The sequence below is a fragment of the Terriglobales bacterium genome (genome assembly GCA_035454605.1).
Classification (GTDB): domain Bacteria; phylum Acidobacteriota; class Terriglobia; order Terriglobales; family Acidobacteriaceae; genus DATMAB01.
On sequence record DATIGQ010000137.1, the window covers coordinates 1 to 43,211 of the forward strand.

The window sequence follows — 43,211 nt, forward strand, 5'->3', positions numbered from 1 at the left end:
GGGGCCGCGCTCCTTTGTAATCGTGCGTTCGATTTCCGGAGGAGGAATCATGCGCATTGCATTCATTGGAATGGGCATCATGGGGCGACCCATGGCCGCCAACCTGGTGAAGGCCGGGCACGAGGTGACGGTTTGGAACCGGACGCCGGGCAAAGCTCCTGCCGGGGCGCGCGAGGCAGCGTCAGCGCGGGAAGCGGCCCGGGAGGCGGAAGTGGTGTGGATGTGCGTGCCGGACACCGCCGCAGTGGAGCAGGCGCTGTTGGGGCCGCAAGGCGTGGAGGCCTCCCTGAAACCGGGCATGGTGGTGGTGGACTCGAGCACCATCTCACCGGAAGCCACGCAGCGCTTCGCGGAGCGCGTGCGGGCGCGGGGCGCGGATTATCTGGACGCTCCGCTTACCGGCTCCAAGGCGGCCGCCGAAGGCGGCACGCTGATCTTCATCGTGGGAGGGAGCGAGGCGGCGATCGAGAAGCTGCATCCGCTTTGGGGCGCCATGGGCAAACAGGTGATCCGCATGGGCGGTACCGGCATGGGTCAGGGGGCCAAGCTGGGCCTGAACCTGATGATCGCGCTCATGTACGAAAGCTTTGCCGAGGCGCTGACGCTGACGCGGCGGCTGGGTGTGGCTCCGGATTCGTTCCTGGACCTGCTGCGGTCGTCGATGGCGCGCTCCGGGGTGCTGGACTACAAGGCGCCGTTCGTGGAGCGGCGCGATTTTTCCGCCAACTTCCCATTGCGGCTGATGCACAAAGACCTGCACCTGATCCTGGACGCGGCCAAGCAGCATGGCGTACGGCTGCCGGGCGTGGAGGGCGTGGACACGGTGTACGAGGCGGCCAGCCAGGAAGGGCACGACGATCTGGACTACGCGGCTACGCTGCTGCTGATCGAGAAGTGGGCGGGTATGGAGAAGGCGGCGTAGGATCAGGGCTAGAGCCCGTGTCGGGTGAGTTGTCGCCGACACGGGATTTCCCCGGCTCCACCCGGAACAGGATTTGTCCCGCTCTCCCAACCGAAACCCGACAAGCGGGTTATCCCGCACTCCACCAAGCAATTACAGAAGTATTACAGTAGCGGCGGGTGCGAATTGGTAGGCTGGAAGCACTGTTACACGAGGAGTAACACGCGAAAAATGGAACAGGAAACCGTAGCGCCAGAGAGAGTGAACCGGATCAACTGGGTGACCGCCGTCTTCATGATGCTGTTCCACGTGGGGGCGGTGGCGGCGCTGTTTTACTTCAGTTGGTCGGCGCTGGCGGTGGCCGTCTTCCTTTACTGGGTGTCGGGCAGCCTGGGCATCGGGATGGGATATCACCGGCTGCTGACCCACCGGGGCTACAAGACGCCCAGGTGGGTGGAGTACTTCCTAACCACGTGCGGGGTGCTGGCCATGCAGGGGGGCCCCATCTTCTGGGTGGCGACGCACCGCATCCATCACCGCTTCAGTGACATCGAGGGCGACCCGCACTCGCCGCGCGACGGCGGGTGGTGGGCGCACATGGGCTGGATCCTCACCGGGCGCGCGCTCCATCATGATGCTGACGTCCTGGCCAAGTACGCGCCCGACCTGGCGAGAGACCGCTTCCAGGTGTGGATCAGCAAGTACCACTACGTGCCACAGATCGTTCTGGGGATCGGATTGCTGGCGGCGGGAGGATGGCCGTGGCTGCTTTGGGGCACGTTCCTGCGCACGGTGTTCATCCTGCACAGCACCTGGCTGGTGAATTCGGCGACGCACATGTGGGGCAGCCGCCGCTTTGAGACGCGCGACGACTCGACCAACAACTGGTGGGTAGCGCTGCTCAGCTTCGGCGAAGGATGGCATAACAACCACCACGCGCATCCCACCGCGGCACGACACGGTTTGGCCTGGTACGAGCTGGATACGAACTGGATCGGCATCCGGACACTGCAAGCGCTCGGCTTGGCGCGCGACATCAAGCTGGTGAAGCTGAAAGATCCGGCGAGCGAAGAGAGCGCAACCGTTCCCGCGATGGCCGAAGCCGCGGGCGACTAGTCCCGCTATCACCCTTCCCGAGCCTGCAGGGTACAATCCTTGCAGGTTCTTTCTCTTCTGCGGTCCTGGCAATGAACCTGCGCACGCGCCGCAAGTCGGTGGTGTTCTTCGTCACCTTCGGGGTCTGCCTGATCGCGGCGGCCGTGGCCCTAAACGTGAGCTGGATCCTGCTGCACTGGCGCACGCTGGGCTGGCTGCTGCTGGGCTCGATCCTGTCGCTGGCCATCATCGCGGGGCTGGCGCTGAACACCATCTTCCTGGTGCGGGAGATACGACGGAACGAGCAGCACGACAGCTTCCTCAACGCGGTGACGCACGAACTGAAGACGCCCATCGCCTCACTGCGGTTGTACCTGGAGACGCTGAAATCGCGCGACCTGGACGAAGTGCAGCGGCGCGAGTTCTACGACGTGATGCTGGCGGATAGCGACCGCCTGCTGAGCACCGTGGAGCAGGTTCTGCTGGCGGCGCGCACCGGGCAGACGGGTCGCAGCCTGGCCCGCACCGTGGTGGATGTGGCCGAAGTGGTACAGGAATCGGTGGCGCTGGCGCGGACGGCGCACCACCTCAGCCCGGAGGCGCTGCGGTTCCACGCGGCTGATGGGCATGGCGCTCCGGAAGTCCTCGGGGACCGCAATGAGCTCTACGCGGCGTTTGCCAACCTGATCGAGAACGCCATCAAGTACTCGCATGACGGCGTGCAGGTGGAGGTGGAAGTGGCCACGCCGAACGCCGAGAGCGTGACCGTACAGGTGCGGGACCGAGGCGTCGGCATTCCGCAGGACGAGCTGAAGCGCATTTTCAAACGCTTCCACCGCGCTCCCGGGCGGCAGATGACGCGGGTGAAAGGCACCGGGCTGGGGCTGTTCATTGTGCGGTCGGTGATCGAGAAACACGGCGGGCGGGTGCGCGCGGAGAGCGCCGGCGAACAGCACGGCAGCACCTTCACCGTGCAGTTGCCGAGGGTGCAGCCATGAGCGCCGTGCTGGTGGTGGAGGATGAGAAGCACCTGGCGAACGGATTGCGCTTCAACCTGGAAGCGGAAGGCTATCGCGTGGAGCTGGCGGGGGATGGGGAGCGCGCGCTCGAGCGGCTGAAGCGGCCGGAAGCGAACTACGACGCGGTGATCCTGGACGTGATGCTGCCGGGCGTCGACGGTTTCCAGGTGGCGTCGGAGCTGCGGCAAGCGGGCGTCTTTACGCCCATCCTCATGCTGACGGCTCGTGGGCGGCCGGAAGACGTGCTGCGCGGATTCGAGGCGGGCGCCGACGACTATCTGCCCAAGCCGTTCGACCTGACGATTTTGCTGGCCCGGTTGCGCGGCCTGCTGCGGCGGCATCGCTGGTCGCGGAAGAGCGGGGAAGGGGTATCCGCGAATGCCACCGTGCAAGCCCGTCCGGGCAATGGGCCGGAGGCCGATGAGTTTGTCTTCGACGGCAAGCGGATCGACTTCGGAGCCCTGGAACTGCACGCAGGAAAGCAAGCCGTGCGGCTCACGGCGATGGAAGCCGAGCTGCTGCGCTACCTGGTGCAGCACGCCGGCAAGGCGGTGTCGCGCAAGGCGATGTTGCGCGACGTATGGGGCCTGAGCGAGGAGACCGACACGCGCGCCATCGACAACTTCATCGTGCGGCTGCGGCGGTATATCGAGAAGGAGCCCTCCCGTCCGCAGCACCTGCTGACGGTGCGCGGCGTGGGATACCGGTTTGTAGCCGCGCCGGAGAAATAGCCGAGATAACGCGCCGGTGAGTCACCGCATCTCAACCCGAGGCGCTGCGACCGGGGCTCACTTTTTCGGGTAGAATTCGGTGCACGCCGTTGCCATCAGGTTCTGGGACCGGTCGCGTACCGGTGGAACGGAGAGCGTCCCATGAACGCACCGCGAAACGGTAGTCCGCGCAACGGAGACGCCGTTAAGCTGAGCTCGCCACGCGGCAAGCTAATCGTGCTGGCCGCCAGCGATTCCGAATCCTCCGAATACCTGCGCAGCACGTGGCGGCAGATGCTGCTGGCCACGCTTCCGTACCGTTACGCCAAGTGGATGGGGACAGACTGGTCGCTGGCAAACGAGATTGCGGCCGACGGCCAGGCCCGGTACGTCCCGCACGGGTTGCGCGTAGTGGAAGCGCTGCTGCTGAAGAAGTTCTCGCCGGAGCAGATCGCGGTCTGCTATCCGGACCAACTGGAGCGGTTCGTGGGCCCGGAGACGCGGGTGATCGGCATCCATGCCCATAACCCGCTGGGCATCACGTTCGCCACCGACATCTACCCCATGCTGTACGGCGCAACCGCCGAACCCATCAACGCCTACGAGTTCCGGCGGATGATCCTGCACCCGGCGATCTGGCGGCACAAAGAGCACCTGAAGGTCATCGTGGGCGGACCGGGCTCGTGGCAGATCGAGAAGAAGAACCTGCTGGACGAGTGGGGCGTGGATTGCCTGGTGGACGGCGAAGCGGAAGACGCCGTTCTGCCGTTGTTCGAGGCGGCAGTGCGGGGCGAGCCGCTGCCGCGCAAGGTGGAGTGCCACAGCCCGCGGCTGGAGCGAATTCCGCCCATTCACCACCGGTCGACCTTCGGAGTGGTGGAGATCACACGAGGCTGTGGGCGTGGCTGCCAATTCTGCTCGGTGGCACTGCGTGGCGGCAAAAGCATTCCGCTGGAACAGATCCTGCACAACGTGCGGGTGCAAGTGGCCGAGGGCGCCGACACCATCCTTTTCACGACCGAAGACCTGTTCCTGTACGAGCAGGGGCCGAAGTTCCAGACTAATCGCACGGCGCTGAAGAAGTTGTTCGAGTCGGTGGCCGCGGTGCCGGGCGTGAAGCACCTCATGCTGACGCACGGCACCATCGCGCCGGTGGTGCTGGAGCCGGAGGTGATCGAAGAACTTTCGCCCATCGCCGTGAGCAAGGCGGTGGGGCAGCACAAGGCTTCCACGCATTCCGATCACCGCTATGCCAACCTGTTCGTCGGCCTCGAGACCGGATCGCCCCGACTGTTCACCGAGTACATGAAGGGCAAGGGATACCCGTTCCGTCCGGAGCAGTGGCCGGACGTGGTGCTGAAGGGGATGGAAATCCTCAACCGGCACAACTGGTTCCCGTTCTGCACCTGGATCATCGGGCTGCCAGGCGAGACGCGCGAGGACACCAAGCAGACCCTCGACCTGCTCTATTGCCTGAAGGATGCCAAGTGGTGCGCCATCCCTACGCTATTCGTGCCCCTGGAAGACACGCGGCTCGAGAACAAGGAAAGCGCCAAGCTGGTGAAGATGACCGACCTGCAGTGGGAGGTGTTCTTCACCTGCTGGCGCTACAACCTGGATTTTTACCGCAACACGCCCTCGGTGCAATGGAAGTTCAACCTGGGCGTGCCGATCTACTACTACCTGATGGGGCGGCGGCTGTTCGGTCCGGAGATGAAGTATCCGTTGTTCCGCCTGGGACACTTTCCGGAGCGCTTCCTACGGCGCAGGCTCTACCTGGACTTCAGCGGAGGAACAAAGCCACGCTATCGCGTTCCCGAGTTCGTGCCCGTGCCGGAGCACCATTCGCGGCCGGCCCTGCCGGACCTGGTGCAGCTCGGAGGAACGCTGGGGGCGCGAGCGAGCGCGGACGACTAGGATTCCTCACTGAAGCTGCCCTCTGACTTCGACCTTTCCGTCGTGGTGAAGGATAATCGTCGCTCATGATCGGCCAACAGCTCGGCCACTACCGCATTGAAGCGCAGATCGGCGCCGGCGGCATGGGTGTGGTGTATCGCGCGCAGGATGAGAGCCTGGGCCGCGCGGTAGCGCTCAAGCTGGTGAGCGAGCGCTTCATGGCGGATCGCAAGGCTCGTAAACGGTTGATTGACGAGGCGCGGAATGCTTCCGCCCTGAACCATCCCAACATCTGCACCATCTTCGAGGTTGGGGAAGCCGACGGACACACCTACATCGCCATGGAGCATGTGGAAGGGCGCACGCTCAACGGCATAGTGCTGGGCCAGGGGCTGCCGCCGGAAACGCTGCTGCGCTACGCGGTGCAGATCGCGGACGCACTGGCGCATGCGCATCAGCGTGGAGTCATTCATCGCGACCTGAAGAGCGCGAACGTGATGATCACGACCGAAGGGCGGGCCAAGGTGCTGGACTTCGGGCTGGCCACCCGGGAGCGGGAGCAGGAGATCGAGGATGCGACGCGCTCGCGCATGTCGCTGACGGAAGCAAAGACAGTGGCGGGCACGTTGCACTACATGCCGCCGGAGGTGCTGCGCGGGCAGCCGGCGGATGAACGCTCGGACATCTGGTCGCTGGGCGTGATGCTCTATGAGATGGCCGCGGGCCGCTTGCCGTTCTCTGGAGCCACGACTTACGAGCTGAGTTCGGCCATTCTGCGCGAACCGATACCGGCACTTCCGGCGAACGCGGGAAGCGGCTTGCGAGCCGTGGTAGGGCGCTGTTTGAAGCGCGAACCCGGCGAGCGTTACCAGAAGGCCAGCGAGGTGCGGGCGGCGCTGGAGACGCTGGAGTCGAGCACGGAGGTGACCGTCCCGGTGCCGGCGGCGGGAGAGACGCAACGCGTATCACGGTGGGTGATAGTTGGCGGGGCCGTACTCATTGCTGCGGTGATTATCGCGATAGGGATTCGCGGGACGCCGTTCGGCATCGGTATCACCTCCAGCGAAGGTCGTGAATCACCCGCACGCCAGCCCGTCATGCAGTTGGAGTTTGAGGGCAAGCCCTCCGCGAATGCGGAAGCCAATGAATACTTCCAGAAAGGCGTACTGTTCCTGAACACGCAGTTCAACGTGCCGCGGGCGCGCGAAATGTTCGAGCGGGCGCTTGAGATCGATCCCCGGTTCGGCAAAGCCCGAGGCGTTTATGCGTTTACCTACGTGCTGATGATCGAGGGCGGGTACTCCAATGACTCCGCTCTGCTTTACAAGGCAGAAGCAGAAGCGCGGCGCGCGCTGCAGGACGACCCCAGCTCACGCCAAAGCCGGATCGCCCTGGCCGGGGTCTATCTGCTGCAAGGGCGCAAAGAGCTGGTTTCCGGAGAGCTGGAGCAAGTGTCGAAAGGGGATCCGAACAGCGGGCTGCCGGCCACAATGTGGGAGCTGCTCTATCACAGGTTCAACGGGAACTACGGGCGAGCGGAGCAACTGGCCAACGAAATGTTAGCCGCCACGCCCACGTTTTTCCCGGCGCGCACCTACCGGGGAGAGATGTGGCGCGAGCAAGGCAAGCCGGCCGACGACATTCGGGAACAGGAGAAGGTATTAGAGCAGGATGCGACAAATATTCTTGCGCTCGGCCACCTGAGCCGCGCTTACCTCGACTTGGGAGATGTAGCCAAGGCGCGGGCCACGCTGGAACGTGTAAAGCCGGAAGACCGCCGGAACTACCGCATTCGCCTGGCGCGCGCCTTGGTCCTGGCGCGGGAAGGGAAGCGGGTGGAAGCGCTCAAGGAAATGGACTCCGAAGTGCAGAAGTATGCCGGATCGAGTGCGCCTTTAAATGTCCAAGCGGCGGCTTTTTACGCGACGCTGGGCGAGAAAGAAAAGGCGCTGGAATGGCTTGACCGTGCTGTGCGCAATGGAGATGAACGCGCGGAGTATTTCCAGAGCGACCCGTTGTTGCGCAGCATTCGCGACGAAGCACGGTTCAAACAGGTTCTGGAGTCCATCGCCTACCGGCGGCAGCAGCGTACGCCGGGGATGTGAAGACGATCTTCTAGGACGAATTTCCCATGTCTGCGCGGAAAGGCGTGCGCAGACATGGGGCCCAGCCGGCACGGCTAGATCTGAATCCAGCACCACTCCTTGGTAAGCGGCGTCTGGTTGAACTGTTCGCCGCCGGTCTTGGTTACTCTCACAAGGTTCGAGTGGTTGTAGCCAAAGCCGCCCGCCGGATTGTAGAGGCCGGGTTCGTTGGAGAAGGTCATGTTCTCTTCGAGCAGCATGGTGTCGCCGAGGGCAAGATAAGGCGCCTGGTGGCCCTCGCTGCCTTCGCCGTGGGCGGGGCGGTGATAGACGTACTTTTCCATGCCGCCGTCCTTTGCCACTTTGAGCACGCCTTCCGCCACGGCATTGCAGGGTGTGCCGGCCTGCATGAGCTTCTGCTGCTCGAGCGTCATGGCGGTGTGCACTTCCCACATCTTGCGATGGAGGTCGGTGACGGCGGGGCCGGCGATCTGCATGGCGCGATAGCCTTCGCCCCCATAGCCGCCGATGCGCACGCCGGCGGCGATCTGGATGGCGTCGCCGCGCTCGATCTTCTTGTAGAAAAACTGGTTGGGATGGGGATAGGCGGTGGCCACGCCAGTGCGGCACTCGAACCCGACACCGACTCCGACCCCGGTGTGCGGGCGGCCATCGAGCTTGAGATATTTCACGAGTTCGGCGGCACCGAAAGCGCTGGTGGCGTGGCCGACTTCGAAGTCGGTGGCGTCGGTGCCGTAGCCCAGGATGTAGCTACGGGCGAAGTCCATCATGCGGTCATGGAGGGCGATGCCCACGCGGCAGAGCGCCAGCTCCTCTTCGGTCTTGACCTGGCGCATGCGCAGCAACGTCTCACCTACGGTCTTCCATTCCGGCTTCATCTGCGGCGTAGTCTTGCGCAGCGAGGCCGCCTCGTCGTCCGACAGAGGTTGCTCGAAGCCGATGCGGCCGGAAGCGTGGCCGCGCTTCTTCAGGCCTTCCAGCATCCAGGCGAACAGGTCGGCGGTGGGGCCGGCTGTCCACACCACCTGGTTGTAAGCACCGTGGTGGTGGTAGTCGAAATACCATTCGCCGTCCTTGATCCACCAGGTTTCCCACAGGTCGCGATCGAGGCCGGGATAGAAGATGGCCGGGTCGCCCTGGGCGGGCACGAACAGCCAGATGGCGCGCTCGGTGGTGGTGGCGAAGGCGCCGGTGAGGTACTGAATATTGTCGGAACCGGTGACGACAGCGCCATCGAGCTTCTTTTCCGCCAGCTTCTGCTGGAAGCGCCTCATGGTCGCCTGGTGCCACTCGGCCGGCAGGCGGAAGGGACCGGTCAGCGGCGGATACTCCTTGGCGGGCAGCTTGGCAGCCTGGTCTTCGGCGCGCATCATGGCACGAGCGGCTTGGGGCGCGGCCAGCGCAGCGCCAGCCAGGGCAACCGACGATGACTTCAGGAACTTGCGACGTTGCATCAGCGATTCTCCTCTCTCCTCGAGACTGAAACTAATTTCAATGCGACATCAGGGTTGAGCCGCGGCCGTGGTCATGCCCTGCGGATAGTCGTGCATGCTGAGAATGCGCCAGGTTCCCGCGGTGCGCCGCATTACCATCATGCCGCGCCCGGGGTGGTCCACAGACGCGCTGGTGTGCCGGTACTCGTAGGCCGACCAGGCGGTATCTCCGACAATGCGGATTTCGGTGTGATGGATGTCCAGATACAGTCCGCGCTCGCCAAAGTAACGTTGGCGGACATGAGCCAGGCATTCCTCGCGTCCGTGGAACTCGCCGGAACCCAGGAACAGGCTGATGTGCGGATCGAAACACTGCGCCAGTGCAGCAGTGTCCTGGCGGTTGAAGGCTTCACGACAAGCTTTCATGGCGGAGTCCAGTTCTGCCAGTTCCGGGTCGGGACCGCTCTGCTGGCGGAATTGCAGGACGCGGCGCTGCAAGTCGAGCGTGGTGCCGAGCTGTTCCAGCAGGTCCACGCCGAAAATGCCGTCGATGCGCCGGCCGCAGGCCTCGCCAATGGAACTGAGGTCGATGGCGGGCAGACGCAGGTTGCGCAGCACGCGGCTGCCTAGTTGCAGTTGCGGCACATGAACTTCGCGCGCGCGGGCGGAGGCGGTTCCGCTGTAAGAGGTGACGCTGATCTCGCGGGAGGCGCCTTCTGGAAACGACTTCAGATTCAGCACCGAGGTGGCGCCTGTATCCACCAGGAAGCGCATCTTGGCGCGCTCCACCTGGACAGCGACTACCGGCAACCGGTCGCAGCGCTCGAGCGGAACCTCATCCGCAGCATTGTTTTGCGGTGTGGCCAGGGCAAGATGGGGCAATCCGAAAAGCAGGAGAGAGAGCGCTGCCCGGCGAGCACCGGTCATAGGCAAGACATTCTACTCTGCACGAGGCACTGGCCGGTCTGCGGACTTGCCAAGCTGAATCAGCAGATAGACGGAAGCGACCAGGAGCAGGGGCGAGGAGTAGAAACCGGGCATGGGGCGCGGAAACCGAATGGCCGGTAGTGTGTGCCCGAGTATGGTCCCAACGATGTGGCCGGTGCCATTCACGAGCATGAGAATGGCAAAAAAATAGGCCAGCGGCCGCAACCAGCGCGCCCCGCGGAACGCGAACGGCGACAGGGCAAACAACACCATCACACCGATCACGAGCCCAGTGAGCCACTCGTTGAACTCGAACACGGGCATCGGGAACCACTCGTAACGTTCGCGCATTGCCAGAACCGTAGGGTTGTACACAGAGAGGAAGCCAGTCAGAGCCTCGTCGGCTACGTGGAACGCGAGAGCAGCACATAACGCAACCCACGCGATGCCCAGACGGCGATATTCAATCCGATCGGACCGCATGGTCAGAGGCCTTTGTAGCTTCCACCGTCGACCAGCAGGGTCTGGCCGGTGATGTAGGAAGCCCGCTCGGAGGCCAGCCAGAGGATAGCGTCCGCGACCTCTTCCGGCCGGCCGATGCGGCGCAACGGTACATCCGCGGCCCAGCGGTCGTACATCTCCTGCACGCTGATGCCGGCGGCCAGCGCGCGGGTAGCCGCGAGTTCCTTCAGGCGGTCGGTGGCGGTGTAGCCAGGAGCGACGTTATTGACGGTAATGCCGTCCTTGCCGAACTCGTTGGCCAGACTCTTTACCAGTCCCACTACGGCGGCGCGAACGGCGTTGGAGAGCACGAGGTCGGGAATGGGCTGCTTGACCGAGACCGAGGTAATCGTGATGAGGCGTCCCCAGCGATTACGTTGCATGTGAGGAAGCACGGCGCGCGCGAAATGGACCACGCTCAGGAAGTTCTGCGCCACGGCTTTCTGCCAGTCGTCGGGCGTGGTAGCGAGGAAGTTCTTGGCGGGCGGGCCGCCGGCGTTGGTGACGCAGACGTCGAGCCGTCCGAACTCGCGGACGACTGTTTCGACAAAGCCCGCTACCGCTTCGCCCTGCGTGACGTCGAGGGGCTGCGCCAACACGCGGACGCCGTGTTGGCGGCGGATCTCCTCCGCGGCGGAGGCCAACGTGCTCTCATTGCGGGCGCACAGGGCCACGCACGCACCCTCGGCGGCAAAGGCTCCGGCGGCGGCGCGGCCCATACCCTGGCTGGAGGCGGCAACGATGACGGCGCGGTCCTTCAGACCCGTGTCCATAAAGAACGAAGATTATGACAGAGTTGGGCCGTCAATCCGGCAGCACACCCCAGCTTCGCCGCGGCACACGCGCCGTATAATCGGAATGAGCATTCGTGAGGTTCTCATGCGTTCGGAAGTACGTGCCGTAATCCTCCCCATCCTCTTCCTTTTCATCTGGTCAGCGGCTTCCGCCCAGGAACCCGTGAGCCAACCGCCCGACGATCCAGCAACTGCGGCGGTGGCGGCCGGGCAGCCTGAGCCCCAGTTTGGGCGCCGACGGCGGGAGAAGACTCCCCAGGAGATCGAGATGGAGCGCCGGCAGGCCAAGGCGTTGAACAAGCAGCGGCACGAAGAACTGAAGCAAAGCACAGACAAGCTCCTGGAGCTGTCCGAACAACTGAAGGAATACGTGGATAAGACCGACGAGAACATGCTCTCGCTGGACGTCATCAAGAAAGCGGAGGAGATCGAGAAGCTGGCCAAGCGGGTGAGAGAAAAGATGAAGGGTTACTACGGGCCGCCCATCAAGCCCTGACCCTTATGCGTGGTGGAAGAGTCGATGCGAGGGCGCGTGGAGGCGCCCTCGCGGCTTCTGGGCCCTATGCCGGATCCGATATCTCGGTCGCTCAGGCAGCGGGTGTGAGGCGAAGGTGGGCCGTTTGCCGAACGGCGACCGTCTCTTCTCTAACCTCGGCCAGGCGCGCCAGTGCGAAAGCGCCGAGTGCGATTTCCAGGTCGCGGACGGCCACGTCGAAGAAGCCTCCGGTCATGACCAGGTTGACCGCGATCGCGGCCAGCCACGCGGCGGCAATGTAGCTGCCCAAGCGCGTCCAACGCGTCAGGATGGCGAGCCCGACCATCATCTCAACCACGCCGACGGTCCGCATGAAGGTAGAGGCGCTTACCGGAATCACTTCCAGCACCAAGGGGTTGAGGTACATGGTCCAGTTAGTCAGCAGGTTAAAGAACTTATCGAGGCCGGCCAGGAACGGGCCGAGGCCGAGTCCGACGCGCAGCGCCCAGAAGGCGGGATTCAATCGCTTGTCGAATGCCATAACTCCTCCCGTACGCACCGAGTGGCGAGCCAAGGGAGTGGTTACAGCCCTTTCGCCAGCAAACATTCTGTAACCGCGGGAGGTGCCGGCCGCTCTATTCGGTAGGAGCAGAAGCATGATCGAGAATCCGACGGTGCAGGTTGGGGCCGCCTCCCAGATGAGCGATGAAGAGGTGGTGAGGCGCGTGTTGGCGGGCGATCGGGCATTGTTCGAGATCCTGATGCGGCGTTACAACCAGCGCCTGTATCGCGTGGCACGCGCCATCCTGCGCGAAGACGCGGAGGCGGAGGACGTCATGCAGGAAGCGTACGTCCGCGCCTATGAGCACCTCGATCAATTCGCCGGCCGCGCCAAGTTCTCCACCTGGCTGACCAAGATCGCCGTGCACGAGGCGCTGGCCCGGGCGCAAAAGCGCGGCCGCTTCGACCCACTGGAGTCCGTCGCGGATTTCGAAGGAGACATCATGGCGAGCCTGAGCAAGCCCGAGCCGACACCGGAACGAGCGGCCGCCCAAGAGGAGACGGCACGGATGCTGGAGCAGTCCATCGAGGCGCTGCCTGCGGCCTATCGATCGGTTCTGGTGCTGCGCGAACTGGAAGAGATGAGCACGGCGGAGACCGCGGAAGCGCTGGGCCTGACCGAATCCAACGTCAAAATACGGCTGCACCGGGCACATGCCCTGCTGCGGAGAGAACTCTACGCGCGGGCCGGAGCGAAGAGCGCGGATGCGTTCCAGTTCCAAGCCCCGCGCTGCGACCGGGTCGTGGAGAACGTGATGGCCCGCATCACGGTGCAACCGGCAGGAAGCGCATAGCCCTAGGGCACGCCCGGGGTGGTCCCGATGAGCTCGGGTTTCGCCGCGCCGCCGGCGGCGGTGATGCGCATCCCGTAGAACGACCGGTAGACAAAGAAGACCGAAACCGCAAAGAAGCCGGCGGCCAGCAGATGGCTGGCGGTGGCTCCCGCCTCGTAGGTGAGCTTCACGGCCAACTCTACCGCGAGCAATCCAAAGAGCGTGGTGAACTTGATGACCGGGTTCATGGCTACCGACGAGGTGTCCTTGAAGGGATCGCCCACGGTATCGCCCACCACGGTGGCGTCATGCAGGGGAGTGCCTTTCTGCTTCAGTTCGACCTCGACGATCTTCTTGGCGTTATCCCAGGCGCCGCCGGCGTTGGCCATAAAGATGGCCTGGTAGAGGCCGAAGATGGCGATGGAAATGAGATAGCCGATGAAGAAGAAGGGCTCCACAAAGGCGAACGCCAGAGTGCCAAAAAATACTGCCAGGAAGATGTTGAACATGCCTCGCTGGGCGTACTGCGTGCAGATGTGGACCACCTTCTTGCTGTCCTCGACCGAGGCTTTCTCCACGCCCTCCAGCTTGATGTTGGCCTTGATGAACTCCACGGCGCGGTAGGCGCCGGTGGTGACCGCCTGCGTGGAGGCGCCGGTGAACCAGTAAATCATGGCGCCGCCGGTGATCAGGCCGAGCAGGAAGGGGGCATGCAGCAGCGACAGCAGTTCCTTGTTCACGGTTAAGCCTTGAGTCAGGGCCATGATGATGGAGAAGATCATGGTGGTGGCGCCGACGACGGCCGTTCCGATCAGCACCGGTTTGGCGGTCGCCTTGAAGGTATTGCCGGCGCCGTCATTCTCTTCCAGCATGTGCTTGGCACGCTCGAAGTTGACCTCGAAGCCGTGTTCCTTGCGAATCTCATCCTTCACGCCGGGAATCAGTTCGATCAGCGACAGCTCGTAGATAGACTGCGCGTTATCGGTGACGGGGCCGTAGGAGTCCACGGCGATGGTCACCGGTCCCATGCCCAGGAAGCCGAAGGCGACCAAGCCGAAAGCGAAGACGGACGCGGCCACCATCACGTTCTCCAGCCCCTGGGAGGCGATCAGGTAGGAGATGGCCATGAGCGTGACCATGGAGAGGCCGAGCCAGTAGGCGGAGAAGTTGCCGGCCACGAAACCCGACAGGATATTCAGCGAGGCGCCACCTTCGCGCGCCGAGGTCACGATCTCCCGGACGTGCCGCGACTTCGTGGAGGTGAATACCTTGACCAGCTCCGGAATGAGGGCCCCGGCCAGCGTTCCGCAGGAGATGATGCTGGCGAGCTTCCACCACAGGCTGCTGTCCCCCGCGAGCTCCGGAATCATGAAGTAGGAGACGACATAGGTGAGGGCGATGGAGACGAAGGAAGTCAGCCAGACCAGGGTGGTAAGCGGCGCTTCGAAGTTCATCTCCGTGGCGTGGCCGTAGCGGGCACGGGCCATGACGTCGTTCAGGAAATAGGCGGCGGCGCTGGCTACCAGCATCATGATGCGCATGGCGAAGATCCACACCAGCAACTGCACCTGGATGACGGGATCCTTGATGGCCAGCAGGATGAAGGTGATGAGCGCGACCCCGGTGACGCCGTAGGTCTCGAAGCCATCGGCGCTGGGGCCGACGGAGTCGCCGGCATTGTCGCCGGTGCAATCGGCGATGACGCCGGGGTTGCGGGCGTCGTCTTCCTTGATCTTGAAGACGATCTTCATCAGGTCGGAGCCGATGTCGGCGATCTTGGTGAAAATGCCGCCGGCGATGCGCAGCGCCGCCGCGCCCAGCGATTCGCCGATGGCGAAGCCGATGAAACAGGGGCCGGCGTAATCCCCCGGGACGAACAGCAGGATGAACAGCATGATGAGCAGCTCGACACTGATCAGGAGCATGCCGATGCTCATGCCCGCCTTCAGCGGGATGGCATAGATGGGGAACGGCTTGCCGCCCAGGCTGGCGAACGCAGTGCGCGAGTTGGCGAACGTGTTCACGCGAATGCCGAACCAGGCCACACCGTAGCTTCCGGCGATGCCCACCAGGCTGAACAGCAGAATGATCACCACGCGGAGGGCTTCGAACTTCAGCAGCACGCCGAAGTAGAGCACGATGACGGAGGCGATGAAGGCCTCCAGAACCAGGATGAATTTGCCTTGGGTGATGAGATAGGTCTTGCAAGTTTCGTAGATGAGCTCGGAAATCTCCCGCATGGAGCGGTGCACGGGCAGGTTCTTGAGATGCATGTAGATGGCCAGTCCGAACATCAGGCCAAAGAAGCAGAAGAGGATGCCCACCAGCAGCAAGCGGTGGCCGTCAACGCCCAGGAAGGTGACCTGGGAGACGTCGGGGAGAATCAGCGAAGCTTCGCCGCCGGGCTGGTGCTCCTGCGCCTGGGCGAAGGTGGGCGCCGCCAGGACCGCCAGCAGGGCGAGCACCGTCATAAGGGTCTTCGCGGGACGGTCGAGCGCCGCCGGAACGATGCGCATAGTACCTCCGAGATCCAACCTCAATGTAGGGGTGTGACGCGCTTCCACTAGAAGGGAACCGAGGTTAGCTTGGCCGCGCCGCGCGTCCCGCCTGGGCAGACCGCACAGACTGGACGAAGGGTTTTTATAACACCGGGCTCGCCGATGGGTCAACGCAGAAGGGTGCGGCGTAAGGAGCATTCTGAACCTAGAAGCTGTGAAACAATTTCGGCACCGCGAGTGCGGATTTCCAGCTTACAACTGTCGGCCTAGCCATTGTTGCGCTTGCGCATCCTACTAAGCCTCGCTGGAGATTGAAAATGGAGAGGATCTCTGAGGTTTTGCAGTTCACGGTAATAATAGAGCGCCGTGGGTCGCTTTCCCTGGATTCTCAGTTTCTTTAGAAACTCGATTTCCTCTTCCGACGCATCAGCACTGAGCGCGCGATTGCGAAGGAATTCTTTGAGGCCCGGCTCCTCTAAGGGCTGGACTTCCTGCTCAACAAACTCGAGTTTCTTGAAATTCGCTGGCACTAGCCTCCGGTTCAGGACAACCTCCATACGAAAAGTCAAAAGGTCGATGTCCCAGGATTCAATGAGCGGATCCAGGAAAGATGTGCAGTTTTCAACGGAGAGATTGGAGATATCGGCATCCAGGAACTCAAGGGTGCTGGCGCGCATCTGTTGGCGGCTTCGGTGGCTCAGGCGAGCCACCAGGCGAAGCCAGGGTTCGCTTGCCAGTTTTTCGCGGGCGACATTCTTGGCCACTTCCAGGAGCTTTTGTGTGACCAGACGTTCGAGTTCGCCGAAGGGCTGCTTCTCAAAGATGGCACGTGCCTGGTTTCTCTTGGCAGGAACGCACTTTCGCAGAATCAGCTCCCGCACTTCCCTAAACAACGGGTCGGTGGGACCGAGTTTCTTCTTGATTTCCTCTGTGCGCTGCAGTTCGGCCATCCTAGAGAGCTCACCCTTGGGAAGCCTCAAGAAAGCTCCGATTCTTTCGTAGAGCTTTGTCCGTTCGGGCGCCGGGGGCGCCTTTTTCCCTGTCAACAACTGAGAGATGTAGGACTCGGTAACGTGGGCGGCGATCGCCAAATCCCGTTGCTCGAGGCCGAGCTTGCGAAGCCGGCGCCGGATCACCAAGGTCACATCCACGGCGGTTCTCCGATTGAAGCGGTGGGTTAACCAAATATGGTTAAGCAAATCAAACATATACTGAAATAGATTGACAAAGCAAGTAAATCCAGGTAGGCTATTTACATGGGCGAGCGCCTCTGCTCACTCCTTCAGGTCTTCTGAGCTAAGTCAGTTCATCTGAGTGCTTCCCCTTAGCCAATAGACAACCTAGGAGGTTGACATGTTTGCTCGCAACGTCTCCATGCATCTGAAGCCCAACACTCTCGCCGAGTTCACGCAGACCGTCGAAAAGGACGTCATCCCGTTTCTTCGCAAGCAGAAGGGCTTCCAGGACGAGATCACCTTCGGCATCCCTGGTGGAACCGATGTCATCTCGATCAGTCTGTGGGACAACAAAGAGAACGCGGATGCCTACAACGTCGCAGGCTACCCGGAAGTGCTGAAGAGCCTGGCCAGGGTACTGGACGGAACTCCCAAGGTTCGAGTTTCTGACGTCCTCAACTCGACCTCGCACAGAATCGCCGCTCCAGCCGGAGCCTGAGCCATAAGGCTTTCGGTGTTCAGATCGGGGGCGGGCAGGTTCCGCCCTCTCTTCCCTGAAACCAGGAGGTTTCAATGCGTACGAAAGTGGTGAAATGGATTTGCATCGCGGCATTGCTCGTTCTCGCGATCCTGTGGCGCTCATCTTCCAACAGCTGGACTTTTGCGGCGGCCTGGTTGGTCTGGGCGGGTGCCGCCGTCGTTTCTGTGCAGGCGGCGCGAGTACATAGATCCGTGTGGGCTGGCGTCTTCTTGGCAATGTGCTTGCTTTTCAACCCTTTCGTACCCGTTTCCGCTTCCCCTAGTTCGTTCTTGGTGCTGTATTCAGTATGCCTCGCGATGTTCCTCATCTCTCTGAGTGCATTGAACACCAGCCCAAGACTTTCCATTGCTTCGATCACCGATCGGACTCCGGGAAGCGAGTCGCTGTAGTGGGGTCATGATGGACCCAGCGAGTACACCTCGTCCTCCAGCCACCACTCAGGCTGGACTCTTCCGAATGTTGGAGTGCGCTGTAATCCTGAACTGGGAAGACTTGATGCAGGCCGCTGCCAACTCAGGTTTGATTCAGATTGAATACCCAACTGGGCCTAGTGATTCGCTCGAGTATCTAAAAATCTGGTCCTCCGGAACCAGAGGCTACTGGAAACTCGTCTGTGAATACCAGATGTGTGCCCTTCCTTTGCATGCCAGGGGCTTGAGTTTTAGCAACGGCTACTACTCTGGGGATTTGGCCCAGATGCTGGAAGTGGTCATGCAACATCAGGATACATTCGTGCGTCAGCCCAGGGGGCATGGCTTGATTCAAATCCATACGCCCACTGCAGGAGAAAGAGTGGCAGCCGACACGTCGATGGGCGACGTTTTGGACCTGGTCGCGTCCGACCGGCAGGATTGCGGTCGCCTTGAATACGAGGGGAGACTCGGATGACAGACACCTTAAGAGCGGGAACTATCATGATGCGGGCTGGCACACTCATGCCGGAATCCTTGCGAGTAGAGGCCGAAGCCTACTGCCCCGCTTGGGACACGATGAAGGACTCGGATGGCGATCTGCTTGATCGCAACCTTCGAGGCGTGGGCTGGAGCTTCTTCTTCCTCGCGGCACGCATTGAAGCGATGGGCTGGGGTTCCTGGAAAGAAAGAACTGTACGGCGAGCAATGAAGCGGGTGCTCGAGCAAGTGAAATTCTCGAATTTCAATTGCCTGGAGATAACGAGAATCACCGCCAAACGATTCTTGGGTCTTCCCTACGTGCACGTCTCGGCTCACTCCAGGCATATCCAGAAAGGTCACGTCTTGCAAGCGCATGCGGAACGAGGCCGAGCCGAAGTGGCTGCCGACTGGGCTCTAGGGTGAATCCTCCCTGGGAGCCGCCGATGCGGATCTGTTTAGGTGGGCTGGCGTCGAGTTGACCGTGTAGTGGGATTCCCGGAAACTGCCCCAGGAAATAGGCCCTCAAACTTCCGCGCCCGCCAATCGCCTGAGGAAGCTATCCCCTTGGTTCGCCATTGATTCCACTTGCGCCCCCGACTAGCATCTCTGCCAACATGGCCGCCGCGGAGCCCATGATCGGCCGGACGCTGGGCCACTACCTTGTCCTGGAGCAGATTGGTGCCGGGGGCATGGGCGTGGTGTTCCGTGCCCACGACCAGCGCCTGGAACGCGACGTTGCGCTCAAGGTGCTGCCGCCGGGCATGCTGCACGACGATAGCGCTCGCAAGAGGTTTCGCGAGGAAGCGCTTTCCCTCTCGAGGCTGAACCATCCCAACATTGAGACCGTCCACGACTTCGACACCGAGGACGGAGTGGACTTCCTGGTGATGGAGCTGATTCCGGGCACCGGCCTGGACCAGAGGCTGCTTGCCGGGCCGCTGCCGGAGAAGGAAGTGCTGAAGTTGGGTCAGCAGTTGGCCGAGGCCTTGGCCGCGGCGCACTCGGAAAGCATCATCCATCGCGACTTGAAGCCGGGGAACCTGCGGGTGACGCCGGACGGCCGCCTGAAGGTTATGGACTTCGGCTTGGCCAGATTGTTCCGTGAGGTGGCCGAGACCGACATCACGGCCTCCGTGACCGCCAGTCAGGGCGCCACGGGCACGCTGCCCTACATGGCGCCCGAGCAGTTGCGCGGGGAGAAGGTGGACGCGCGCAGCGACGTCTGGGCGGCGGGAGCGGTGCTCTACGAGATGGCCACCGGTAAGCGTCCGTTTCCGGGCGAGCACGGGCCGCTGCTCATTGATGCCATCCTGAACCGCGAGCCGAAGCCGCCCAGTGCGGTCACGGGAAAGGTCTCCGCCAATCTGGAGAACATTCTCCTGAAGGCGCTGGACAAGGACCCCAACCGGCGATACCAGTCGGCGAACGAACTGCGCGTGGACCTGGAGCGACTGAGCGCCAGCGCTCCGCTCACCATGCGGACGCGCCTGAGCGCACTGCGTCGCCGCCGGATGCTGGCCGTAGCTGCGCTCTTGATTCTGGTGGCTGCCATCGGGGTGGGAGCGAACCTCGGCGGCGTGCGTGACCGGCTGCTGGGGCGACCTGCAGCGGCGCTCAAAATCGAGTCAGTAGCCGTGTTACCGCTGGAGAATCTCTCCGGCGATGCGCAACAAGCCTACTTCGCCGACGGCATGACTGAAGCGCTGATCAACGATCTGGCCAGGACCGGCGCGCTGAGGGTGATTGCACGCAACTCGGTGATGCGCTACCAGGGTTCGAAGAAGCCGCTGTCGGAGATAGCCCGCGAGCTGGGCGTGGATGCCGTGGTTACGGGCTCTATAGTCCGAGCCGGCTCGCGTGTCCGCGTCACCGCGCAACTGACCGAAGCCCGGAGTGAGCACTCGCTGTGGGCGGACCGCTACGAGCGCGAGCTGCACGACGTCATCTCCATCCAGGACGAGTTTACGCGGGCGATTGTGCGGGAGATCAATGCGAATCTGAGCCCGCAGCAGCAAGAGCGGCTGGCGCGCGTCCCTGCCAAGGTCGATCCCGAAGTTTACGACCTGTACCTGAAGGGACGCGACGCGTTCAACAAGCGGGAAGGAGAAAAAGACGTTCAGCAGGCGCTTGCCTACTACGAACAAGCGATTTCGAAAGACCCAGCTTACGCTCCCGCTCATGCCAGCCTCGCCGAGGCTTTGACCGCGGGGGTAGGGCGCGGCATGATCACGCCCCGTGCGGAGGGGTACGCACGCGCACGCGTGGCCGCCAGCCGTGCCCTGGAACTGGACGACTCACTGGCAGAGGCCCACTTGGCGCTGGCCGGAGTGAAAGGGGAGTGGGACTGGGACTGGGAAGGAGGCTTGCGCGAGTTCAAACGTGCTCTGGAGTTGAACCCCAACTATGCCAACGGGCACTGTTGGTACTCGTCACACCTGAGCCAGATGGGACGCCACGCGGAAGCCATTGCCGAGGCTCGGCTGGGAGAGCGCCTGGACCCCTTCAGCCAGGTCTGTGGTAGCACTGTCGCCGACGCGTTGTTCTACGCCCGCCGCTACGATGAATGCATCGCGCAGGCACGCAAGCTGATCCAGGCCCGCCCGAACGCAGTAGGGGAGTATTTTGTTCTACGTGACTGCTATGCTGCAAAAGGGATGTTTGACGAAGCTGTGGCGGCCCTTGTAAAGGTCGCCCCCGTGGCTGGGACTCGGAAGGAGGACATAGCCGGCTACGAACGGGCCTACAAGACAGGAGGCTGGAAGGGCGCGACTGCCTACGATATCGAGTGGCGAAAGCGAGAGGGCTACCTCCTTAGCCCAAGCCACTACATCATCCTGGGTAAGTATGATAAAGCGCTCGAGCAGCTTGAGAAGGCGGTGGACGAGCACCGCCTTGGCGCAATAACCCTGAAAGTCGATCCATTCTACGATCCCGTCCGCTCACATCCGCGCTTCCAAGCGCTACTAAGGCGCATGAACTTCCCGCCCTAGGGGCGCCCTCGCTGTTCCTCGTTGTGGAGACCCTTCCTCACTCGTACCGCAGCGCCTCAATCGGGTCCAATCTTGCTGCCTTGAGGGCCGGCCAGAAGCCGGAGACTACGCCCACCAGCGAGAGGATAACGAAGGAAATGGCCATGACGGAGCCGGAGGCGCGCAGGATGATGTCGCCTTCGTTGTTGGCGGTCTTGTAGAACTCGCTGTAGAGCGGCATGGGCGGGATGATGTAGGTCAGAGCGATGGCCAGCAGCATGCCAATCACGCCGCCGGCGAAGGTCAGCACCAGGGACTCGATGAGGAACTGCATCAGGATGTGGCGCGGGCGGGCGCCGATGGCCTTGCGCAGTCCGATCTCGCGCGTGCGCTCGGTCACCGAAACCAGCATGATGTTCATCACCCCCACACCGCCCACGCCCAGAGTCATGGCGCCGATCAGTCCCATCAGTACTTCCAGGGCGATGGCGAACTGGCGCATCTCGATGTTGTTTTCCACCGAATTCCAGACCGGCGTGGCCTTTTCGTCGTTGGGGTGGAAATGGTGGCGGCGCGCCAGGACGGCGCGCGTGGCCGCAATCGCCCTCAAGTGCAGGGCCTCGTCCACCGGCTGGATGAGGATCATATCGGGGTCGCGGATGCTCATCAGGCCGCGCAGGGTCACGTAGGGGACGAAGGCGCAATCGTTGTCCTGACAGTTGTTGGAGCTGTCCTGGATCTTCAAGCGCAGCATGCCGATGACCTCGAACTGGCTGCCGTTGATGCTCACGAACTCACCCACGGGGATCCGGTTGCCGAAGACCTTCTTGGCGGCATCGGGGCCGAAGATGACCACGCGGCGCTGTTCGATGAAGTCGCTTTCCTGAAAGTAGCGGCCGTACTCTACGTCGAGCTTGCGCATCTCGCCGTAGGGAAATTCGACGGCCTTCACCATCACCGAAACGACGCGATTGTTGAACTTGAAGCCGAAGTTGTCGTCATATTCGGCGCTGGCGTTCTTGACCAGCGGTACTTCTTCCCGGATGGCCTGCACGTCCTCGAACTTGAAGCGGATGCGCTTGCCGGCGCGCTGGCCTCCAGCCTGCATGCTGGTCTGCCCGCCCCAGAAGTGGACCACGTTGTTGCCGATGCCCAGCATGGCGTTGATGACGCTATCGCCCAGCCCCCGGCCGTAGGCCAGCAGGATGACCACCGAAGCCAGTCCCCAGACGATGCCCAGCATGGTCAGCGCGGAACGCAGGCGGTTGCGCATCAGCGAGTGCCAGCCTTGCAGGATGGTTTCTCTCAGCAGCATAGGCTCACTCGTAGCGCAGCGCCTCCACGGGGGTCATCTCGGCAGCGCGGTTCGCCGGATACATGCCGGCCGCGACGGTGATGACCGAGAGGGTCAGGAACGAGACCACCAGCGCCCAGGCCGAGATGACCGGGGCGGGAATGAATTCGGGGCGCGGCATCTCCTGCATGGCGATGCATATGCCCAGGCCGAACAGGAGACCGCCTAGGCCGCTGGCCAGGGTGATGACCGCAGATTCGGCGAAGAACTGCCGGGCGATGTCGTTCTTGGTGGCGCCCAAGGCCTTGCGCACGCCGATCTCTCTGGTGCGCTCGGTCACCGAGACCAGCATGATGTTCATGACGCCGATGCCGCCCAGACACAAGGTGGTCACGGCGATGGCGCCAAAGAAAATGGTCATCACATCGAAGATGCGCTGCACCAGCTTCGAGCCCTGCATGGTGTTCCAGATAAAGAGAGCGTCCTTGTCGTTGCCATCGAAGTGGTGCATGCGTCCCAGCACGCGACGCACCTGCATCTCCGCATCCTCGTGATTTTCGGGATCGGCCACCTCGAACACCAGATTGTTGATCCAGCCGGGGAAGGTACCGGGGAAGCGCGGCGGAAAATCGCGCGCCATGGCAGAAAAGGGAACGAAGAGCTGGGTGTTGTCTGGCCCGCTGCCATAGCTGGAATTCTGGTTCTTCTTCTCCAGGACGCCGATGACGATGTAGGGAAAGCCATTCATGGAGAGCGAGGCGCCCACGGCGGGTTTTCCGGGAAAAAGCTGGTTGCGAGCTTCCACGCCCAGCAGGACCACGCGCCGGGCCTGCTCTTCGTCTTCCTGGTTGATGAGGCGTCCTTCGGAGGGACGCAGCGAGCGGAAATTCTGAAACTCGGGCCAAACCCCGCGTACCGGCCGATTGGCGGAATTGAATTCGCTTACCTGGAAAACTGCGCGACGAAGTTCGGGGCTGACGTTCTTCACCAGGTAGCACTCGTCGCGGATGATCTTGGCATCGCGCACCTGGAGCTGAATCTCGCGTCCAGCGGCGTAGCCTCCGGCCTGCTGGCTGGTGCGGCCGCCCCACACGATCACCAGGTCGGTGCCCAGAGTCTTCATACGCTCTTTCTGATCACGGCTGAAGCCTTTTCCCAGGCCCACCATCAGGATGACCGAAGCAATGCCCCAGACGATCCCGAACATGGTCAGGAAGCTGCGCATCTTGTGAGCGCGCAGCGTGGAGAACGTCTGTCGCAAGATCTCGTACAGGTTCATGGCCGCCTGCTGACCTGTGAGATTGGACGGAGCGCAGAAGGCTTGGTAATCGGCCTAGCGAATGTCAATGTCGCCGGAGCCGGTTTCCAGCCGAATGAGCGAGCCGCCGCCACCCACCGTGCCCCGCACCAGGTCTCGCCGCAGCGCACCCTGCATGGTGATGGGGCGGGCGATGCGCACCGTGCCCGAGCCCGTCTCCGCGTAGAGGTCGAAGCCGGTGCTCTCGGGGATGTGTAGTGTGATGTCGCCGGAGCCCGCGCTCAGCTTCCAGGAAGCTTTGGGCGTGCCTTCCGCCTCGACGTCGCCGCTCCCGGTCTCCACGGAGAGCGCACCGTGAACACCACGGACGCGCGCGTTGCCGGAGCCCGTTTGCACACGCGCTTGCGACGATTCGATCAACTCCAGGGTAACGTCGCCCGACCCGGTCTCCGCCGAGGTCCGGCCGGAAATGGCGGAGGCGCGGATGTTGCCGCTGCCGGTGGTGGCGCGCAGCCCGCCGGCCAACGAGGTCAGCTCCAGATCGCCGGAGCCGCTTTCCGCGAAAACCTCCTGGCGCACGGATGCGATGCGCACGCTGCCGGAGCCGGTCGAAGCCCGCACCGGGCCGTCCACGCCTTCCACGGACTGCTCGCCCGATCCGGTTTCCGAGCGCAGCTTGGTGGCCGCCGGTGTCACCACTTCGTAGCTGACGGACACATTGCGGCGCAGCTCTTCGTCGCGAATCTTACCGATGCGGATGATGTTGCCCACCTGTTCGATGGGTGGATTCGCCTGGATACGCTGCACCTTCTCGGCTGCGCTAAGGCCTTCGAACAGCTTGCTGCGCGCGCGGATCCGTGCCTTGACCTGTACCGTGCCCGTCGCTCCCGAGCGCACGGCGATGTCGCCGGAGCCGGTTTCGACGCTCAGGTCAACCGAGCCCGTGACCTGCAAAGTGCGCTCAAACTGACCCTGGGCCTCATCGGCCAGAGCCGGCATGGAGCTCAAAAACAAAAGGGCCAGCAAAGCGGCTGGCCCGAAAAACCGGCGGTCTTTCATACGCGCCCCCTGCCCGGCAACGCGGAGGTCGCCGGGCCTCGGCTGGATTCATCGCCTACTGCAGGACTACCTGGTCGTTCTCCTTGAGGCCTTCCAGGACCTCAGTCTTGGCACCGTTGGAGATACCGATCTTCACGGCCAGCTTGCGCTTGCCGTCTTTGGCTTTCTTATCCGGCACTTCGACGGAGGCGTTGCGATCCTTGTCGTACATGATGGCGCCCTCGGGAATCATGAGCACGCCCTTGTGCTCCTCGAGGAGGATTTCCGCGTTGGCGGTCATGGCGGCTTTCAATTCGCCGGTGGCGTTGTCGATGGACACTCGCACCTCGAACGTGGTCACGTTGTCTTTCTCCACGCCCAGCGGGGAGATCTTGGTGACCTTGCCGTTGAAGGTCTTGTCCTTAAACGACTCCACCTTGATGCGGGCCGGCTGATCCATGAACACCTTGCCGATGTCGCTCTCGTCCACCTTGCCCTTCACGTAGACTTCGCGGGTGTCTCCGATAGTCATCACCAGGGTGGCCGAGGAGCCCAGCACCAGGATGGAGCTGACTGCGTCACCCACTTCCACGTTGCGGGAGAGCACGGTGCCGTCCATGGGAGCGGTCAGGGTGGAATTGCGGAACTCTTCCTCGTCGCGCTCCAGGTTGGCGCGGGCCTGTTGGACCTGGGCCTGCGCCTGGGCTACCTTGGCGCGGGCCACTACGAACTGAGCGCGCGCCATGTCCCGCTTGTTCACGGCCAGCTCGTAAGCTTTCTGGGCATCATCCAGGTTGGCCTGCGAGACCACGCCTTCGCGCGCCATTTCCTGGGCGCGCTCATAAGCTTTCAGCAGGAGGGGAACATCGGGGCCCTGGGCGTCCACGCGGGCGCGTTCCATGTCGGCGTCAGCGGCACGGCGGTTGGCTTCAGCGGCTTCCAGCGCGGCCCGGGCTTCGCGTACACGGGCCTGAATCTCTTCCTTGTCCAGCTCGGCCAGGATCTGGCCGGTCTTCACCGAGTCTCCGGCGTCGACCATCAGCTTCTTCACCAGGCCGCTGGCCTTGGACTTGATCTCCACTTTGGTGATGGGCTCGATCTTGCCGGTGGCCACCACGCTCTTGGCCAGGTCGCCCTTTTCCACCTTGGCTAGCTTGCTGGGATCGATGGTGCCGCCGCCACGGGTGAAGGCGACCAGGACCACGGTGCCCAGCAGAATGGCGGCAAGGACGCCGCCGATAATGAATATTTTTTTCCGTTTCTTTTTCTTGTTGCCGTTACCGTTGGCCACGGCTGCCTCCTGGCATTGCCTTCCGGGTATGAGCGCTGCAAGCTGCTAATCGTATGGTACGGCGGGCCTTGCCAATTAGTTCCGTTCCTCCCGGCGCCGTTTTGGGGTTCTGCGGAAACCACTTGTCCCAAGCTGACAGCGGCTCACCCCACGCACTCTTAGACCCCGAGCCCCAAGAAAGGGAAGCAGCAACTTCCGCTTTTTCTTGGGGATGGGAGTGTGGGTAGGACCGGCCTGCCCGGGGTGCTATAGAATCATCATCTTCCCATGATTACCTACGTGCTGCTGCGGGTGTTCTTGGTGCTCCTGCTGGTAGCGCTGAACGCCTTCTTCGTAGCGGCGGAGTTCGCCCTGGTCAGCGTGCGTGACACCCGCATTCAGCAGCTCATCGAGCAGCGGCGCATCGGCGCCCGGACGGTGCAGAAGCTGCACCACAACCTGGACGAGGTGCTCAACGCCGTGCAGCTGGGCATCACCATCGCCAGCCTGGCGCTGGGCTGGATCGGCGAAGCCACCATGGCGGCGGTGATCGAGCCCCTGTTTCACAACGTGCCCTATGCCGCGGTGTACGCGCACGCCATCGCCATCGGCGTGGCCTTCACCCTGATTACCTACCTGCACGTGATCCTGGGAGAAGTAGTGCCGAAGTCGCTGGCGCTGCAGCGCGCCGAGCGCATCGCGCTGGCCATTTCCGGACCCATGGACGTCATCATGACCATCTTCCGGCCCTTCCTGGCCATCATGAACAGCTCGTCGCGCGTGGTGTTGCGGCTGTTCGGGACACGGCAGGTGCGCGAGGGCGGCGTCCATTCGCCGGACGAGCTCAAGCTCATCGTGACCGCCAGCCGGCGCGTGGGCCTGCTGCCGCCTTTGCAGGAGGAGATGCTGCACCGCGCCCTGGAACTGGGCGACGTGACGGTACGCGAGATCATGACCCCGCGCCCGGACATTTTCTCTCTGCCGGCGGACATGGCGGTGGAAGAGGCCATGACGCGGGTCGTCGAGAAGCAGCGCTCGCGCGTCCCGGTGTATGACCCCAAGCTCGGTCCGGAGTACATCGTGGGCGTGCTCTACGCCAAGGACCTGGCGCGCCTGCTGCATCAGAAGCTGGTGAAGTTCCGCGGCGGCGTGGTGCCGGACTCACCCAGTGTTCAAGCGCCCATCCGGCAGGTGATGCGGGATGTGCTGGTAGTGCCCGACACCAAACCGGTCGCCGACCTGCTGACGGAGTTTCAGAGCCGCAAGCGCCACCTGGCGGTGGTGGTGGACGAGTTCGGTTCCACTGCCGGCGTGGTAACTGTGGAAGATGCCCTGGAAGCGGTCGTGGGTGAGATCGAAGACGAATATGACGTGGCCGAACAGCCGCCGCTTCCCCTAGGCTCGACGACCCTGATCCTGGACGGAGGCGAGAACATCCGCGACCTGGAGGCGCGATACCGGCTGGTCCTGCCCCGGGACCAGGGTTTTGAGACGCTGGCCGGCTTCGTCCTGGCGCGCCTGGGCAGGATCCCGACACCCGGCGATGGGTTCGACTTCGACGGCCATCGCTACACGGTGCTGCAGATGGAAAACCGCCGCGTCTCACGCGTAAAGGTGGAGAGCTCGCGGCCTGCTCCCATCGAGCGCGCCGGCGACTAGCGCCAACGCACGTGACCCGTTATCTTGCAAGCCGCCTGCTCTACACCCTGCCGGTGCTTTGGCTGGTCGTGTCGGTAGTCTTCCTGCTCATCCACCTGGTGCCGGGCGATCCCATCCAGCAGATGCTGGGCGAGGGAGCGGCCAGCGCCGACATCGAAAAGGCGCGCCACGACTACGGCCTGGATGTTCCCCTGGGCCGGCAATACGTCAATTACTGGAAAGGAGTGTTGCGGGGCGATTTGGGGAAATCCCTGCGCTTCGACCGGCCGGTGGGCGAGCTGATCCGGGAGCGCTATCCCTACACGCTGCTGCTGACCCTGGCGGCGCTGGCGGTGGCCATTGCCTTGGCCGTTCCCGCGGGCGTGCGCTCCGCTCGCCGGCGCAATCGCTGGGATGACCGGCTCATCGGCTTCGTGAGCCTGCTGGGACTGTCATTCCCCAACTTCGCCCTGGGCCCGGTCCTGATCCTGATCTTTTCCATCGGGCTGGGACTGCTGCCGGTGTCGGGTTCGGGCACGGCGGCGCATCTCGTTCTGCCCGCCATCACCATGGGGGGAGCGCTGGCGGCCATCCTGACGCGCATGATGCGCACCGCCATGCTGGAGGAGCTCACTCAGGACTACGTGCGCACCGCTCGCGCCAAGGGACTGCCGGAGCGCGCCGTGGTCTACCGGCACGCGTTGCGCAACGCGCTGATTCCCGTGCTCACGGTTGTGGGCCTGCAATTCGGCGCGCTGCTGGCCGGCGCGATCGTGACCGAGACCATCTTTTCCTGGCCCGGCATCGGACGCCTCACCGTCCAGGCCATCGGGAACCGCGACTACTACCTGGTGCAGGGATGCATCCTGGCCATCGGACTGACGTACGTGGCGGTGAACTTCCTGACCGATTTGATGTACTCGGTGGTCAATCCCAGGATTCGCGAATGAATCAGGTCCGTAACAATCCGCTGGCTGTCGCCGGGGCCGCGCTCATCGTGCTCTTCACCCTGTGTGCCCTGCTGGCGCCCTGGCTGGCGCCGCGCGATCCTGCCCACATCGAACTGCCTGCTCGTCTGGCCGGTCCTTCGGCTGCGCATTGGTTCGGCACCGACGAACTGGGCCGCGACATCCTCTCCCGGCTGGTGTATGGCGCGCGTATCTCCATGGCGGTGGGCGCCAGCGTGGTGCTGGTCTCGCTCACCCTGGGCCTTATTGTGGGCTCGGTTGCCGGTTTCTATGGCGGGCGCATCGACCGTTTCTTCAACGTGATCGTGATGAATGCCTTCATGTCTTTTCCGGGACTGCTGCTGGCCATCGCGTTTGTGGCCTTTCTGGGGCCGGGTATGTTCAACCTGGTGTTGGCGCTCTCCCTGGGAGGATGGGTGGGCTATGCGCGCCTGGTTCGGGGTCAGGTTCTGGCCGTGCGCGAGCGCGAGTTCGTGGAAGCGGCGCGCGCGCTGGGCGCCAGCGACTTGCGCATCATCGCGCGGCACATCCTGCCCAACATCATCCAGCCGGTCATCGTGCAGGCGGCCATCGGAATGGCGGGCGCGGTGCTGGCCGAGGCGACGATGAGCTTTCTTGGCCTGGGGGCGCCGCCGCCCACGGCCACCTGGGGCTCCATGCTGAACGACGGCCGCTCGCACCTGTTCGACGCGCCCCACCTGGTGCTGTTTCCGGCTGCCGCGCTGATGCTGGCCGTGCTTTCCTTCAACTTTTTGGGCGACGCCTTGCGCGATTCTCTGGATCCGCGCGCCCGCATCGAAGCCGGCTTGTAAACAGCCTTCCTTGCTCCAGCTTTCTGCATCGGGGATAATGCGCCCCAGGACGTACTCGGCACTTCCTTGTTACCTCTAGGTGGTCTGAATCGCTGGCTTACGCGGCTGGGCGTACCGGAATCTCCGGGCGAGAGCCTGCGGGTGGAGCGCGTCTTGGCCACCGGGCGCGGGTTTCTTGCCGTCACGGCGCTGGTGGCCATCTACCTGGATCCCACCGAGCCCAGCCGTTTCGCCTTCCTCGCCTACTTCCTGCTGCTCACCTACGTGGTCTACAGCACCGCGGTGCTGGCCATGTTGCGGACCCACGCCGAGTGGGAGCCGAAGCTGCGGATGTGGATCCACGCCGCGGACATACTCTGGCCTACCGTCCTGATGATTTTCACCGAGGGCCCCAACAGCCCCTTCTTTCTGTTTTTCACCTTCGTGCTGTTGTCGGCCGCCTATCGCTGGGGCTTCGTGGAGACGGTCATCACCGCCGCCCTGGCCGTCACGTTGATGCTGCTGGAAGCGCTGCTGGTCAGGGTGGAGCCGTTCATGACGTACGTGGACGAAGCGTTGGTCCTGAACCGTTTCATCATGCGCTCCACCTACCTGCTCATCCTGGGTTTCCTGCTTGGCTACCTGGCGGAAGCGGAGAAGCGCCTGCGCGCGGAGATCGCAACCATACCCCGCCTGTTAGGGAAGGCGCGGGTCCAGGTGGGATTACGTGGGACGCTGCAAGGAGTCCTGTTCGAGCTGATGCGAATCTTCGATTCGCACCAGGCGCTGTTCGCCATCCGCGAGACCGCCACCGGCCGTGCGTTCCTATGGCAGGCCCACCGTGGGTCCGGTAGCGAACCGAACATCCAGAACAAAGAGCTGATGGGAGAAGATCGCGAGACCTATCTGTTCACGACCCCGGCGCACGGCTGGTATGCGACACGCCGTCGGCGCGGGCGCTTTGACTTCGTGGCTTTCGATGCCGAAGGACGCAGGATGCATCGCCCACTCCCCGGAATACCGGAAAAACTGATACGGCCGCACACGGTTCAATCCATGCTGGTTTCCACGTTCCAATTCGGCCAAGAGTGGGTGGGGCGCCTGTACCTGGTGAATCCCCACCTGGCCGGCCATCCGGAGCCGCGCCTGCGTTTCCTCGAAAGCCTGGTGCGCCAGGTGAGTCCGGCCATCTACAACGTATACCTGTTGCGCCGGATGCGTTCGCGCGCCGGCGCAGTGGAACGCGGCCGGGTGGCGCGCGAGCTGCACGACGGCACCATCCAGTCGCTGATCGCCGCCGAGATGCGGCTCGACGTGCTTCGCCGCAAGAACCTGGGTGAGACCGAGCGCGTGGCCGAGGAGCTCACTACCGTGCAGAAGATTCTGCACAATGAAGTGCTCAACCTGCGCGAACTGATGCACCAGCTCCGTCCGACGGAAGTGGATCCGCGCAAGCTGCTGGAGTTCATGACCGACCTGGTGGATAAGTTCCGCCGGGAGACGGGCATCGCGGTGCGCTTCGATACCGACCTGCAGGAACTGGCGCTGCCGCCGAGCGTGAGCCGCGACCTGGCCCGCATCGTGCAGGAAGCGCTGGTCAACGTGCTGAAACACAGCGACGCCCGCAGCGTCATCCTGCGGCTGACCGCACACGACGGCTCCTATCGCCTGATTATCAGCGACGACGGCCGCGGATTCGACTTTGTAGGGCGAGTCTCACAGACGGAACTGGAGTCGCTGCGTAAAGGCCCCCGCGTCATCCGCGAACGTGTGCGCGCCATCGGAGGCGAACTCACGATAGAATCTTTTCCGGGGCGGGGCGCGCGGCTGGAAATCTCGTTCCCGCAGAGGATCCAGGGATAAATGGACAAAAGCCAAAAGATCCGTATCTTGCTCGCCGACGACCACGCCATCTTCCGCGACGGGTTGAAGAGACTGCTGGAGGCCGAACCGGACATGCAGGTGATCGGCGAGGCGGCTGACGGCGCCGAGGCGTTGAAGCTGGCCAAACAGCTCAAGCCGGATGTCTTGCTGCTCGACCTGGCCATGCCTCGCATGCCGGGGATGACGACCCTGCGCCAGTTGGCCGACAGCGCAGTGCCGGTGCGCACCATGGTGCTGGCGGCGGCGGTGGGCAAGGAACAGATTGTCGAGGCCCTGCAACTCGGGGCCCGGGGCGTGGTGCTGAAGGAGTCCGCGACCGAGCTGCTGTTGAAGAGCATCCGGACGGTGATGTCCGGACAGTTCTGGGTGGGCCGGGAGAGCGTCAACGACCTGGTTCAGTATTTGCGCGCCGCCCTGGCGCCCGGCGCCGAGGGACGCAAGAAGAACTTCGGCCTCACCCGCCGTGAGCTGGAGATCGTGGCCACGATCGTGGCCGGCCTCACCAACAAGGACATCGCGCAGAAATTCACCATCTCCGAAGACACCGTGAAGCACCACCTCACCAACATCTTCGACAAGCTGGGTGTCTCCACGCGCCTGGAGCTGGCGCTGTTCGCCATCAATCACAACCTGGTGGATGTGGGATAAGGGAGATGGCCTCGACCAGCGGCCCGCCGGTCGCCTAGCAGCAAGTCGTGAGCGACCAAGCCCTCAGCACTCAGCAGACACATGCTGAAGGCGCAGAGCGGCGGGCCGGCGACCGTCCGGCGGGATCTCACGAATCTCGCGGATGCGTGAGGTCACGATGGGGACGCGATAGTCCGGGTGGCGAAATTCCAGCCGCATGCCGCGGCCGATGAACGCCACCTTCAGCATCGACCCGCCCCAGTTCGAGCCCAGGATGCGCACCGGCACCGGAGCCGGACAGAAGTCCGGGTGCCCGGAAATCCACATCTCGGTTTCTTCCTGCCCGCGCCTCTGGACGGTGTAGAAGTGGTTCTGCGTGGTGATTTCGAGCCCGCTTTCCGGGGGAAGATCCGCTAAGTAGACGCCGCCCTCCACCTCCGACCGAATGATGTTGCGGTTGATGGCATCGCTCAGGTTGGGATGCGGCGAGAACAAGTCGGACGACGGCGGAACCGGAGCCTGGGTGCGCACGGACCCTCCCATAGCGGGACTCTCGATTATGATGCGGTGAGCCGGCTTCAGGCAACCGGCGGCGCGGGAACTAACCCTGCCAAACGAAGGCAGCCCTGCCGAGCATTCAGCGCCCCACAATCAACATGCGCCGGCGGGTAATAGCAACGGCTTGGAAGGCCCGCCCAAGGGAATCATGGTCGCGGGCAGTATGGTGTCAACGGAATGGCCCGAGTCCATCGCAAGCCTCTTGGGGCGACCACAACCAGTAACAGAAGTAATTGGCTGCTTGCATCTTGCTGAAACTAAATAGGTTATCTGTCCCACCTCCGTGCCATGGGTAACCAGACCGGTGGGCGATTTTCGAATCTCCCAGGGTGCCTCATCCTCTGTGCATCCCCAGCAAGGCTTGGCCTCTACCCCTAGGAGCCAGCCCCAGAAACGGGCTTCGGCCCCGGGGTTAGTTCAGAGCCGGCTGATCCGGCTGAGGAGGAAGTAGGCAATGAGAAACAGAGTGAAATTCACAGTCCTGGCGCTGGCGCTCCTGCTGGCCGTGGCGAGTAGAACAGCTGGGGCGAAGGATTCGATTTCGGTCACAGTGGAGAACGCGAGTGGCTCGCCGGTGATCGTGAACAATGGCCAGGCGGTGGGAACGATCCAGCTCTTCTACACCGTGAATGCTTATCAGTTCCCGGTCGGGGAGTTTGCCACCTTCGACGTGAACTGGATGAATAACGTGGGTTCACCGGCGACCAACTATGGCTCGGGTGTCGCTTTCAACCTGCTCCAGAGTCAGCAGGGCGGGAACGTGGAGCTTTCTCCTGATCCCGCCAGCTTTACGCTGACGGCGGCGGGACAGAGTGGCGTCTCGACGGTGACCGTGTCCATTACCAACGACAACGAGGGCAACCCGCCTCCTAGCGCCGACGGCACCGACCTGGTGGGCAACCTGAAGCTGGACGCCGGCTCGAAAGTGGGGACGGTCACCAACATTCAGGTGCACATTCTCCTGGCGCATCCCACGAACTGTTTGAAGGTTTACAACTTCGTGACCGATCAGGATTTCAGCGTGGGTATGCTCAGCACCACGAACATGACCGTGCCCTCGCATGGCATGAACGCAGGAAAGGTAACGGGCACTCAACCCGGACAGTACTCGGACAACGTGTTGATTGCCAACACGTGTGCGACCGACCAGTCGTTTGACTTGGGGATTGTGCTCGATTCCAGTTTCACAACCAATCCTGGTCCCCCGTCACAGGGCAATGCGGTGCTGAGCTACTCTGCGACTGGGGAGTTCGACACATCGACCTTCGACATTCTGGCCTTTGGCACGGGGACTGAAAACCAGCAGAACCTTTGCCTGCAGAACGTAACCGTCGCCGCGGGCGACAGCTTCCTGGTCACGGTGCATTCCAAGGTGAAAAACAGCTGGCCACAGAGTTCGCTGCCCGGCGACAGGAGCTTCGACTTCTCCGCCAGCCTGTATCAGAACGTGAACTCGGGCTGCACGGGACAGCTGGATTCCCTGGCTTCCCCGAACCCGGCCACGTTCACGTTACCTTTCACCATAAACGGCAACTAAGACAGCGAGAATCATCTCGTATCCCGGCCGTCCCATCACGTGGGACGGCCGGCTTTTCTTGGCCACGGGCGGCACGCACGGTTGAGCATCTTGGTTCATAGCACGTTAGTGCCAATCGGAGTTCCACTCCCGTCCGATTGACCCACGCCCAAGTCGCTTCTAATCTCGAAATAACACTCCGCTCCGGGCGAGCCGGTTTCCCCCAGGATGCGGCCGGAGGGCATTTTGGAACTGAAACAGGAGTGGGAGCGCGGACAACCTCGTGCCCGCCGCTTTATGCTGGACCTCCCGGTGCGCTACCGGGCGGTGGGCGAGGCCGATTGGCATCATGCCCGCAGCGAGAACATCAGTTGCTCCGGCATCCTGTTCCGCGCACCGCAACTGGTGGAGCCCAGCACCCTGGTCGAAATCATCTTCCGCCTGGAGGTGGATGTGGTGGAGGAGAGTTCCCCCGAGGTGTATTGCATGGGCGAGGTCGTCCGAAAAGTCAGTCCCCACGCCGGGGATCCCATGCCGGGCCTGGCCGTTCGCATCAACGATTACCAATTTCCGAACGATTTACAGGTCGGCCGGGCGTAACGCCACCTTCGTGCCATCCTACCCCACCATTTGGGCCATTTGCAGCCGCCGCCTTAGGCCGTATTCTCGATGGTGCTGAGGCAATCGTTGTGGGCACGCCCCCAAGTGCTATTCGATGGCAGTTCAGGGACGGTCCAATGCAAGCAATGGAAAACAGTGCTCAAGTAAGGGACAGGGCGCGGCGGTTCGCGCTCCAGTTGCCGGTGCGTTACCGTGCGCCGGGAAACGGGGGTTGGCAAACGGCGCGCACAGAAAACGTGAGTTGCACCGGCATGCTGCTTCGCGGCGCCGAGGCGTTGGAGCCGACGGTCCCGGTCGAAGTGGTTCTGGTGCTCGAGATGGACGCCATCGGCACCGTGTCCACCGAGGTCCTGTGCGTGGGCAAGGTCGTCCGCAAGGTGCAACCCGGTGGCCGGACAGACATGCCGGGCGTCGCGGTCCACATTGACGATTACCGTTTTCCCGGCGAATGGCCGGTGGCTCAGGCATAAAGGCATCGCTCCTCTCCAGGCTGGCTTCCTTCGGATGGGGCCCCAAGTCGGGGCCCCTTTTTCTTGCGCATGAGCCCGGAGACCGGTTTCACCCTGCACTCGTGGCACGCGGCTAGAATGCAAGGCATGGGTTCGCTGCCAGACGCAACCGGCGAGTCGCGTGCTCGCGTCTTCATTGGCCCTGCGGGCTGGTCCTATAAGGACTGGGAAGGCATTGTCTACCCGCCGGGCCTCAAGAAGCGCGAACATCCCGCCGCCTACCTGGCGCACTACTTCGATACCATCGAGATCAACACTTCGTTCTACGGCCACATCCGCCCCGAGTGGGGCAAACTGTGGTGCCGCAAGGTGAGCGAAGTCAATCCGGACTTCCTATTTACCGCCAAGCTGCACCGCTCCTTCACGCACTCGCCGCATGCCGAAGTGGAGTCCACGACCGCAGCCACCATCGCACCCGGCGTCGACGATGAAGCCCTTGCGCGGCAGGGCCTGGACGCCATTGCAGCAGCAGGGCGCCTGGGCGCGCTGCTGATCCAATTCCCGTTCTCGTTCAAGAACACCAACCAGAACCGGGAGTATGTGGAACAGTTGCTGGCGCGCTTCCACGAATACCCCCAGGTCGCGGAGGTGCGCCACTCAAGCTGGAACAACGAGGGGATCCTGCGCTACTTCGCCGAAAAAGGCGTGGCTTTCTGCAACATCGACCAGCCGCTCATTGGGCGCTCGCTCCAACCTACCGCCTACGCCACCTCACGCCTGGGTTATGTGCGGCTGCATGGACGCAACTACGACCAGTGGTTCGACAGTCCCACGGGCGCCGATCGCTACAACTACCTCTACACCGCGCAGGAACTGGCGGGATGGGAAAAGAAAATCCGCTCGGTGGCGGGAAAGACCGACCGGGTCTTCGTGATCGCCAACAATCACTTCGAGGGCAAGGCGACCGTCAACGCGCTGCAGTTGAAGCACTCCCTGGGCGGCCAGCGGGTCGCGGCGCCGGAAACGCTGGTACAGCACTATCCCGAGCTGGAGGCGATCGCCCAACCGCAGCCCGGTTGGCTCTTTGGCACCCACGCCTGACCGCTTCGTCCCAGCCAACGGAGCCGGCGGGGAACCCGCCTCACCTTCCGCGCGTATTCCCGTCTAAGAAGGGCAGAGGGACGGGGAGCAAAGGAAGGTTCAAGGCAATGAGCGGCGAATATAACCAGATCATCGACAACATGGCCGTGCGGCTCACGCTGATCGTAGTTGGCTTTGCGCTGTGGGCAGCGGCGTCAGTGGGACTCCTCGCCCTGGCGGTATAGCGCTAAACGGCGCTGGCGGCCTCGGCGCGCACAGCATAGTGCGACTCGACGTACTCGTTCAGGATCTTGATGAACTCCGGGACGATGTTGTCTCCCCGGAGCGTAGTGAAGAGGCGCCCATCAACATATACGGGCGCCTTGGGCTCTTCAAAGGTGCCGGGCAGGGAAATGCCCAGGTTGGCGTGCTTGGACTCGCCCGGCCCGTTGACCACACACCCCATCACCGCCACCTTCATCTCTTCGATGCCTGCGTAGCGGCCTTTCCACGCCGGCATCTGCTCGCGCAGGTAGGTCTGGATCTGGTCAGCCATCTCCTGGAAGAACGTGCTGGTGGTGCGGCCGCAGCCTGGGCAGGCGGTCACTTGCGGCACGAAGCTGCGGATGCCCAGCGACTGCAGGATCTGCTGGGCCACGCGCACTTCTTCGGTGCGGTCGCCGCCCGGGGCCGGGGTGAGCGAGACGCGGATGGTGTCGCCGATGCCTTCCTGCAGTAAGACGCCCATACCGGCAGTGCTGGCTACGATTCCCTTGGCGCCCATACCGGCTTCGGTCAGGCCCAGGTGCAGTGGGTAGCGGCAGCGCGCCGCCAGCGCGCGGTAGACGTCGATCAGGTCTTGCACGCCGCTGACCTTGGCGCTGAGGATGATCTGGTCGGCGCGAAGGCCGTACTTCTCCGCCAGGGCGGCAGAGCGCAGCGCGCTCTCGATCATGGCCTCCATGGTGACTTCACGGGCGTCGAGCGGCTCCTCCCGGCGCGAGTTCTCGTCCATCATCTGCGTGAGCAGCGCCTGGTCCAGTGAGCCCCAGTTCACGCCGATGCGCACCGGTTTCTGGTTTTTCACCGCTACTTCGATCATGGTGCGGAAGTTGTCGTCGTCCTTGCGTCCAATGGAAACATTGCCGGGATTGATGCGGTACTTCGCGAGCGTGCGCGCGCATTCCGGGTACTTCTTGAGCAGGATGTGGCCGTTGTAGTGGAAGTCGCCGATGATGGGCACGCGCACGCCCTGACGCTCGAGTTCTTCTTCGATGCGCGGCACAGCCGCCGCGGCCGCGTCGTTGTTCACCGTGACCCGCACCAGTTCGGAGCCCGCTCGGGCCAGGGCCGCTACCTGGGCGACCGTGGCCGGAATGTCGGCGGTGTCAGTGTTGGTCATGGACTGCACCACCACCGGCGCGGCCGAACCTACACGCACCCCGCCCACCAGGACGGTCACGGTTTCCCGGCGTCGGATTTCGGCCATGTACTTAAGTTTAGCATGTGGCTTTGCACCGCTTGTTTCGGGGCAACCCACGGATATCCTGCTGAATCCTAGAGTGTTATGCCACAGCGTTCATCCTGTTGATGGCTGGAACGCTGGGTCGCAATACTAGAGGACGCTGGGAACAGGTTCGATGCTTCAGTCCGCTTTCATAGACTTTTCTCCCGTGATAGGCTCAAGGACGGCTTTTCGATTCTCTCCGGGAACGTTCCCCGCCTCCTCCTCGAAAACCGCCGCGCGAAGACCGCGACCAAGGAGGTCGTTTCATGAAACAGGAAAAACACGCATTCATTGTCATTCTGGCTTTGATCTCGCTGGTGGCTGCGGGCACAATCCTGCTGGCCTGCAGCAGCAAGGGCGAAATCACCATCGACCCCAACAAGACAGGGACCGTAACCACGAACGTGAGCGATCCCGCCACCTGCGAGGCGCCCCAAGGTCCCTATAGCCACGTTTGGGTGACCATCAAGGACGTCAAGATCCACTCCAGTTCGACCGCCGATGCCAGTGCCTCGGACTGGATCGACTTGACTCCCGACCTTCCCGCCAACCCGAAGCAAGTCGACCTGCTCGCGGCAGGCAACGCGCAGTGCTTCCTGGCCACGCTGGCGCCCGGCACCGTGATTACGGCCGGCACCTACCAGCAGATCCGGGTGATTCTGCTGGACAACACTTCCGGAGCCACGGTCCCCGGAAACCAGTGCACGGGCAGCGCCGCCAACTGCGTGGTGCTCGCCGCCGATGGCAGTGTGCACACCCTGCAGCTTTCCAGCGAGGCCCAGACCGGCATCAAGATCCCTTCCGGCCAGCTCGCCGGCGGCAGTTTCGTGGTCGAGGAAAACCAGACTTCTACCCTGAACATCGACTTCAATGCCTGCTCCTCGATTGTGATCCAGGGCAACGGGCAGTTCCGCCTCAAGCCCGTGTTGCATGCGGGTGAGGTCAACACCACCAACAACGCCATCAGCGGGACGGTGGTGGACTCCGCGACCGGCCTGCCCATCTCGGGCGGCAACATTGTGGTGGCGCTGGAACAGAACGTGAGCGGGATAGACCGCGTAATCATGCAGACGACGGCAGATTCCAACGGCGCCTTCACTTTCTGTCCGGTCCTGCCTGGCACCTATGACGTCGTGGTGGCCGCGGTCGATGGCTCTAACAACGCCTTCGCAGCCACAGTGACCACCGGCGTCCAGCCAGGCAACAGCCTGGGTAATGTTCCCCTGGTTACCACGGCGGGAGCTGCGGCCTCCATCGCAGGCCAAGTGACGACGACCACGGGGGCTGCCGGGACGGCCGCGGACATTCAGCTCTCCGCGTTGCAGCCTATCCCGGGCCAGGCGCTCAGCATTACGGTGCCGCTGCCGGCGCAGTCGGCCACCATGCTGAGCTTCCCCACGGCCTCCGATGCCGCCTGCCCCGTGAACACCTTCTGCGCCAGCTACACGGTGATGGTCCCCGGCGCGCACCCCAATGTGGGCGCCTTCAGCTCCGGTGGCACTACCTATACGCAGAACACGGTGGACCCGGTGGTATTCACGGTGGAAGGGAAGGCGTTCTTGCCGATGTCCGGCGGAACCGAGAGCTGTAGTCCCTCGACTCTATCCACCAGCAACCAATCCGGCGGCGGTTCGCTCACCGTGACGCCCGCGGTCTCGCTGACTGCGGAAACGCTGGGCTTCACGGGTTGCACGTAGTTGGGAGATTGATGATCGGGTGACTTGATGTCGTGATTGCCAGTCGGCAGGCATGAAAAAGGGCCGCAGGTTTCTGCGGCCCTTTTCACCCATCAAAAATCACGAAACCGCCACATCTCTTACGGCACGTACTTGGTGAGCCCGGGCAGGGTCTTGGCGATGTCGTTGTAGATCACGATGGCGGCGAACAGCACCAGGAAGACGAACGCCGCCTGGTAGATGCGTTCCTTGATGTTGATACTGATGTCGCGCCGCATGGCGCTCTCGATCAGCAACATGAGGATGACGCCCCCGTCCAGAATGGGGATGGGGAACAGGTTGAACACGCCCAGGTTGAGGCTAATCATGGCCATCAGCGTGAGCAGCGGCATCCAGCCCTTTTGACGCGCCGCCGCACCCGCGGCGCCCGCGATGCCGATGGGTCCGTCAATCTGCCGCAGCGATACCCGGCGCTGCACCAGCCGCTGTGCCAGTTCCACGATCAGCAGGGAGTATTTCTTGTTCTGCTCAAGTGACTTTCCCAACGCCGCCAGGAACGGCAATTGGTGGACTTCCTGCGGGTCCGAATAGATGCCGATACGATAGAACTGCTCGCCTTCCAGCTCCGCCTTCACCGGCGTCAGCGAGATGTCAAGCTGATCCTGCTGGCGCACCAGGTTGACCACCACGGGCTTCTCGCCATTCTGCTGCAAATAGCGCTGCAGGGCCGGCATGGAGCGCATGGGGACGCCATTCAGCCCTACGATCTCGTCACCCGGCTGAATGCCGGCTTTTTCGGCGGGCAGTCCCGGCTCCAGGGCGGTCACGGTATTGGGCTTGTCCGGCAGCAGGCCCAGGCTGCCGACTTCCGAGGGGCCAACGGCGTCCGGGCGGATGGTCTTCACCAGTAGCTGGTCGCCGCGCTTCAGGGTGACCTCGATGGGCTGGTTGGGGCTGAGCATCACCTGCGGGAACACCTGCTCCCACGTCGGGTTCTCGATGCCATCGATCTTGACGATGAGGTCACCCGCCTCGAACCCGGCCTTGGCGGCGGCGGAGTCTTCCAGCACCCAACCGATGAGGGCGGGCTTGTCCAGGAAGACCGGGTGCTCGTAGCGCACCATGAAGACGCCCGTAAGCAGGGCTACGGACAACACGATGTTCATGCACGGCCCGGCCAGTGCGATGAGCAACCGCTGCCAGCGCGGATGCGACATGAACTCGTAGGGCGCCCCGCTGACTTGATCCATGGGGTTCTCGCCCGCCATCTTGACGTAGCCGCCCAGCGGGATAGCGCTGATGCGGTAGTCGGTATCGCCGCGCTTCACGCCCCACAGCCTCTTGCCGAATCCGACCGAGAACACTTCCACCCGCACGCCAAACAGCTTGGCGACCGCGAAGTGGCCCCACTCGTGCACCAGGATCATGACCCCGAGCACGACCGCCACCGAGACGATGTTGCTGAAAAGGATTTCGATCACGGAATCAGTTCGCTACCTCTATTGTACCGATATTGTACCGAAGTTCCCGTTCGCTACCTTGCGGCGCGGGAGGCCGCGGCACGGCCGCCGGCCCGGCCGGCCACCTGCTCCCGGGCTTGCCTGCGGGCCTCGGCGTCCATGGCCAGAACCTGCTTAATAGATTCCGGAGGGACCGCCTTTGTTGCATCCAGGACCCTCTCAATCGTACGGGGGATCTCGTCAAAGCGGATGTCGCCGTCCAGAAACGCGGCCACCGCCACCTCGTCAGCGGCATTCAGGGCTACCGTTTTGGCCCCTCCGGCCTCCGCCGCCTGGTAGGCCAGGGCCAGACAAGGGAACTTTGCCATGTCCGGGGGGCGAAAATCCAGATGACGAAGGTCACCCAGGGGCATCTGCAGGTCACTCTCCACGCGCTCCGGGTACGTGAGTGCATAAAGAATGGGCAGGCGCATGTCGGTCACCGAAAGCTGCGCCAGGATGCTGCCATCCACGAACTCCACCATGGAATGCACCGTGCTTTGCGGATGCACCAGGACTTCCACGTGAGCAGGCGGCAAGCCGAACAACCGGCAGGCCTCGATCACCTCGAAGCCCTTGTTCATCAGCGTGGCCGAGTCAATGGTGATGCGCCGGCCCATCTTCCAGGTGGGATGGTTCAAGGCTTGCTCCACCGTGATGCCGGGAAACTCGCTGAGGGGAACGTCCAGGAACGGTCCCCCGGAAGCCGTGAGCCACACGCGCCGGACCTCGGCCAGCCGGCCGCCGCGCATGCACTGGTGGACCGCATTGTGTTCGCTGTCGATGGGCAGCAGCGGCTTGCCTTGCTTCTTCGCCTCAGCCGTAAGCAGTTCGCCGGCCGCCACCAGACACTCCTTGTTGGCCAGTCCGACCTGCTTGCCTGCCTTCACCGCCTCATAGGTTGCTTCCAGGCCCGCCACGCCCACGATGGCACTGACTACAAAATCGGCTTCGGGGTGGGTTGCGACCCGGACTGCGCCCTCCGGTCCGCTGGCGACTTCGATAGCCTGCAAGCCCTCGGTTGCCAGCTTGTTGGCCAGCTTCTCCGCGGCTTCGGCCGTGGCCATCGAAACCATGCGCGGCTTCCACCGCTTGGCTTGGGCGAACGCCGCTTCGACGTTACCTCCCGCAGCCAGCGACACCACGGCGAACCGCTCGGGATAGCGTTCGACAATGCTGAGCGTGCTGTTCCCGATGGAGCCGGTCGAGCCCAAGATGGCGATGCGCTTGGTCAAAGCTGGCCGCTCACCGCTAGGACGGAGGAATGAAGTAGCTGTAGGTGAAAACGAATACTACCATGGCCACCGGGGCAGCGAAGAGCAGCGCATCGATACGGTCCAGCATGCCACCGTGTCCGGGCAGCGAGCCGCCGGAATCCTTTACGCCTGCGCCCCGCTTGAGAACTGATTCCGCAAGGTCTCCCAGTTGCGCGGCAACATTGATTGCAACAGCAAGCACCAGCGGGACCCAACTGGGTGGCGCCAGCAGCCCTTGGGAAAGGAAGCCCTGCACCAGGGCCCATTGACTCAACCACTGGCCGATGCGAGGTGCAGACTGGGCCAGCCCTATGGCCAGGGCGATCGAAGCAATGATCGAAGCGGCCGCCCCTTCCCATGTCTTTTTCGGACTGATACGCGGCGCCATCAGGTGCCTGCCGAAAGTCCGGCCCACGTAATAGGCGGCGATGTCTCCCGCCCACACCAGGATCAGCAACAGGGCCAGGAAAAACGCGCCCGCCGGTAGCAGCCGGATGAACACAATCGAGAGCAACGGAAGCGCGACATAGGGCAAGGCGAAAAGCGAAAGCGCCGCCGCGGGCAGGGTACCCGCCAAGCTCTCGCGTCGGAACCCGGCAATCAGAAAGAGGAAGGGCGCGCCGTACAGGGCCACCATGGCCACCGCCGCTGGCGCCGCAAGCCAGTTCGAACTGACGCTGCTGCCCTCCAGCCCTAAAGGAACCAGAAAACACGTCGCAACCAGAAGCAGCGTGAGCCAGCGAAACGGCAGAACCCCATAGTGCGGTAGCAGGTTCAGATATTCCTGGGCGGTCCACAGAGCGATCAGCCCGACCAGAATGGCAAAGGTCCACAGCGGCGCGCGAAACACGGCCACGAGCACCAGCGGAATGAGCACCACCGCGGTGGCGACGCGCTTCATCGCTCAGTGCTTGCCGTTGGAAGAGACCAGGCCGCCGTAACGCCGCTCGCGCTTCTGGAACTCGGCGATGGCTTCCAGCAGGTGCCGGCCGCGGAAGTCGGGCCACAGCGTCTC

39 protein-coding genes are annotated in these 43,211 nt (G+C 63.0%); 22 read left to right on the plus strand and 17 right to left on the minus strand.

Annotation, left to right across the window (positions count from 1 at the left end; genetic code table 11):
- Positions 1-49: 49 nt before the first annotated feature.
- From VLE48_10025 to VLE48_10050, 6 genes are all read left to right on the plus strand, one after another.
- Positions 50-922 (plus strand): NAD(P)-dependent oxidoreductase, encoded by an 873-nt coding sequence (locus tag VLE48_10025; protein HSA93336.1) that lies wholly within the window; start codon positions 50-52, stop codon positions 920-922.
- 210 nt (positions 923-1,132) lie between these two features.
- A complete protein-coding gene (locus VLE48_10030) occupies positions 1,133-2,017 on the plus strand; it encodes a fatty acid desaturase (GenBank protein ID HSA93337.1) in 885 nt (294 codons plus the stop codon).
- 71 nt (positions 2,018-2,088) lie between these two features.
- Positions 2,089-2,994 carry a HAMP domain-containing sensor histidine kinase gene (locus VLE48_10035; protein HSA93338.1) on the plus strand — a complete coding sequence of 302 codons (906 nt, stop codon included), beginning with the start codon at positions 2,089-2,091 and terminating at the stop codon, positions 2,992-2,994.
- Positions 2,991-3,746: a response regulator transcription factor gene (locus tag VLE48_10040; GenBank protein HSA93339.1), complete on the plus strand. Its 756-nt coding sequence runs from the start codon at positions 2,991-2,993 to the stop codon at positions 3,744-3,746. The genes VLE48_10035 and VLE48_10040 overlap by 4 nt, the downstream gene beginning before the upstream one ends.
- Before the next feature lie 141 nt (positions 3,747-3,887).
- Positions 3,888-5,642, plus strand: a complete 1,755-nt coding sequence (locus tag VLE48_10045) for a radical SAM protein (protein ID HSA93340.1) — start codon at positions 3,888-3,890, stop codon at positions 5,640-5,642.
- 65 nt (positions 5,643-5,707) lie between these two features.
- A complete protein-coding gene (locus VLE48_10050) occupies positions 5,708-7,726 on the plus strand; it encodes a protein kinase (protein HSA93341.1) in 2,019 nt (672 codons plus the stop codon).
- A 74-nt stretch (positions 7,727-7,800) separates the two neighbouring features.
- On the opposite strand, the gene VLE48_10055 is transcribed toward VLE48_10050, so the two are convergent.
- From VLE48_10055 to VLE48_10070, 4 genes are all read right to left on the minus strand, one after another.
- Positions 7,801-9,180 (minus strand): Xaa-Pro peptidase family protein, encoded by a 1,380-nt coding sequence (locus VLE48_10055; protein HSA93342.1) that lies wholly within the window; start codon positions 9,178-9,180, stop codon positions 7,801-7,803.
- A gap of 48 nt (positions 9,181-9,228) precedes the next feature.
- Positions 9,229-10,086 carry a DUF4440 domain-containing protein gene (locus tag VLE48_10060; GenBank protein ID HSA93343.1) on the minus strand — a complete coding sequence of 286 codons (858 nt, stop codon included), beginning with the start codon at positions 10,084-10,086 and terminating at the stop codon, positions 9,229-9,231.
- Positions 10,087-10,098: 12 nt separating this feature from the next.
- Positions 10,099-10,437 (minus strand): hypothetical protein, encoded by a 339-nt coding sequence (locus VLE48_10065; protein ID HSA93344.1) that lies wholly within the window; start codon positions 10,435-10,437, stop codon positions 10,099-10,101.
- 134 nt (positions 10,438-10,571) lie between these two features.
- Complete coding sequence (locus VLE48_10070; protein HSA93345.1) at positions 10,572-11,360, minus strand: SDR family oxidoreductase; 789 nt, start codon at positions 11,358-11,360, stop codon at positions 10,572-10,574.
- Positions 11,361-11,466: 106 nt separating this feature from the next.
- Between VLE48_10070 and VLE48_10075 the strand changes: the two genes are divergently transcribed.
- A complete protein-coding gene (locus tag VLE48_10075; GenBank protein HSA93346.1) occupies positions 11,467-11,877 on the plus strand; it encodes a hypothetical protein in 411 nt (136 codons plus the stop codon).
- A 91-nt stretch (positions 11,878-11,968) separates the two neighbouring features.
- On the opposite strand, the gene VLE48_10080 is transcribed toward VLE48_10075, so the two are convergent.
- Positions 11,969-12,397, minus strand: a complete 429-nt coding sequence (locus tag VLE48_10080) for a hypothetical protein (protein HSA93347.1) — start codon at positions 12,395-12,397, stop codon at positions 11,969-11,971.
- Between the two features lie 115 nt (positions 12,398-12,512).
- Here VLE48_10080 and VLE48_10085 point away from each other — a divergent pair, with 115 nt between their 5' ends.
- Positions 12,513-13,211, plus strand: coding sequence for an RNA polymerase sigma factor (locus VLE48_10085; GenBank protein ID HSA93348.1), 699 nt, complete (start codon positions 12,513-12,515; stop codon positions 13,209-13,211).
- Between the two features lie 2 nt (positions 13,212-13,213).
- Here the strand turns inward: VLE48_10085 and VLE48_10090 are convergent, their stop codons facing one another.
- Both VLE48_10090 and VLE48_10095 read right to left on the minus strand, forming a co-directional pair.
- Positions 13,214-15,706, minus strand: coding sequence for a sodium-translocating pyrophosphatase (locus VLE48_10090; GenBank protein ID HSA93349.1), 2,493 nt, complete (start codon positions 15,704-15,706; stop codon positions 13,214-13,216).
- 248 nt (positions 15,707-15,954) lie between these two features.
- Positions 15,955-16,839: a helix-turn-helix transcriptional regulator gene (locus tag VLE48_10095; protein ID HSA93350.1), complete on the minus strand. Its 885-nt coding sequence runs from the start codon at positions 16,837-16,839 to the stop codon at positions 15,955-15,957.
- Positions 16,840-17,041: 202 nt separating this feature from the next.
- Here VLE48_10095 and VLE48_10100 point away from each other — a divergent pair, with 202 nt between their 5' ends.
- Positions 17,042-17,362 (plus strand): hypothetical protein, encoded by a 321-nt coding sequence (locus tag VLE48_10100; protein ID HSA93351.1) that lies wholly within the window; start codon positions 17,042-17,044, stop codon positions 17,360-17,362.
- Between the two features lie 19 nt (positions 17,363-17,381).
- On the opposite strand, the gene VLE48_10105 is transcribed toward VLE48_10100, so the two are convergent.
- Positions 17,382-17,762: a hypothetical protein gene (locus VLE48_10105; protein ID HSA93352.1), complete on the minus strand. Its 381-nt coding sequence runs from the start codon at positions 17,760-17,762 to the stop codon at positions 17,382-17,384.
- A 137-nt stretch (positions 17,763-17,899) separates the two neighbouring features.
- Between VLE48_10105 and VLE48_10110 the strand changes: the two genes are divergently transcribed.
- The 3 genes from VLE48_10110 to VLE48_10120 all read left to right on the plus strand — a co-directional run bounded on the left by VLE48_10110 (position 17,900) and on the right by VLE48_10120 (position 21,287).
- Complete coding sequence (locus VLE48_10110) at positions 17,900-18,292, plus strand: hypothetical protein (protein ID HSA93353.1); 393 nt, start codon at positions 17,900-17,902, stop codon at positions 18,290-18,292.
- Positions 18,289-18,720 carry a hypothetical protein gene (locus VLE48_10115; protein ID HSA93354.1) on the plus strand — a complete coding sequence of 144 codons (432 nt, stop codon included), beginning with the start codon at positions 18,289-18,291 and terminating at the stop codon, positions 18,718-18,720. The genes VLE48_10110 and VLE48_10115 overlap by 4 nt, the downstream gene beginning before the upstream one ends.
- 191 nt (positions 18,721-18,911) lie before the next feature.
- Positions 18,912-21,287, plus strand: coding sequence for a protein kinase (locus tag VLE48_10120; protein ID HSA93355.1), 2,376 nt, complete (start codon positions 18,912-18,914; stop codon positions 21,285-21,287).
- 37 nt (positions 21,288-21,324) lie between these two features.
- Here VLE48_10120 and VLE48_10125 read toward each other — a convergent pair whose 3' ends face one another.
- From VLE48_10125 to VLE48_10140, 4 genes are read right to left on the minus strand one after another with little or no spacing between them, the layout of a single operon-like run.
- On the minus strand, positions 21,325-22,581 hold the full coding sequence (locus VLE48_10125) for an ABC transporter permease (GenBank protein HSA93356.1): 1,257 nt from the start codon (positions 22,579-22,581) through the stop codon (positions 21,325-21,327).
- A 4-nt stretch (positions 22,582-22,585) separates the two neighbouring features.
- Positions 22,586-23,839 carry an ABC transporter permease gene (locus tag VLE48_10130; GenBank protein ID HSA93357.1) on the minus strand — a complete coding sequence of 418 codons (1,254 nt, stop codon included), beginning with the start codon at positions 23,837-23,839 and terminating at the stop codon, positions 22,586-22,588.
- Positions 23,840-23,893: 54 nt separating this feature from the next.
- On the minus strand, positions 23,894-24,877 hold the full coding sequence (locus VLE48_10135; protein ID HSA93358.1) for a DUF4097 family beta strand repeat-containing protein: 984 nt from the start codon (positions 24,875-24,877) through the stop codon (positions 23,894-23,896).
- 55 nt (positions 24,878-24,932) lie between these two features.
- Entirely contained in the window at positions 24,933-26,147 is a 1,215-nt protein-coding gene (locus tag VLE48_10140; protein ID HSA93359.1) for an efflux RND transporter periplasmic adaptor subunit, read from the minus strand.
- A gap of 267 nt (positions 26,148-26,414) precedes the next feature.
- Between VLE48_10140 and VLE48_10145 the strand changes: the two genes are divergently transcribed.
- The 5 genes from VLE48_10145 (at position 26,415) to VLE48_10165 (ending at position 32,055) form a co-directional block, all read left to right on the plus strand.
- A complete protein-coding gene (locus VLE48_10145) occupies positions 26,415-27,785 on the plus strand; it encodes a hemolysin family protein (GenBank protein HSA93360.1) in 1,371 nt (456 codons plus the stop codon).
- An 11-nt stretch (positions 27,786-27,796) separates the two neighbouring features.
- Positions 27,797-28,714, plus strand: a complete 918-nt coding sequence (gene nikB / locus VLE48_10150; GenBank protein HSA93361.1) for a nickel ABC transporter permease — start codon at positions 27,797-27,799, stop codon at positions 28,712-28,714.
- A complete protein-coding gene (locus VLE48_10155; GenBank protein HSA93362.1) occupies positions 28,711-29,544 on the plus strand; it encodes an ABC transporter permease in 834 nt (277 codons plus the stop codon). Before nikB ends, VLE48_10155 begins: the two co-directional genes overlap by 4 nt.
- Positions 29,545-29,610: 66 nt before the next feature.
- On the plus strand, positions 29,611-31,386 hold the full coding sequence (locus VLE48_10160; protein ID HSA93363.1) for a sensor histidine kinase: 1,776 nt from the start codon (positions 29,611-29,613) through the stop codon (positions 31,384-31,386).
- On the plus strand, positions 31,387-32,055 hold the full coding sequence (locus VLE48_10165; protein ID HSA93364.1) for a response regulator transcription factor: 669 nt from the start codon (positions 31,387-31,389) through the stop codon (positions 32,053-32,055).
- A 63-nt stretch (positions 32,056-32,118) separates the two neighbouring features.
- Here VLE48_10165 and VLE48_10170 read toward each other — a convergent pair whose 3' ends face one another.
- The gene (locus VLE48_10170) at positions 32,119-32,565 is read right to left on the minus strand and encodes a hypothetical protein (protein HSA93365.1); all 447 of its coding nucleotides are present in this window, start codon (positions 32,563-32,565) and stop codon (positions 32,119-32,121) included.
- A 493-nt stretch (positions 32,566-33,058) separates the two neighbouring features.
- Here VLE48_10170 and VLE48_10175 point away from each other — a divergent pair, with 493 nt between their 5' ends.
- The 4 genes from VLE48_10175 to VLE48_10190 all read left to right on the plus strand — a co-directional run bounded on the left by VLE48_10175 (position 33,059) and on the right by VLE48_10190 (position 36,279).
- Positions 33,059-34,129, plus strand: coding sequence for a hypothetical protein (locus VLE48_10175; protein ID HSA93366.1), 1,071 nt, complete (start codon positions 33,059-33,061; stop codon positions 34,127-34,129).
- Between the two features lie 225 nt (positions 34,130-34,354).
- Positions 34,355-34,708: a PilZ domain-containing protein gene (locus VLE48_10180; protein ID HSA93367.1), complete on the plus strand. Its 354-nt coding sequence runs from the start codon at positions 34,355-34,357 to the stop codon at positions 34,706-34,708.
- A gap of 257 nt (positions 34,709-34,965) precedes the next feature.
- A complete protein-coding gene (locus VLE48_10185; GenBank protein HSA93368.1) occupies positions 34,966-35,199 on the plus strand; it encodes a hypothetical protein in 234 nt (77 codons plus the stop codon).
- Positions 35,200-35,325: 126 nt separating this feature from the next.
- Positions 35,326-36,279 carry a DUF72 domain-containing protein gene (locus VLE48_10190; protein ID HSA93369.1) on the plus strand — a complete coding sequence of 318 codons (954 nt, stop codon included), beginning with the start codon at positions 35,326-35,328 and terminating at the stop codon, positions 36,277-36,279.
- 226 nt (positions 36,280-36,505) lie between these two features.
- On the opposite strand, the gene ispG is transcribed toward VLE48_10190, so the two are convergent.
- Entirely contained in the window at positions 36,506-37,747 is a 1,242-nt protein-coding gene (gene ispG / locus VLE48_10195) for a flavodoxin-dependent (E)-4-hydroxy-3-methylbut-2-enyl-diphosphate synthase (GenBank protein ID HSA93370.1), read from the minus strand.
- Positions 37,748-38,031: 284 nt separating this feature from the next.
- Here ispG and VLE48_10200 point away from each other — a divergent pair, with 284 nt between their 5' ends.
- Positions 38,032-39,462 (plus strand): DUF4382 domain-containing protein, encoded by a 1,431-nt coding sequence (locus VLE48_10200; protein ID HSA93371.1) that lies wholly within the window; start codon positions 38,032-38,034, stop codon positions 39,460-39,462.
- 119 nt (positions 39,463-39,581) lie between these two features.
- On the opposite strand, the gene rseP is transcribed toward VLE48_10200, so the two are convergent.
- The 3 genes from rseP to VLE48_10215 are packed head-to-tail and all read right to left on the minus strand — an operon-like array spanning position 39,582 to position 43,097.
- A complete protein-coding gene (gene rseP / locus VLE48_10205; protein HSA93372.1) occupies positions 39,582-40,922 on the minus strand; it encodes an RIP metalloprotease RseP in 1,341 nt (446 codons plus the stop codon).
- Between the two features lie 53 nt (positions 40,923-40,975).
- Positions 40,976-42,175, minus strand: a complete 1,200-nt coding sequence (locus tag VLE48_10210; protein ID HSA93373.1) for a 1-deoxy-D-xylulose-5-phosphate reductoisomerase — start codon at positions 42,173-42,175, stop codon at positions 40,976-40,978.
- A 16-nt stretch (positions 42,176-42,191) separates the two neighbouring features.
- Positions 42,192-43,097 (minus strand): phosphatidate cytidylyltransferase, encoded by a 906-nt coding sequence (locus VLE48_10215; GenBank protein ID HSA93374.1) that lies wholly within the window; start codon positions 43,095-43,097, stop codon positions 42,192-42,194.
- Positions 43,098-43,211 lie beyond the last annotated feature (114 nt).

Coding starts and splice junctions, on each gene's coding strand:
- VLE48_10100 (HSA93351.1), top strand. CDS start 17,042: ATGTTTGCTCGCAACGTCTCCATGCATCTGAAGCCCAACACTCTCGCC.
- VLE48_10190 (HSA93369.1), top strand. CDS start 35,326: ATGGGTTCGCTGCCAGACGCAACCGGCGAGTCGCGTGCTCGCGTCTTC.
- VLE48_10115 (HSA93354.1), top strand. CDS start 18,289: ATGACAGACACCTTAAGAGCGGGAACTATCATGATGCGGGCTGGCACA.
- ispG (HSA93370.1), bottom strand. CDS start 37,747: ATGGCCGAAATCCGACGCCGGGAAACCGTGACCGTCCTGGTGGGCGGG.
- VLE48_10060 (HSA93343.1), bottom strand. CDS start 10,086: ATGACCGGTGCTCGCCGGGCAGCGCTCTCTCTCCTGCTTTTCGGATTG.
- VLE48_10120 (HSA93355.1), top strand. CDS start 18,912: ATGGCCGCCGCGGAGCCCATGATCGGCCGGACGCTGGGCCACTACCTT.
- VLE48_10130 (HSA93357.1), bottom strand. CDS start 23,839: ATGAACCTGTACGAGATCTTGCGACAGACGTTCTCCACGCTGCGCGCT.
- VLE48_10125 (HSA93356.1), bottom strand. CDS start 22,581: ATGCTGCTGAGAGAAACCATCCTGCAAGGCTGGCACTCGCTGATGCGC.
- VLE48_10110 (HSA93353.1), top strand. CDS start 17,900: ATGCAGGCCGCTGCCAACTCAGGTTTGATTCAGATTGAATACCCAACT.
- VLE48_10055 (HSA93342.1), bottom strand. CDS start 9,180: ATGCAACGTCGCAAGTTCCTGAAGTCATCGTCGGTTGCCCTGGCTGGC.
- VLE48_10050 (HSA93341.1), top strand. CDS start 5,708: ATGATCGGCCAACAGCTCGGCCACTACCGCATTGAAGCGCAGATCGGC.
- VLE48_10065 (HSA93344.1), bottom strand. CDS start 10,437: ATGCGCGAACGTTACGAGTGGTTCCCGATGCCCGTGTTCGAGTTCAAC.
- VLE48_10045 (HSA93340.1), top strand. CDS start 3,888: ATGAACGCACCGCGAAACGGTAGTCCGCGCAACGGAGACGCCGTTAAG.
- VLE48_10025 (HSA93336.1), top strand. CDS start 50: ATGCGCATTGCATTCATTGGAATGGGCATCATGGGGCGACCCATGGCC.
- VLE48_10085 (HSA93348.1), top strand. CDS start 12,513: ATGATCGAGAATCCGACGGTGCAGGTTGGGGCCGCCTCCCAGATGAGC.
- VLE48_10145 (HSA93360.1), top strand. CDS start 26,415: ATGATTACCTACGTGCTGCTGCGGGTGTTCTTGGTGCTCCTGCTGGTA.
- VLE48_10215 (HSA93374.1), bottom strand. CDS start 43,097: ATGAAGCGCGTCGCCACCGCGGTGGTGCTCATTCCGCTGGTGCTCGTG.
- VLE48_10030 (HSA93337.1), top strand. CDS start 1,133: ATGGAACAGGAAACCGTAGCGCCAGAGAGAGTGAACCGGATCAACTGG.
- VLE48_10155 (HSA93362.1), top strand. CDS start 28,711: ATGAATCAGGTCCGTAACAATCCGCTGGCTGTCGCCGGGGCCGCGCTC.
- VLE48_10075 (HSA93346.1), top strand. CDS start 11,467: ATGCGTTCGGAAGTACGTGCCGTAATCCTCCCCATCCTCTTCCTTTTC.
- VLE48_10035 (HSA93338.1), top strand. CDS start 2,089: ATGAACCTGCGCACGCGCCGCAAGTCGGTGGTGTTCTTCGTCACCTTC.
- VLE48_10090 (HSA93349.1), bottom strand. CDS start 15,706: ATGCGCATCGTTCCGGCGGCGCTCGACCGTCCCGCGAAGACCCTTATG.
- VLE48_10200 (HSA93371.1), top strand. CDS start 38,032: ATGAAACAGGAAAAACACGCATTCATTGTCATTCTGGCTTTGATCTCG.
- VLE48_10070 (HSA93345.1), bottom strand. CDS start 11,360: ATGGACACGGGTCTGAAGGACCGCGCCGTCATCGTTGCCGCCTCCAGC.
- VLE48_10040 (HSA93339.1), top strand. CDS start 2,991: ATGAGCGCCGTGCTGGTGGTGGAGGATGAGAAGCACCTGGCGAACGGA.
- VLE48_10135 (HSA93358.1), bottom strand. CDS start 24,877: ATGAAAGACCGCCGGTTTTTCGGGCCAGCCGCTTTGCTGGCCCTTTTG.
- VLE48_10080 (HSA93347.1), bottom strand. CDS start 12,397: ATGGCATTCGACAAGCGATTGAATCCCGCCTTCTGGGCGCTGCGCGTC.
- VLE48_10165 (HSA93364.1), top strand. CDS start 31,387: ATGGACAAAAGCCAAAAGATCCGTATCTTGCTCGCCGACGACCACGCC.